This is a genomic window from Bernardetia sp., assembly GCF_020630935.1.
Taxonomy (GTDB): Bacteria; Bacteroidota; Bacteroidia; order Cytophagales; family Bernardetiaceae; genus Bernardetia.
In genome coordinates, this window is the sequence record NZ_JAHDIG010000007.1 from 1 (window position 1) to 57,671 (window position 57,671).

General features: G+C 33.8%; 47 protein-coding genes (1 of these 47 running past the window's edge). 26 read left to right on the forward strand and 21 right to left on the reverse strand.

The window, feature by feature from the left end:
* Positions 1–57: 57 nt before the first annotated feature.
* Positions 58–657, reverse strand: coding sequence for a NifU family protein (locus QZ659_RS03410; RefSeq protein WP_291721863.1), 600 nt, complete (start codon positions 655–657; stop codon positions 58–60).
* Between the two features lie 296 nt (positions 658–953).
* Between QZ659_RS03410 and QZ659_RS03415 the strand changes: the two genes are divergently transcribed.
* Positions 954–1,337 (forward strand): hypothetical protein, encoded by a 384-nt coding sequence (locus QZ659_RS03415; protein WP_291721866.1) that lies wholly within the window; start codon positions 954–956, stop codon positions 1,335–1,337.
* Between the two features lie 89 nt (positions 1,338–1,426).
* On the opposite strand, the gene QZ659_RS03420 is transcribed toward QZ659_RS03415, so the two are convergent.
* The 7 genes from QZ659_RS03420 to QZ659_RS03450 all read right to left on the reverse strand — a co-directional run bounded on the left by QZ659_RS03420 (position 1,427) and on the right by QZ659_RS03450 (position 6,470).
* Positions 1,427–2,758 carry a hypothetical protein gene (locus QZ659_RS03420; protein ID WP_291721868.1) on the reverse strand — a complete coding sequence of 444 codons (1,332 nt, stop codon included), beginning with the start codon at positions 2,756–2,758 and terminating at the stop codon, positions 1,427–1,429.
* Between the two features lie 32 nt (positions 2,759–2,790).
* Complete coding sequence (locus QZ659_RS03425; protein WP_291721871.1) at positions 2,791–4,419, reverse strand: cysteine peptidase family C39 domain-containing protein; 1,629 nt, start codon at positions 4,417–4,419, stop codon at positions 2,791–2,793.
* Positions 4,420–4,508: 89 nt separating this feature from the next.
* Positions 4,509–4,664, reverse strand: a complete 156-nt coding sequence (locus QZ659_RS03430) for a hypothetical protein (RefSeq protein WP_291721874.1) — start codon at positions 4,662–4,664, stop codon at positions 4,509–4,511.
* 182 nt (positions 4,665–4,846) lie between these two features.
* On the reverse strand, positions 4,847–5,020 hold the full coding sequence (locus QZ659_RS03435; RefSeq protein ID WP_291721877.1) for a hypothetical protein: 174 nt from the start codon (positions 5,018–5,020) through the stop codon (positions 4,847–4,849).
* Between the two features lie 471 nt (positions 5,021–5,491).
* Positions 5,492–5,713, reverse strand: coding sequence for a hypothetical protein (locus QZ659_RS03440; RefSeq protein ID WP_291721880.1), 222 nt, complete (start codon positions 5,711–5,713; stop codon positions 5,492–5,494).
* A 309-nt stretch (positions 5,714–6,022) separates the two neighbouring features.
* Positions 6,023–6,283 carry a hypothetical protein gene (locus QZ659_RS03445; protein WP_291721883.1) on the reverse strand — a complete coding sequence of 87 codons (261 nt, stop codon included), beginning with the start codon at positions 6,281–6,283 and terminating at the stop codon, positions 6,023–6,025.
* Positions 6,273–6,470, reverse strand: a complete 198-nt coding sequence (locus QZ659_RS03450) for a hypothetical protein (protein WP_291721886.1) — start codon at positions 6,468–6,470, stop codon at positions 6,273–6,275. Before QZ659_RS03450 ends, QZ659_RS03445 begins: the two co-directional genes overlap by 11 nt.
* A gap of 279 nt (positions 6,471–6,749) precedes the next feature.
* On the opposite strand from QZ659_RS03450, the gene QZ659_RS03455 reads away from it, so the two are divergent.
* Positions 6,750–8,963 carry a peptidase domain-containing ABC transporter gene (locus QZ659_RS03455; protein ID WP_291721889.1) on the forward strand — a complete coding sequence of 738 codons (2,214 nt, stop codon included), beginning with the start codon at positions 6,750–6,752 and terminating at the stop codon, positions 8,961–8,963.
* 118 nt (positions 8,964–9,081) lie between these two features.
* On the opposite strand, the gene QZ659_RS03460 is transcribed toward QZ659_RS03455, so the two are convergent.
* Positions 9,082–9,981, reverse strand: coding sequence for a hypothetical protein (locus tag QZ659_RS03460; protein ID WP_291721892.1), 900 nt, complete (start codon positions 9,979–9,981; stop codon positions 9,082–9,084).
* Between the two features lie 252 nt (positions 9,982–10,233).
* Between QZ659_RS03460 and QZ659_RS03465 the strand changes: the two genes are divergently transcribed.
* Together QZ659_RS03465 and QZ659_RS03470 are read left to right on the forward strand one after the other, a co-directional pair.
* Positions 10,234–10,647 carry a RidA family protein gene (locus tag QZ659_RS03465; protein ID WP_291721895.1) on the forward strand — a complete coding sequence of 138 codons (414 nt, stop codon included), beginning with the start codon at positions 10,234–10,236 and terminating at the stop codon, positions 10,645–10,647.
* A gap of 137 nt (positions 10,648–10,784) precedes the next feature.
* Complete coding sequence (locus tag QZ659_RS03470; protein ID WP_291721898.1) at positions 10,785–11,201, forward strand: hypothetical protein; 417 nt, start codon at positions 10,785–10,787, stop codon at positions 11,199–11,201.
* A 97-nt stretch (positions 11,202–11,298) separates the two neighbouring features.
* On the opposite strand, the gene QZ659_RS03475 is transcribed toward QZ659_RS03470, so the two are convergent.
* Entirely contained in the window at positions 11,299–13,086 is a 1,788-nt protein-coding gene (locus QZ659_RS03475) for an ABC transporter ATP-binding protein (protein WP_291721901.1), read from the reverse strand.
* 249 nt (positions 13,087–13,335) lie between these two features.
* Between QZ659_RS03475 and QZ659_RS03480 the strand changes: the two genes are divergently transcribed.
* The 4 genes from QZ659_RS03480 (at position 13,336) to mscL (ending at position 17,560) form a co-directional block, all read left to right on the forward strand.
* Positions 13,336–14,070, forward strand: a complete 735-nt coding sequence (locus QZ659_RS03480; RefSeq protein ID WP_291721904.1) for a YqjF family protein — start codon at positions 13,336–13,338, stop codon at positions 14,068–14,070.
* Positions 14,071–14,158: 88 nt separating this feature from the next.
* Positions 14,159–15,991: an ABC transporter ATP-binding protein gene (locus QZ659_RS03485; RefSeq protein ID WP_291721907.1), complete on the forward strand. Its 1,833-nt coding sequence runs from the start codon at positions 14,159–14,161 to the stop codon at positions 15,989–15,991.
* An 81-nt stretch (positions 15,992–16,072) separates the two neighbouring features.
* Entirely contained in the window at positions 16,073–17,059 is a 987-nt protein-coding gene (locus QZ659_RS03490; RefSeq protein WP_291721910.1) for a YeiH family protein, read from the forward strand.
* 36 nt (positions 17,060–17,095) lie between these two features.
* Positions 17,096–17,560: a large-conductance mechanosensitive channel protein MscL gene (gene mscL, locus QZ659_RS03495; protein WP_291721913.1), complete on the forward strand. Its 465-nt coding sequence runs from the start codon at positions 17,096–17,098 to the stop codon at positions 17,558–17,560.
* Positions 17,561–17,569: 9 nt separating this feature from the next.
* Here mscL and QZ659_RS03500 read toward each other — a convergent pair whose 3' ends face one another.
* The 5 genes from QZ659_RS03500 to QZ659_RS03520 all read right to left on the reverse strand — a co-directional run bounded on the left by QZ659_RS03500 (position 17,570) and on the right by QZ659_RS03520 (position 21,996).
* Positions 17,570–18,115 (reverse strand): GNAT family N-acetyltransferase, encoded by a 546-nt coding sequence (locus QZ659_RS03500; protein ID WP_291721916.1) that lies wholly within the window; start codon positions 18,113–18,115, stop codon positions 17,570–17,572.
* A gap of 99 nt (positions 18,116–18,214) precedes the next feature.
* Positions 18,215–19,984, reverse strand: a complete 1,770-nt coding sequence (locus QZ659_RS03505) for a sodium:solute symporter family protein (protein WP_291721919.1) — start codon at positions 19,982–19,984, stop codon at positions 18,215–18,217.
* Positions 19,985–20,131: 147 nt separating this feature from the next.
* A complete protein-coding gene (locus QZ659_RS03510; RefSeq protein ID WP_366935842.1) occupies positions 20,132–21,097 on the reverse strand; it encodes a glycosyltransferase family 2 protein in 966 nt (321 codons plus the stop codon).
* On the reverse strand, positions 21,093–21,542 hold the full coding sequence (locus QZ659_RS03515; RefSeq protein ID WP_291721922.1) for a hypothetical protein: 450 nt from the start codon (positions 21,540–21,542) through the stop codon (positions 21,093–21,095). The genes QZ659_RS03510 and QZ659_RS03515 overlap by 5 nt, the downstream gene beginning before the upstream one ends.
* 25 nt (positions 21,543–21,567) lie before the next feature.
* Positions 21,568–21,996: a hypothetical protein gene (locus tag QZ659_RS03520; protein WP_291721925.1), complete on the reverse strand. Its 429-nt coding sequence runs from the start codon at positions 21,994–21,996 to the stop codon at positions 21,568–21,570.
* A gap of 160 nt (positions 21,997–22,156) precedes the next feature.
* On the opposite strand from QZ659_RS03520, the gene murC reads away from it, so the two are divergent.
* The 8 genes from murC (at position 22,157) to QZ659_RS03560 (ending at position 40,565) form a co-directional block, all read left to right on the forward strand.
* On the forward strand, positions 22,157–23,686 hold the full coding sequence (gene murC, locus QZ659_RS03525; RefSeq protein WP_291721928.1) for a UDP-N-acetylmuramate--L-alanine ligase: 1,530 nt from the start codon (positions 22,157–22,159) through the stop codon (positions 23,684–23,686).
* A gap of 200 nt (positions 23,687–23,886) precedes the next feature.
* A complete protein-coding gene (locus QZ659_RS03530) occupies positions 23,887–24,423 on the forward strand; it encodes a YtxH domain-containing protein (protein WP_291721930.1) in 537 nt (178 codons plus the stop codon).
* Positions 24,424–24,610: 187 nt separating this feature from the next.
* Positions 24,611–25,114 (forward strand): hypothetical protein, encoded by a 504-nt coding sequence (locus tag QZ659_RS03535; RefSeq protein WP_291721934.1) that lies wholly within the window; start codon positions 24,611–24,613, stop codon positions 25,112–25,114.
* A gap of 2 nt (positions 25,115–25,116) precedes the next feature.
* On the forward strand, positions 25,117–25,692 hold the full coding sequence (locus QZ659_RS03540; RefSeq protein ID WP_291721937.1) for a Crp/Fnr family transcriptional regulator: 576 nt from the start codon (positions 25,117–25,119) through the stop codon (positions 25,690–25,692).
* A 111-nt stretch (positions 25,693–25,803) separates the two neighbouring features.
* Positions 25,804–28,308 carry a M28 family peptidase gene (locus QZ659_RS03545; protein ID WP_291721940.1) on the forward strand — a complete coding sequence of 835 codons (2,505 nt, stop codon included), beginning with the start codon at positions 25,804–25,806 and terminating at the stop codon, positions 28,306–28,308.
* Between the two features lie 301 nt (positions 28,309–28,609).
* Positions 28,610–35,107 carry a T9SS type A sorting domain-containing protein gene (locus QZ659_RS03550; protein WP_291721943.1) on the forward strand — a complete coding sequence of 2,166 codons (6,498 nt, stop codon included), beginning with the start codon at positions 28,610–28,612 and terminating at the stop codon, positions 35,105–35,107.
* A 271-nt stretch (positions 35,108–35,378) separates the two neighbouring features.
* Positions 35,379–39,980, forward strand: coding sequence for a translocation/assembly module TamB domain-containing protein (locus tag QZ659_RS03555; protein ID WP_291721946.1), 4,602 nt, complete (start codon positions 35,379–35,381; stop codon positions 39,978–39,980).
* A gap of 36 nt (positions 39,981–40,016) precedes the next feature.
* On the forward strand, positions 40,017–40,565 hold the full coding sequence (locus QZ659_RS03560) for a hypothetical protein (RefSeq protein ID WP_291721948.1): 549 nt from the start codon (positions 40,017–40,019) through the stop codon (positions 40,563–40,565).
* A 46-nt stretch (positions 40,566–40,611) separates the two neighbouring features.
* Here the strand turns inward: QZ659_RS03560 and QZ659_RS03565 are convergent, their stop codons facing one another.
* Entirely contained in the window at positions 40,612–41,730 is a 1,119-nt protein-coding gene (locus QZ659_RS03565) for an amidohydrolase family protein (protein WP_291721951.1), read from the reverse strand.
* Between the two features lie 431 nt (positions 41,731–42,161).
* Between QZ659_RS03565 and QZ659_RS03570 the strand changes: the two genes are divergently transcribed.
* Complete coding sequence (locus QZ659_RS03570) at positions 42,162–43,487, forward strand: DUF2157 domain-containing protein (RefSeq protein ID WP_291721954.1); 1,326 nt, start codon at positions 42,162–42,164, stop codon at positions 43,485–43,487.
* Positions 43,488–43,495: 8 nt separating this feature from the next.
* A complete protein-coding gene (locus QZ659_RS03575; protein ID WP_291721956.1) occupies positions 43,496–44,089 on the forward strand; it encodes a GDYXXLXY domain-containing protein in 594 nt (197 codons plus the stop codon).
* 69 nt (positions 44,090–44,158) lie between these two features.
* Here the strand turns inward: QZ659_RS03575 and QZ659_RS03580 are convergent, their stop codons facing one another.
* The 4 genes from QZ659_RS03580 to QZ659_RS03595 form a co-directional block, all read right to left on the reverse strand.
* On the reverse strand, positions 44,159–45,829 hold the full coding sequence (locus QZ659_RS03580; RefSeq protein ID WP_291721959.1) for a serine hydrolase domain-containing protein: 1,671 nt from the start codon (positions 45,827–45,829) through the stop codon (positions 44,159–44,161).
* 172 nt (positions 45,830–46,001) lie between these two features.
* A complete protein-coding gene (locus QZ659_RS03585) occupies positions 46,002–46,619 on the reverse strand; it encodes a hypothetical protein (protein WP_291721961.1) in 618 nt (205 codons plus the stop codon).
* Positions 46,603–46,959, reverse strand: coding sequence for a PadR family transcriptional regulator (locus tag QZ659_RS03590; protein ID WP_291721964.1), 357 nt, complete (start codon positions 46,957–46,959; stop codon positions 46,603–46,605). Before QZ659_RS03590 ends, QZ659_RS03585 begins: the two co-directional genes overlap by 17 nt.
* A 114-nt stretch (positions 46,960–47,073) precedes the next feature.
* Positions 47,074–47,643 (reverse strand): hypothetical protein, encoded by a 570-nt coding sequence (locus tag QZ659_RS03595; protein ID WP_291721977.1) that lies wholly within the window; start codon positions 47,641–47,643, stop codon positions 47,074–47,076.
* 395 nt (positions 47,644–48,038) lie between these two features.
* On the opposite strand from QZ659_RS03595, the gene QZ659_RS03600 reads away from it, so the two are divergent.
* Positions 48,039–48,737, forward strand: coding sequence for a hypothetical protein (locus QZ659_RS03600; protein ID WP_291721979.1), 699 nt, complete (start codon positions 48,039–48,041; stop codon positions 48,735–48,737).
* 102 nt (positions 48,738–48,839) lie between these two features.
* Positions 48,840–49,349, forward strand: a complete 510-nt coding sequence (locus tag QZ659_RS03605; protein WP_291721981.1) for a hypothetical protein — start codon at positions 48,840–48,842, stop codon at positions 49,347–49,349.
* A gap of 103 nt (positions 49,350–49,452) precedes the next feature.
* Here QZ659_RS03605 and QZ659_RS03610 read toward each other — a convergent pair whose 3' ends face one another.
* Positions 49,453–50,310 (reverse strand): hydroxymethylglutaryl-CoA lyase, encoded by an 858-nt coding sequence (locus QZ659_RS03610; protein WP_291721983.1) that lies wholly within the window; start codon positions 50,308–50,310, stop codon positions 49,453–49,455.
* Between the two features lie 407 nt (positions 50,311–50,717).
* Here QZ659_RS03610 and mrdA point away from each other — a divergent pair, with 407 nt between their 5' ends.
* From mrdA to QZ659_RS03640, 6 genes are all read left to right on the forward strand, one after another.
* The gene (gene mrdA / locus QZ659_RS03615) at positions 50,718–52,718 is read left to right on the forward strand and encodes a penicillin-binding protein 2 (protein ID WP_291721985.1); all 2,001 of its coding nucleotides are present in this window, start codon (positions 50,718–50,720) and stop codon (positions 52,716–52,718) included.
* A gap of 58 nt (positions 52,719–52,776) precedes the next feature.
* A complete protein-coding gene (locus QZ659_RS03620) occupies positions 52,777–54,186 on the forward strand; it encodes an exosortase Y-associated Wzy-like protein (RefSeq protein WP_291721987.1) in 1,410 nt (469 codons plus the stop codon).
* Between the two features lie 346 nt (positions 54,187–54,532).
* Positions 54,533–55,018, forward strand: a complete 486-nt coding sequence (locus QZ659_RS03625) for a hypothetical protein (RefSeq protein ID WP_291721989.1) — start codon at positions 54,533–54,535, stop codon at positions 55,016–55,018.
* A gap of 43 nt (positions 55,019–55,061) precedes the next feature.
* Positions 55,062–55,925 carry a glycerophosphodiester phosphodiesterase gene (locus QZ659_RS03630; protein WP_291721991.1) on the forward strand — a complete coding sequence of 288 codons (864 nt, stop codon included), beginning with the start codon at positions 55,062–55,064 and terminating at the stop codon, positions 55,923–55,925.
* A gap of 113 nt (positions 55,926–56,038) precedes the next feature.
* A complete protein-coding gene (locus QZ659_RS03635) occupies positions 56,039–56,746 on the forward strand; it encodes an ABC transporter ATP-binding protein (protein ID WP_291721993.1) in 708 nt (235 codons plus the stop codon).
* Positions 56,747–57,180: 434 nt separating this feature from the next.
* A protein-coding gene (locus QZ659_RS03640) for a PQQ-binding-like beta-propeller repeat protein (protein WP_291721995.1) crosses the window boundary here: on the forward strand, positions 57,181–57,671 show its 5' portion. The gene runs 775 nt beyond the window's last position; only the first 491 of its 1,266 coding nucleotides appear in the window; its start codon is at positions 57,181–57,183; its stop codon lies off the right edge, out of view.

A 57,671-nucleotide genomic window follows, 5' to 3' on the forward strand; every position in this document is an offset into this window, starting at 1 on the left:
TAACTGATAACTGATAACTGATAACTGATAACTGATAACTGATAACTGATAACTGTATTATCCATTTTCAGCTACTACTTCTTTTACTTCAGGCATCATTCTTTTAAAAAGATTTTCAATACCTGATTTGAGTGTGATAGCAGAAGAAGGACATCCACTACAAGAGCCTTGAAGCAGAACGCTTAGTTTTCCAGTTTCTTCATCAAACCTAGAAAAAGAAATTGCTCCTCCATCCATCTCCACAGCAGGACGAATATATTGGTCTAAAATATCTTTTATTCTTGAAATCGTAGGGTTGTCGTTTAGTTCTACTTTTGAATCTGGCAAGTTATCTGAAAAAACAGGTTTTTGAGCCTCAAAATATTCTTTCAAATAGTTGCGAAGAATTGGATTGATTTCTACCCATTCTTTACTCTCATTTTTAGTAATAGTAATGAAGTTTTTACTTAGAAAAACACGCTCTACAAAATCAAATTCTTTGAAGAGAGATGCTGCCAAAGGAGAATCTGTAGTATCTTCTGCTGTTGCATAATCTTTTACTACACCATCTGCCATAAGCATAAAGCTCATTACAAACTTCATTGAGTTTGGATTTGGATTTTCTTCTATATATATGTGTACGTGGGGCGTACGATTGTTGTCTGTAATTACTGCCATAAGATATAAATTATAAAGCCTTTTTATTTTTTAAAGACTGGTTGTTGTTTTATGTTTTCTATCAAACAAAAAAAATGCTTTGAAGTTATATAATTATTCTCAACATTTCTTGTTGCTTGCAAAGATACCATAAAATAGAGCCAAAATTAAATGCGTAATATATAATCTATTTTAAAATGAGAGATTCTGGATAAGGGAAAAACAAAACTCATAAAACAATATAAGTATTTGTATGTTATATAATTAGGTTACAATAAATGTAACAATCTATTTTTTTAACTACAATAATAATTTTTATGGAAACTTATCAAGAATCAATTATAGAGGCTCAAGCAAAATTAAAAAATGTTCCCCAAGAGGAAATTAAACCTAGATATGGAGTAGCTCCTGCATTTATCATGCGTATCATGCTCATGAGTTCTGTTGCATTTTTATTAGCTATTGGCTTGGAGGTTGTTGTTATTCACTCTATTATAGGTAATCCTGAAGTAGATTTAGTGCGTAAAGTAGCATTTTTAGGTTTTGGTAGTGGGCTTTTAGGTGCTGCTATCGGAATGATTACAGCATTTGCCTTTATTTTGAAAAAGAAATTTGATTATAAAAATGCTATGTCAGTAATGGCAGTAGTGTTAGTACTTCTGATGATTGGAGTAGCACTCTTAGGAGATTATGCTGTTTAATCCACCTCAATAGGAAAAATTTTATAGAAAAAAATAAGCCTTTCTTCATGTAGAGAAAGGCTTATTTTTTTCTATAAGCTATAAACATTTTATTCGAAAGCTTCAATAGAATAAATAGTTTGCTCCAAAAATTTATCTAATAGGCTTCTTTCCTCCAGTACTATTTCTACTACTCCATAGATTTCACTCTTTGCATCCAAATCTATTTCTTTATTTCGATTGGTGGTCAGACCGTTTTCTAGTTTGAGTTGTACAGAATATTGATTTTCCTGTGGCGCAAGACTAATTTGAGCCACTTCTGCTTCTAGCCAGCCATAACGAGCAAAAGGGTATGCTTCTAACTTTATTTTTGCCTTATTAGCATTTTGCCCTGTCGTAAGTTTTGAAATATGTTTGGCTTCTACTTTGGTGTAAGCATACGTTGCATTTTCTTGAGGAATGATAGAAACAATTTCTTTATCTATTCCTACTGACTGATACAGATTGATAGGATTAAAAAAGTTTACTTTTCCTTCTATTGGACTGATAATTAAATAGTTACTCTTCCAATCTTCTAACATCTTTTTAAGTGAAGCAAAACTTGTTCTTAGTTCTTGTTTGTATTTAAAGGCTTGTTCTCTAAAGGCAATAGATACCTCTACAAGCTGCTGATTGAGCTGGCTTACTCTCATTTTGGCATTTAGGTTGGCTTCTTTGTTTTGTAAGAAGCTACTTTCTTTGTTCAGAAATGCACTTTTTGTCTGTAAAAACTCTTGCTTTGCAATCGCCTCACTTTTGTAGAGCAAAGAATCTGTAATGTATTTTTGTTTGCTTAATTCATAGTCCCTTTTTTGAAGTTCATATTTTTCATCTACTATTTTACTTAGTGAATTTTGAATTTCTATTTCAGAACGAATAGCAGCCTGTTTTTGTGCGTGCGAGTTGGTTTGTGAAAAAAGCTGATAATCTAAAATGCTATTCTTAAATCTCTCATAGTCTAATTGTAGATTTCCCAAACTTGTAAAAATAGGAATTTCATTTTCTGTAAAGAAGGCTATATTTTCAAAGGCAGCATTCTGAGAGGAAATCGTATCCAAATAGCTTTCCAAACGTTGGGCTTCTTTCCAGTCTGTTGTGCTTTCCAAAACTATTAAAAGCTCATTTTCCTTTACATCTTGACCGTGTTTTGTATTGATAGAAACAATACGACTATTAATTTTAGGAAATAGATTTGCCTTTGCTTGATTAGCATAAATAGTAACACTTGAAGTAGAGAGTTCTGGATAGCGAATAAAATATGAAACTACAAACATCAATAGCAATACACCAAAGACGATTGTGATTCCTGAGCGCATTAAAAATCCTTGGGGAGCTGTGAGTAATTCTTGTGTTTCTTCTGAATAGGAGCGAAAAATAGCTTCTTTATCGTTGTTTTCTGGCATTAAAATATGGTATATCTTGAATTGAAAAATCACTACAAAGATAATTGTTCTTCTTTGTTTTCTTCCACTTCGTCCATCTCATTAGCCAAATGAACTAAGAAATATTCCAAATCTGAAACTCTATAATTTTCTGGTAGAAGCCTTCCATTTACAATAAAAGCTGGAGTAAAGGTAATTCCCTGCTGATTTATCCAAGCATAATGTTCTGAAATAATGCTCTCTTTTTCACTTTCTGAGTAAGGTGTTGGAAGGTCAGAAAGCATTTCTGAGATTTGTTTGTAGTCTTCATTTTTCTGACTCATCGTCAGATGACAAGTTGTAGTGGTAAAATAATTACCGAAGCTTTCTCTTAATTTTTGTAAATCTTTCTTTGCCGTTTTGCACGGTGGACACGTAGGGCGACTAATTACTACCAATGAGACTTTATTATATTCCTCTTCGTCATCAACAGAAACGTCATTTCCTTCAACAAAATGTGTTGGTATATGCGTAGTATCTATTTTTCTAGATTGTGAGAGCAGAGTTTGAAAAAGCTCAAAGTCATATTTGAAAGAATGTAGTTTCTGATTTTTATTTTTATAGGAATTGTATTTTGTGAAAATAGGTTTTAAAACATTCCATACAAGGGTAGGCAATAGAAAGGCAAACAGAAATATAGAAAGAGCAGAAATGAAAGTAAATGTTGTAATATTAGGGGCATCAGAAACAGATAAAAAAATTCCTCCTAATATAGCTTGTACAGACAATACTGCCATCACAGAAACGCACAAAGAACACCACGTTTTGAGTACAAATTTTTGATAGTAGAGCGAAGTAATTACTGCAACTATTCCCAACACAGCTATCAAACTTTGAATGAATAGCCCAAAAGCATTACTAATGAGTAAGAAGAGAAATCCTCCAAAGAAATAATAAACACCCAGTTCTGAAAAAGTAAACCAGTTTTTTAGAGTATCAATTTTAGTTGTTTTGTCTGTATTTGTTGTATCAGCACAAGAGGATGAGTTACCAAAGGCAGTACAGGCTTTTTTGAAAACCACATTGTCTTTAAAAATTTCTCCAGAAAGTAAGATTGCACTAAGTACGAACCCAATACCATGAAGAAGGTAAAATGAGATTTCAAAAAGGGAAGAAATAGAAAAATTACCACTTGAAAATAGAGAATTTCCAATTATGAATAAAAGTGAAGCAACAACTAGCACTTGGACAATCGTTTTGCTAGTGTTCAATACTTTTTGTTTTTGTTCTGCTTTCTTGTGAGCAAGATAATTAGGTTCTTTAGAATTTTTATTCTTGTCTAATAGAAGTGTGTAGCCTGTCCAAGATTTCTCAAAATCTTCTATTATAACAGATTTTTTTTCTCCTTTAGGGCTTATCAGACTTACTTTCTCGTCTTCTAAACTTTCTAAAACGAAATAGTCATTATGAACTTTACCATTTTCATCTTCTTCAGCAGACAAAACGAGTGCAGGTAATGGTATTTCTGAAAGCTCCTCTCTTCCAATCTGCACAGCCAAAGAATCTACTTTATAATAAGCCAAGAGCAATTTTATATCACTCAATGTTTGTGCATTATTACACTTTTCTGTAAGTGTTTGTAAATAAAAAGGTGTGTATTCTACGCCTAATTTATCTAATAAGATGGTAATTGTATTTTTCATTTTGAGATTTTTTATCAAAAAATAGTGACAGAAACTTATAGTAAGCTCTATCACTATTTTTAGTATCAATATAAAGATTGATGGTTTACTTACACCCAATCACAATTTGGATTTGGTTTACATAGTTTAGTTGGAGGACAACAACAAGGGTCATTAGGGTCGCAGTTTCTCCATCCCCCATTTACATTTTTAGCTTTCGTTTGAGAGATAGCAAATTTTCCGAATTTCTTTTTTAATGATTTCATATATTATGTTTTTTATTTGTGTTAAAATTAAAGTTCCCAGCACTCAAGTGGGTCATTTGGGTTAGGCAAATATTTATTTAAACAAGGATAAGGAGGAGTTCCTCCATTTACTTTTTTAGCTTTTTTCAGAAATAGCAAATTTTCGAATTTCTTTTAAAGATTTAAATAAATATGAGTTAACGTTAGGCACGCTCATCACAACATATCATTTCACAAATAGTAGGTACTTGCAGATAAGTGATTGTTGCACAATCAAGTGGCAACTCACCACAATTGCAATCACGCCCACCTGTTATTCTGTTAATTTGTTTTTCAGAAACAGCAAATTTTCCGAATTTCTTTTTTAATGATTTCATCTTAAAATATGACTTTAAAAATTTGAATAAAAAAATAAATATCAAATTACTTTTTACTTTTAGTAAAAGTACTTGAGTAATGTTGATGATTCAAATATTATAAAAATATTTTTTAAGTCAAAATACTGAATTTAGTACATAGTATGTTTTAATTGTGTAAATCGCTGTTATTTAGGTGTTTATAATTAATTGTGCGTTCTTTATTTAACATATATAAACACTTTTGCTGCATTTTTTTATGAAAACTACTTGTTTGTTACTTTTTTATTGTGAATTATATCTTACAAAAACTCAACACAAAGTTCTAAAAATCAACATTTAGCCAAACCATTCTTAATATAGCTGCCACGTTCCACAAAATTATTATGATAGAGGTTTGTATGTGTTTTTTTAGAAACAATAAAACTGTTTATACTAGATGTAGTATAAACAGTTTTATTTGCCATTGATTGACCTCAATAGATTAATTTATTAATAAACATAGTAACAGCGTATTGATTCTGGTGTAGGTCTTACACCACAATTTGTGTATATGTTTCCATCTCTATCTCTATAATCGCAACAGTGTGTTCCTCCATGACTGTAGTCCACATGAGCATCTATTGGAGGAGTAGTTACATCTCCACCAACAAGATTTCTAGTTTCTTTTTGAGATAAAGCAAATTTTCCGAATTTTTCTTTTAAAGACTTCATAAATAAATTTTTGAAAAGTGTTAAAAATTAAGTTATTTATTGAAGTAGTAGTAGCTTATTTGCACATATAAAGTTATATAGATTACAATAACTTTATATCACAATATTAGGAAAATAATATTCTTATTTCAAGAAAATCAAAGAAAATGCTTCTTGTTTTTCATAAACTGTTGTGAAAAAGACACCTTTGGTATGTTTTCTTACATAAAGCGTTTTGTGTTTGTATCAAGTAAAATAGCTTTGATTTGTTCCACTTAAAAAATACTTATTAGTTGTTCAATTCCTCTAAAATTATCTACTTCGTTTTTTTTACTCTAAAAGAGCGTCAATTTCGCTTGTATATAGTGAAAAGTAATTATAAAGATGTTGAGAATAGCCAAAAGTTGTAAAGCGTATGACTCCTGTCTTATCGATAAAGTAACTTTTTGGAGCTGAACTAGTCAGATAGTGTTCTTTCAAAAAGCCTTTCGTTACATTTTGGTAATCCTTGCTTACTACTTCACCTTTGAAATAACCGTCTCCTGCTTTATCCAAGTAGGAAGTTAGTATGACTTTTATTTCATCGTTCATTATAATACCTTTCTCTAAACCCTTTTACATTTGTTGAATCTTCTAGATAATTCTGTAATTTTAAAAAATCTTTTGGTGTATCATAATGAGATATAACTAAAAAAACTACGTCTTTATTCTGATTTTTATAATGCTCTGGCAATTTATTTATAAATGAAACCTCACGCATATTTAGTAAAATATCCATCTTCTCTTTACATTCTTTTCCAATAGAATAAAATTAAAAAGTAAGTTATTTTTTGTTTTTAATGTATTGTTTGTTTATGTTTGTATGTTGAAATTAGTTTTTTAAAAAAAAAGTGTTTTTTATTTTTTATATTATGTTTTTTAAATGAATTTTAATAAATGGTACTTTTGATAAAAGTACCTAATTAGTGTTTTTGATATGAAAATTAAAGGTTTATTGCAGTTTGAAAATTTTGAGCTACTTTTGTGAGGAATTTATAACAAGACAAAAAAATAAAAAATGGCAAAGTTTCCTCACGTCAAGCAGCGAGACCAAATGGATTGTGGTCCGACGTGTTTGAAGATGATAACCAAACATTACGGCAAAAATTTTTCTCTGCCTTTCCTTAGAGAAAATGCTTACATCGGAAAGCAAGGCGTTTCATTGTTGGGAATTGCTACAGCAGCCGAAAAAATAGGACTTCGAACGCTTTCTGTACAGATAGATATTCAGACGCTCATAGAGGAAAAACCTGTTCCTTTCATCGCACATTGGAATCAGAATCATTTTGTAGTGGTGTATAAAATCACTAATAAGAAGGTTTTTGTAGCTGACCCAGCCTCACAACTTTTAGAATATAGCCACGAAGAGTTTAAAAAAGCGTGGATACAAGGACAAGCCACCGAAGGAGAAGACGGAGAAGAAAGAGGAATTGCACTTCTTTTGGAAACCTCCCCAGATTTTTATGCACAGGAAGATGTAAAAGAAAGCAAAGCTACTTTTGGCTACTTATTAAAATATCTAAAGCCTTATAAAGCTATTATTTTTCAGTTGTTTTTAGGGCTTCTGGGAGCTACTTTGCTTTCACTTTTTTTACCACTTCTTACACAAGCCTTAGTAGATACAGGGATTCAGCAGAAAAATTTATCTTTCGTTTATGTGGTTTTGGCAGCGCAACTGGTCTTTTTTGTATCTAAAAACTTAATCAACCTTATACGAAGTTGGATTTTGTTGCAAGTTTCTGTTCGACTGAATATTCAGATTGTCTCTGATTTTTTGGCTAAACTTATTCGCCTTCCTCTACCATTTTTTGAATCTAAAAACTTGGGAGATATTCTTCAGCGTATGCAAGACAATCAGCGCATCGAACAGTTTTTGAGTGGAACACTTTTAGATTTTATTTTTTCGTTGGCAAGTCTTTTCTCTGTCGGCATACTTGTTATTTTTTATAGTCCAATAATCTTTTTGCTTTTTCTAATAGGAAGTAGTTTGTATGTTACTTGGATATTGCTCTTTTTAAAGAAACGAAGACTTTTAGACGATAAGCGTTTTGCACTTTCTTCTTCTACACAAAGCAACGAAGTAGAACTCGTACAAGGAATGGCAGAAATTAAGTTCAATAATTTTGAGAAGGAAAAACGTTGGGAATGGGAACGATTGCAAGTCAAGAGAGCAAAACTGGCAATGCAAAGTTTGAGATTAAGTCAATTACAACAGTATGGAGGAGGGTTTATAAACGAACTTAAAAATATTATTATTACTTTTTGGGCTGCTTACGAAGTTATTCAAGGAAGTATGACACTCGGTATGATGATGGCAGTACAGCAAGTTTTAGGTCAGATGGAAGTGCCTTTAATTCAATCAGTGAGTTTTATTCAGCAAGGTCAAGATGCTAAACTAAGTTTGGAACGCTTAGGAGAAATTCACGACCAAAAAGATGAGGATGAAGAAAGTGAAAACTCGCTGATTAAAGAATTGCCAGTAGGAGAATTTTCCAAAGATATTTATTTGAAAAATGTAACATTCAGATACGGAACACCACATAGCCAACCTGCCATAGACGACCTTACGCTTCATATTCCAGCAGGAAAAACAACAGCAATTGTAGGTGAGAGTGGAAGTGGAAAGACAACGCTTTTGAAATTATTATTGAAATACTATATTCCTCAAAGTGGACAAATTACGGTAGGTTCTTTGCCATTGCCAGTGCTTAGTAGTTCTATTTGGCGTGCTACGATTGGTTCTGTGATGCAGGAAGGATTTATTTTTTCTGAAAGTATTGCTAAAAACATTGCGTTAGGAGATGATAACCCTACACAAAGAAGACTGATAGAAGCCACCCAAACAGCCAATATTTTTGAACATATTCAAAGCCTACCACTAGGTTTTCATACAAAAGTAGGACAGTCGGGGGAAGGATTGAGTCAAGGACAAAAGCAACGTCTTCTGATTGCTCGTGCCGTTTATAAAAATCCAGAGTATTTGTTTTTTGACGAAGCTACTTCGGCACTAGATGCCAAGAATGAAAAAATAATTTCTAAAAACCTTCAAAACTTTGGACAGTCTAAAACACAAATTATTATTGCCCATAGACTGAGTACAGTAAAAAATGCAGACCAAATTGTGTTTTTAGAAAAAGGAAAAATAAAAGAGTTAGGAACACACGAAGAGCTAGTGAAAAAGCGAGGTATGTATTACAATCTTGTCAAAAACCAATTGGAACTTGCAGGATAATGCTAATATAAAAACTAATTTACCTTTTTTTGTCGTTCTGCTTTACAAGACTGACCTTTTTCATTATCTATTAGGTCAGCCCGATAGAGCAGCACCGATATATTTTTGGTATAAGACTTTACTCCTGTGTTTTCGGATGGTATTTAGACTTTTCAAAAATCTCTCTATGATTTGTCATTTTCATCAGTTGAGGAAGTGTTATGTCTGGATTTTTTTCCATATATGCCCTAACGATTTGCCAACCTAGCCATTGCCCAATACGCCCAGGGCATTCTTGTCCAATTTCAAAAGTATGAGGACGTGGTTCTAAATATTTTCGCTTTTCTACTTGTGAAGTAGCATAAAAAAGTTCTTGCTTTACAAAATGTCCCCAAACATCTGTTTGATAGGTTTCACAATCTTCAATTTCCTGTGCAGAATAACCAATTACCAAAGAGTCAGCAGCTTCTGGAACTACTTTTTCAATGAAGTAATACGTTTTGCCCCACCAAATCATTTCATTAATTACGCTGTTATCTGATGGATTACTCAAATTATACCTTCCCGAAATTTCTCTAGCGACATGGGTTTGGATTGCCTCTGGGTGGTAGCGTTCCCAAATGTAATTTGGAACAACCTCAATCGGTGGACGGTAATACGACTGATTTCCTAAAAAATAATCTAGCCCAATCAAAAACAAGCTATCACTTGGCACAACATCCATCTCAAAACCTGCTACAATCGTATAAATTTTTGGAACATAAAAATCTGGATAGTAATGTTTTGTATAGCTAAAAAGATGTTCTAATTGTTGTTTGAGTTTTGCCTCATCATACACTTCATCTACTTGTCTTTGAACAGTATCGATATAAGGGTCGTTGGCTCGTTTTACAAGTTCTTCTAATACTCTAATATCATTGACACGAAATCCCTTTAAAAGCAAGTCTGGGTTTTCTTTCAGATAAGTCAAAATTTCTTCTTTACTCTGTCCGTCAAATATTTTTTTATCTACTCTTTCTATTTCAATATTTACCTTCATATTTGAAATATCTGGTAAGGTTTCTTTTTGGGTAGAACAAGAAGAAAATAAACAGATAAGAAAAGATACGAAACAGAAAAAAACGAAAGATAATTTTTTCATTTGATTGACTAATAAATTGATGTTAATTTTGAAAACAAGAGCAATACTCTATGCCTTTAACAAACGAAATTTTATGTAAAGAATTATACACTTTTCTAAAGGTCGAATCAAAATTAATGATTTTTAGAGAAATCAATTTTTATTTTAACTATGAGCCAAAAATTTGAAACCAATGACGCACCCAAACCAGTAGGTTTGTATCCTCACGCACGAAAAGTAGGTAATCTTTTATTTCTCTCTGGCGTAGGAGCAAGAGATGCCAAAACGAATGAAATACATGGAAATGTTTATGATGAAAATGGAAAACTTGTCTCTTATGATATTGAGGCGCAATGTCATACCGTTTTTCAGAATGTAAAAGCAATTTTGGAAGCAAGTGGAAGTAGCTGGGACAAACTCGTCGACGTAACCGTTTTTCTTACCAATATGGAAGAAGATTTTAAAGCCTATAATAAAGTTTATGCAGAGTATTTTAAAGACAATCAGCCTTGTAGAACCACATTAGGAATTACGGCACTTCCCACACCGATTGCTATCGAACTTAAATGTATTGCTACGGTTTAAGAAAATTATGTAATTTTGCAGCCTATTTAAAATTATAAGAAAATAACCGTCGTTGAGGCTCAAAATGCAGCCGTCAACGAGAAAAAAAATATTCTCATTGACGGTTTTTATATTATCAAAAAAATAAAACTAAAAAAATGGTAGAATTTGAAGTATTGGCAGATACGCCCAACTATTTGATAAAGCTAAATCCAGAAGTGCCTTGTATAATGATAAAATGGCGTGGCGATATGGAAAGTGAAAGTTATAGAAAAGCTCTTAACGATACAATTATTTGGATGAAGGAACGCCAAGTTTCCAAAATCATCAACGACGACCGTAAAATCAAAAAAGGACTTTCCAAACAAGACCAAAAGTGGGCAATGGAAGATTGGTTGGGGCGTGCGCTAGATGCTGGCTATCAGTCTATGGCAATTATTCAAGAACGTGATTTTTTCAAGCGTTTTCCTGCTGCACAGCTTGCTGCTTCTACACGTCTTTACTTCCAAAATCTTATCAAAATTGAGTATTTCAGTACAGTAAAAGCAGCTGAAGATTGGATAAAAGTAGCTTAAATCTTTAGTGATAAATGATTAGTTATTAATGATAAATTACCATTAAATCTAATTTTTTACAGTATTTGTATTCTCATTAATAACTAAACATTAATAATTAACTCACCTCCTCTTGGAGTTGTTTTTCATAAAGCTGCATATAAAGTCCGTTTTGTTTCAGAAGCTCTTCATGCCTTCCTTGTTCTACTATTTTTCCTTCATCTAAGAAAATAATATGGTCGGCAAGTTTGGCAGACGAAACACGGTGAGAAATAACAATAGAAGTGCGATTTTTCATAATACGTTTCATATTTTGAAGAATTGCATTTTCTGTTTTGGTATCTACGGCAGAAAGGCTATCATCTAAAATCAATATTTTTGGATTTCTAATAATTGCTCTTGCAATACTGACACGCTGTTTCTGTCCTCCAGAAAGTGTAATTCCTCGTTCGCCTAGCATCGTTTCGAATCCGTTTGGAAAACGCTCAATATTTTCCAATAAATCAGCATCTCTTGCAGCTTCTGTGATTTGTTTTTCCTCAAAATCATTTTCATTGAAGCCAAAGGCAATATTGTTTCTAATTGTGTCTGAAAACAAGAATACTTCTTGTGGAACATATCCTACATTAGAACGCAAATGAGAAATATCATATTTTTTAATATTATCTTGGTCTATCAATATTTCTCCATCTGTAACATCATACATTCTACATATAAGGTTAGCAATAGTGCTTTTTCCAGAGCCTGTTGTTCCTAAAATGGCAAGCGTTTGTCCATCCTTAATTTCAAAACTCACCTTATCCAAAGCCTTAATACCAGAATCTGGATAGACAAAAGTAACATCATCAAATTTTACGCTACCATTTATTTCGGTAGTTTTATTTTCTAATGAAATAATATCAGTTTCAGTGTTCAAAAACTCGTTGATACGTTCTTGTGAAGCTGCTGCACGCTGTGTAAGACTTGTAACCCATCCTAAAGAAGCTACTGGCCAAGTCAAGAGGTTTACATAAATAACAAACTCTGCAATATTTCCTGTCGTGATTGTACCTCTCATGACCTCAATTCCACCAATATAAACGGTCAAAATTGTACTAATTCCAATCAAACCAATAATTAAAGGTAAGAAGAGGGAATTTACACGCACCAAATCAAGAGATTTATTAAAATAATCTTGTGTTTCGCCTTCAAACTCCCTTGAAAAATCTTTTTCTCTGATGTATGCTTTCATAACACGAATCCCAGAAAAGGCTTCTTGTGCAAAAGTTGTCATTTTAGAAAGACTTTGTTGAATCAGAATGGAACGCTTATTTATCAGATTATTGACATAATAAATACTGATAGAGAGAATTGGCAAAGGAAGCAATGAAAAAAGCGTAAGACGAACATTAATCGTAAGCATATAGGCAATTACCAAAACAGCCGTTCCAATCATATTGATAGAATACATAATAGCAGGGCCTAAATACATTCTGACTTGTGAGACATCTTCCGAAATTCGGTTCATAAGGTCGCCTGTATTGTTTTTTCTATAAAAAGCTAAAGGCAACTTTTGATAATGTATATAAATATCGTTTTTCAAATCATACTCTATCAAACGAGACATGACGATAATGGTCTGACGTTGAAAAAATAAGAACACACCACGAATCAGAGCCATCAGAAGAATCAAGCCTCCGTAGAGCAAGACCACTTTTCCGAAAGTAACCATTACTTGTTCCTGTGCTGCTGTTCCTTCAAAAAGGTCGTTCATTCGGATAGTGTTGGTTATCAAATCAAAGGCATGACGTACAATTTGGGCTGGAATAATAGCAAAAACACAAGACATCAAGACGAAAAAAATGCCACCTAAAAGATGCCATTTGTATCTATAAAAGTATTTGTTTAGAGCGAAAAGTTCTTTCATTTTGAATTGTAAAGTGGTATTTTATTTCTAAATTGATTAGAAATGAAGACAGTTTACTGTTCTGTGGCATACAGAACAGGGAATGTATTGGTAGATTTGAAAGTATCTGTATCTACAACAACTTTTCCTTAACGATAAAGATACATCAAAAGTTAGATTTGATTTTTCTTAAATGAATCTGTTTTGAATTTTTAAGAACTAAATGTTAGTTATAAATATATTTCAGCTATTATCTTAATCTATAAAAAAATGAGTTTTCTACAAGCAGAATGGCGAAAATTAGCCATTGCAAATTACCAAATAGACCCTAATATTCTCTATCCTTATCTTCCCAACGGAACAGATTTAGATTTTTGGGAAGGAAAGTGTTATGTTAGCCTGATTGGTTTTATGTTTAAAAATGTACGACTTTTAGGCGTTCCGATTCCATTTCATATCAATTTTGAAGAGGTAAATCTACGTTTTTATGTCAAGAGATTTGAAACTGATGAAGACAAGATGAACAATGACTATAAAAGAGGCGTAGTTTTCGTTAAAGAAATTGTCCCCAAACCAGCTATTACGTTTGTAGCCAATACAGTCTATGGAGAAAATTATCAGACAATGAAAATGAGCCATCAATGGAAAGAAAATGAAAATGATAGAGAAGTAGAATATACATGGCAAAAAAATAAGACTTCTGAGCAAAACTCTATTTACCTCAAAGCAGCTAAAAATCTAAGTGAAATTGAAAAAGGGAGCAAAACTGAATTCATTACAGAACACTACTGGGGATATGCAAAGAAAAATGAAAGAGATACCAATGAATATGAAGTTACTCACCCAAGATGGCAGCAATATGAAGTGTTAGATTATAAAATACAAGCCGATTTTGCAGAAATGTATGGACAAGACTTTGCTTTTCTAAATCATCAAAAACCAGCTTCTGTGATGCTTGCCGAAGGTTCAAACATTACAGTAGAACCAAAAAGTAAAATTAGATAAGATAGAAAATTTGAAGTTAGAAGTTCTCTAACAAAAACCGTATCTTTGCACTTCGAAAATCAAACGCATTATCGCTTCCCAACTGATTATGAGAAATAACGAAGATATAAAAAACGACACAAAAAATACTACTAACGATGAAAATGAGCATAAGAAAGTAAAGCTCAATAAGAAAAATTTTTCTTATCTGTTAGGTATCTATAAGTTTATGATGCCCTACAAAGGCTACTTTTTTACTGGAATGATTTGTCTTTTTCTTTCTAGTACTGTCTTATTGATTTTTCCAAAACTTACAGGGAATCTCATTGATGTAGCAACAGGCAATGAAGGTTTTATATTGGATAGTATCAATCAGATTACACTTGCTTTGGTTGTTGTGATTATAACTCAAGTTATTTTTTCTTTTTTGAGAGTGTACTTATTTGCACAGGTGAGTGAATATTCAATGGCTGATATTCGTAAGGCATTGTATCAAAAATATTTGTATTTACCACTTGCTTTTTATGATAAACATCGCTCTGGTGAGCTTATGAGCCGAATTACGGCAGATGTTGCGCTTTTGCAGGAGACTTTTTCTACTACTTTAGCCGAATTTTTTCGCCAAATACTGACTTTAGTTGTTGGCATAGGGATTTTATTTTTCATGACTCCACGTCTTACTTTTTTTATGCTTGCTGTAATGCCAGCCTTGATGATTGGAGCAGTTATTTTTGGTAAGTTTATTCGAAAGCTCTCTAAAAAAACGCAAGACCAAATAGCCACTTCAAATATTATTGTAGAAGAAACAATACAAGCCGTAGCGACTGTAAAAGCCTTTACCAATGAGCTTTTTGAGTTTAATCGCTATTCCTCAACACAAAACAATGTTATCAAAACAGCCTTAAAAGCTGCTACCTATCGTGGCGCATTTGTCTCCTTTATTCTCTTTGCCATCTTTGGAAGTATTACAGCAGTTTTTTGGTATGGAGCAATTCTGTTGAAAGCAGGAGAGTTAACTCCTGGAGATTTACTTACTTTTATTCTCTACTCTATGTTTATTGCGGGTTCTATTGGTGGATTGGGTAGTATTTATGGGCAAATACAAAAGGCTGTTGGAGCATCAGAAAGGGTATTAGAAATTTTAGGAGAGGAGTCTGAACCCAATGAAAAAGAGTTATCAAAATCATTTAATCAGAAAGCCATTGAGGGCAATATTTCTTTTAAAAATGTGAGTTTTTCCTATCCTACACGTAGCGATGTAGAGGTGTTGAAAGGACTTAGTTTGGATATTAAGGCAGGAGAAAAAATTGCTTTAGTAGGACATAGTGGGGCAGGGAAATCTACTATTATTCAGCTTTTAGAGCGTTTTTATGAACCTCAAAACGGAATAATAGAAGTAGATGGAAAAAATAATTTAGAGTATGATTTGAGCTTGTACCGTTCGGCTATTGGTATCGTTCCACAAGAAATTTTGCTTTTTGGTGGAACAATCAGAGAAAATATAGCTTACGGAAAACCAAATGCTACAGAAGAGGAAATCATTTCGGCTGCCAAACAGGCTAATGCCTTTAAGTTTATTGAAACATTCCCAGAAGGTTTAGATACCTTGGTAGGAGAGCGTGGTGTAAAACTTTCGGGAGGTCAGCGTCAGAGAATTGCCATTGCAAGGGCTATTTTACGCAATCCTAAGATTTTGGTTTTGGATGAAGCAACAAGCTCATTAGATGCAGAATCGGAACAGCTTGTACAGGAAGCCTTAGATACACTTATGAAAGACCGAACAACAATTATTATTGCTCACCGTTTGGCGACTATCCGAAAAGTAGATACAATTTATGTCATCGAAAACGGACAGATAAGCGAACAAGGAACACACGAAAACCTTGTCAATCAAGAGGGAACTTACAATCAGTTGGTGCGTTTGCAGCTTTTAGAGGTGTAATTATGTAGCATACACTTTAGTGTGTGAAAAAAATCTGTGTATTTTTGTATCTTAATAAAAACACACCAACTACACACTATTTTGAAAAGTAAAATTGTTCCTATTCTCTTCTTTGCTTGCCTTTTGGCATGTTGGCTTCCTTTTGTCAGCAGCCCAATAGCACTTGTCGCAGGACTTTTATTTGCGCATTTTCTCAAAAATCCTTTCCCAGACCAAACAGCAAAAGCCACTAAACAGCTTTTAAAAGTTGCTGTGGTAGGTTTAGGATTCGGCTTGAATCTTCAAACGGCAATTTCGGCAAGTCAAAATGGAATTGGTTTGGTGGTAAGTAGTATTTTTCTTACACTTTTAGGAGGACTTTTGATAGGGAAACTTTTGAAGGTAGAAAATAAATTAGCTCAACTGATTTCTGTTGGAACAGCTATTTGTGGAGGAAGTGCCATTGCTGCTTTTTCTCCTGTAATTGATGCTGACAACTCTGATATTTCGGTTTCTTTAGGAGTCGTTTTTCTACTCAACTCACTTGCGCTTCTTATCTTTCCTGTGTTGGGGCATTTTTTCAGTCTTTCACCACAAGACTTCGGAATGTGGGTGGCTGTCGCCATTCATGACACAAGTTCGGTGGTGGGTGCTGCACAAACTTTTAGTGATGAATCTTTAAAGATTGCTACAACCTTAAAACTTGTTCGTGCGCTTTGGATAATTCCTTTAGTTTTGCTCTCTGTTTTAGTCGCTAAGTTTTATACAAAAGATAAAGGAATAGCAACAAAGAATCAAAATCTTGATGAGGAGAAAGAAAAATCTAAAAAGCCAACTTCAAAAATAAACATTCCTTATTTTATTGGGTTTTTTGTAATAGCTATTCTAATAAACACATATATTCCACTCGTATCACAGTTTTCTCCTCAAATTGTTTGGGTATCTAAAAAACTGCTTGTTACAACGCTTTTCTTAATAGGTTTGAGTCTTTCCATAGAAAAAATACGAAAAGTAGGCTGGCGACCATTAGCTTTAGGTGTTATTTTATGGGTTTTAATTTCAGTAGGTTCTTTTTTAGTTATTGTCTAGTTTATTTTTTTACGTGTATACAAATTTTTAATTATCATGGGATTTATTAAAGAGTTTAAAGATTTTGCTGTTAAAGGAAATGTTATTGATTTGGCTGTCGGTGTAATTATTGGCGCAGCATTTGGAAAAATTGTTACTTCCCTTGTCAATGATATTATTATGCCTCCCATCGGACTGGTTACAGGAGGAATTGATTTTACCAACCTAAAATTTGTATTAAAACAGGCTGTTTTGGATGAGACAGGTAAAGTTGTTTCAGAAGCTGTCAGTATTAATTATGGAAGTTTTATCAATATTACGATTCAGTTTATAATTATTGCATTTTGTGTTTTTGTAATTGTAAAAGGTTTCAACTCGCTCAAAAAGAAAGCCGAAGACCCTAAAAATGAGGAAGCTCCTACACCAAAAGATATTTTACTTTTGACAGAAATAAGAGATTTATTAAAAGGAGAAACATCTAGCAAAATAGACGAAGACCAAAACACTGCAAATGAAGATTAGACTTATTTCTTAGACGAAAAACTCATAATAAACATACTCTTTATGAATATAGTCTCCGTCACTTTTCTGAAAGCCAGCTCGTTGTAGTAGCTCTATTGTGGCAATATTTTCTTTTGTGGTATAAGAAAGAATATATGTTTTCCCTAGCTGATTAATGATTGCATCTTTAAAAGTTTCAATAGCTTCTAAGGTATAGTATTTTTCTCTGTATTTTTTGTTGGTCGCAAAACCTATAGTACAGCGTTTGTGGTTATCATTGATGGTTTCTGTACTTAGGTCATAAAGATTAAAAATACCAATATACTCGTTTGTTATTTTGTTTTTATAAAACCAGTCAGCAGCTCCTCTCTTAAAAGAAAATTGTGCAAAATTGAGTTGATAGTCTATATACTCTTCTAATTGGTCTATAGATTTATAATCATTCATTACAAAAATACTCTTATCTTCTTCAAACATAGAGAGCAGTTTTCTGTAATTGTGCCAATCTACTTGTTCGTAGTTTAATCTTTCAGAATCTTCTAAAACAGGAAGGGTAATAGGAACTGTACTTATCATTTTTCTTGTAATCTTATCATAATAAAATTTCAATAACTAGGATTAAGATAACAAATTAGTTCTAAAGTTGTCTTTATTTTTTATGATTTTTTTGAGAGACTATATTTTTTTATCTTCTGTAATCTTTTTTACAAGCCAATTTATAGCTAAAATACTTGTTAGAAAAATAGTTAGAGTAATTCCAAAAAATGTCCATTTTTGAAAAATTGCATATCCAATTCCAAACAAAAAGCTATATCCTAAAGCTATTCCGACAAACCAAGCAGCAATCATATATGGAAGCGTATTTTGAGGTGTAGGAAGGTTTAAAGATTCTCTAATAGGTTTCCAAATACCTTGTGGACGTACTCTATCGTAGAACTTTTGTAGAGTTTTCTGCTCTGTTGGTTTTGTGAGAAGCGTAATCAATACCCAAGAAATGGTAGTAAATCCTAAGATAAAAAATAGAGAGTAAGGAGATTCTAAATGGAAAATAGCTCTGTTTAAAAGTATTCCAATGATAGGGGCAATAGTAGCTGTAAGCTCACTAAAAACATTAATTCTCCACCAATACCATCGTAAAATCAAAACTGCTCCCAGTCCTGCACCTGCTTCAATCAAAAATTCAAAAGCACCTTTGAGTGTTGTCATTTGTGTTGTAATGAAAAGCCCTACCAACATCAAAACTAGTGTTGTAATCCTAGAAACAGTTACTAAGTTCTTTGAAGAAGCATTAGGTTTAATGAAAGGCTGATACAAATCATTAATGATATAACTTGCTCCCCAGTTGAGTTGTGTAGAAATCGTACTCATATAGGCTGCAAAAAAAGCTACTAACAAAAGCCCTCTCCAGCCAGTAGGTAAAAATTCTTTCATTGCCATTACATAACCCAAACGCTCTTGTCCTTCTGCCAAATTTGGATATAAGATAATAGCTGAAAGCGCAACCAAAATCCAAACCCACGGACGTAATCCGTAATTTGCTAACTGAAAAAACAAAGTGGCTTTAAAAGCGTGTTCTTCATCTTTGGCAGACATCATACGCTGTGCTATATAGCCTCCCCCCCCTGGTTCTGCCCCTGGATACCAACTTGCCCACCATTGTACGCCAACATAAGCAAAAAAAGTAGCCAAACTAATCGTAAGCATCTGCACGCCATTTTCTACTATTTCACTACTACTGGAATTTCTAATTTGAGGAAAGAAGTCAAGTGTAGAAGCAGGTAATTTTTCTACTAAACCACTCACACCTCCAATTTTTGGACTGTCCAAAACCAAATATGTAAGAACAATACAGCCTGTCATTGCTAAAACAAACTGAACTACATCAGTAATTGCTACGCCTAAAAGTCCAGAAAGGCTAGAATACACCACTACAATCAGCATTGCAAGAGCTACATAATAAATCGTTTGAGAAGGAGGAATTTCAAAAAAAACTTCTAAAAGGGAAGCCAGAGCTAAGTTTACCCAAGCAATCACGACACCATTGAGAAAAACACCAAAATAGATAGCACGAAAGCCACGTAAAAACTTTGCTAGTTTGCCAGAATAGCGTAATTCTATGAGTTCTAAATCCGTAATTACGTTTGCCTTCCTCCAAAGGCGAGCAAAAAGAAATGTGGTAAGCATTCCACCTATAAGACCGTTCCACCAAAGCCAGTTTCCACTAATTCCATCTTTTACAACTAGTTCTGTCACGAGAAGAGGTGTATCGGCTGCAAAGGTTGTCGCTACCATAGATGTTCCTGCTACCCACCACGGCAAATTTCGTCCACCCAAGAAAAAATCTTCAGTCGAACCACTAGCTTTTTTAGTATAATAAATTCCAATGCCTAGCGTGAGCAATAAGAAAGAAACAATAATGAGCCAGTCGGCAAGTTCAAGAATCATGGTTCAATTACGAATTACGAATTATGAAATAATCGGCGTAGCCAATTAAAAATTACGAACTGAAAGTCAGCATAGCTAAATGAGTATTCAGTGAAGCTAATTGATGTAGTTGTAGGGATAAGGCAATCCTTATCCAAAAAGGTAGAGTTATTTTATTTTATCAACAAAATTTTTCCCTATCAAAATTTTAATTCCCAAAAGTATTGTTTTTTTGTTGTAACCCAAATAAGAAACCATTTTTTTCCAAAAATCAAAGGCTTGGTTTCTGTTTTTATCAATGTAGGCATGGACAGCACAAAACTGATACGAATAACCTTTCAAAATTTTTAGTTCTGTGTCAGAAAGCGATAACTCATTTTCTAAAAACTGGGTGGCTTCTATTCTTACTGAAATAACTTTTTGGTTATTTGCCATGGAGCGATTTGGGTGGTCATTGACGGTAATGGTCGTCTTGTCGATAACATAAATCGGAACACCATGAGCAAACATATTTCTAAACAAAAAAATCCAATCCTCACAGATATTAAATTCTACTGGAAAAGGTTGTAGTCCTTTCTCACTTTCTATGAGTTTTCTATCAAAACAAACTAACGTTCCAAAATATGAACCTTCTAAAATGAGTTTATAATCATAAAAACCTTCTTTGATATGTGCGATGTGTGAGGGAAATATCTTACCCTCATTCTCAAATTCAAATTTTGTTGCTAAAAGCTGTGCAGTCGGATTTCTTTTTATTGCATCATAAAGCGTTTGAAGATGATGATATTGCATAAAATCATCAGAATCAAAAAATAAAATATACTTTCCTTTTGCGTTCGAAATACCAAAGTTTCGTGCTGCCGAACGCTCTTCATTTTCTTTCTGAAAATAATTTAAACGAGGTTCAAATTTTTCAGCGTTTTCATCTAAATATGTTGTTGTGATGATTTCCTTTGTATTGTCTGTGCTACCATCATCTACTAAGATAACCTCAAAAGAAATATCAGCTTCTACTTTCTGATTAAAAATAGAATCTAGCGTAGCTACAATCAAGTTTGCACGATTGTAGGTAGGAATAACGATGGAAAAGAATAGAGGTGCGATAGTATTTTTTGATTTGACTAAAAATTTAATGTTCCCAAGTAATTATACTAATCCATACAAAAAAAATGATGAATAAGGGAATGAGAAGAATTCCACCCAAAATTAATAAAATTCCTGTTAGAACTTGACCTAATGTGAGGTAAATAATACCACTAAGCACACCAGCAGAAGCAAGCAAGATTAATAATAGAGCAATGAAGTCTGCGCCAAACTCATGTTTTTTAACTTTTAGTTTCTTAACTTGCTTTTTCTGATTTTTTTTAATTTTCTTTTGAATGAGTTTTAACGCAATTCGTTCTTTAAGACTTGATTTTTTCTGTTTTTTGTTGATAAAAACAGATTTTAAAGTCTTAGATTTTATATTTTGGCTACTCTGCTTTTTGACAGGTAAAATTTCTGAACTGGTTTCACTCACAAATGAAGCAAAAAACAGCAGTGGAAAAATAGAGAGTAATAATAATATTTTTTGCTTCATAAGTAGTAGTAAGTTTGTGTAAATTCTAGCCTATCAATGCAATAACTAAAAGTATCGGAACAACGATAATGCCTGTAAGAAGTAATAAAATGCCTAATAAAACTTCTCCCATAGCAAGGGCAATTATTCCACCAATAATGCCAATTAAAATCAATAATACTGAAAATAAGACACCACCAATGATATTTGTTACTTTATTTTTCTTGATTTTTTTAGCTTTTGCTTGTTTTTTTTGAGCCTTTTTGATTTTTTTATTGATGAGTTTGAGTGCAATTCGTTCTTTGAAGTTTAGTTTTTTCTGCTTTTTGTTGATGTTCGCAGATTTTAAATTCTTAGTTTTTACAATGTGACTACTCTGCGTTTTGGCAGGTAAAACCTCCGAAATGCTTTCGCTGGCAAAAGAACAGAACGATAAACATAGGAATAGAAAAGTAGTAAATAAAGTAGTTTTCATAATTTTAAACAGTAGTTGAGTTGAAATAATAATTTATGGTTTGGCTTTTTAGATGCTATAATTTCTCTCAACGTTGCGCTCTATAATCTGAAAAAAAAATAATAAGAAGTAATTTTTGTTAATCTAATTTTTGTTGTCGTTTTTTGTATAGAAAAACTAAATGCACGATATTATGAAGGCTGAAGAAATACAATTAGAAAATTTAAAATATATCTATTTTATAGGAATTGGTGGAATAGGAATGAGCGCACTGGCTCGTTGGTTTGTCCATAATGGAAAAATGGTAGCTGGCTACGACAAAACACAAACACCTCTTACTCAAAACCTAGAAAAAGAAGGAATAAAGCTTAGCTATGAAGATAATGTAGATAAAATCCCAGAAGAAATACGAACTTACCCAGATGAAACACTTGTCATCTTAACTCCTGCCGTTCCAAAATCTCATTCTGAACTGCTATTTTTTCAGCGAAATGGTTATACTATTCTCAAACGTGCTGCTGTGTTGGGAATGCTTACTCGTTCGTTTAATACGATTGCTGTGGCAGGAACACACGGAAAAACCACTACTTCTACAATGATAGCACATATTTTGAAGTTTGGTGGAATCAACTGTACTGCTTTTTTGGGAGGGATTTCAGCCAATTTTAATTCCAATTTACTTATCAATACTAAAGATAGTAGAAAAGATGTGTGGGCAGTAGTAGAAGCTGATGAGTTTGACCGTTCTTTTTTGCATCTTTCGCCTACTATTACTGTCATTACTTCCACGGATGCCGACCACTTGGATATTTATGGGGAGAAAAAGGAATTAGAAAAATCTTTTGCAGAGTTTGCTAGTCAGACAAAAGATGAAGGACTTCTTTACACACAAGAAAATATTTCAACATCTGTAAAAGAGGCAAAACCTAAAAACGTTAAAGCGTATGATTACAGAGCTTTAAGAGGATATGGAGTGCCTAATCTTCCTGTCTATTCTGTCGCTATTAAGCCAGATGAAGAACACGAAAATGCTTGTCGTTTTGATTATATTGATAACACATTAGAAATTCCGACACGAATCAGTAGCCTACAACTTTTTATGCCTGGTTATCACAATGTAGAAAATATGTCTGTGGCTATTGCTGTGGCTTTAAAAGTAGGTGTCAATATAGACGATATCAGAGATGCCGTTCGAACCTTTAGAGGTGTAAAGAGGCGTTTTGAATACATTTTTAGAAGCAAACAAGTAGTTTATATAGATGATTATGCTCATCATCCAACAGAAATATCAGCACTTTTGTCTTCTGTCAAACATTTATACCCAGAAAAGAAGATAACAGCTATCTTCCAGCCTCATTTATTTTCACGAACAAGAGATTTTCAAGAAGAGTTTGCTCAAAGCCTTAGTTTAGAAAATGAAAATGATGAGCTTATTATGCTTAACATTTATCCAGCTAGAGAGCTACCAATAGAAGGAATTACTTCGCAGGTGGTGTTGGATAAAGTAAAGGCAAAAAATAAAACCCTTTTAGAAGATAATGCTTTATTAGATTATCTTGAGCAAAGAATAGATAATGATGAAATTGAAGTGCTGATTACACTGGGAGCTGGTGATATCGATCGTTTTGTAAAGCCTATTCATACTCTTTTAGAAAATAAACATCATTATTATAAGCAAAATGGAAGAAGAAAGTCAGACCGTGGATTTTAGCATTTATTGCTTTACTTTTCTAAACAATTTCATTTTTGTAAAACTTTTTTTGCTACTATGCGTTAATAATATGACAATAAATTAAAGCAGATACTGGTCTTTCTTCAATCACACATATTGATTTACCAGTGAATAACAATAGTTTATTTCTATTATAAATGCTTCATTTTTTTTAACTATAATTTTTATAAATAACTCCTATGAATTTCCAAGAAAACATTAAAGAAAAAGTAAATAATATTGATTTTGATGCTGTGAAAAACGATGCAAAGCATTTGGCTCACGATGTTCAAGATTTTGCTCAACACAAAGCAGAAGCTGTAAAAGACACTTTTACTGAGAGCGTAGAAAAGATTGTTCCTTTGGCTCTAGCAGCTTACGGAGGAATCAAAACATTTTATGGCAATCAGAAAGATAAATATTCTGAAAGTAGCTCGTCTAGTGCAGCTACCAACACACTCTTATTTGTAGCAGGAGCAGCGATTGGTGCAACTGTAGGTATTCTATTAGCTCCAGCAAAAGGCTCTGAAACTCGTGAGCGTATTTCTGGAGAAACAAAAAGAGTAGTGGCTAATGCAGAAGCAAAAGGCAAGCAACTTGCAAACGAAGCACAAGCTATCATCAATAAGAATACAGAAGTTGCGAAAGCTAAGTTTCAAGAAGGAAAAGAAAGAGCAACAGCATTTGCAAATGAAACTAGACAGAAAGTTTCGTCTAATGGCTCTAGTGTAAGCTAATATTTTTTTGTCATATAAGTAATTAAGAGAAATCAGTGATTTGGTAATCAAATCACTGATTTTTTTTGCGACAGGTTTTAGTTATGGTTTCTTTTTTATATTTTATATAAAAATGTAGAAATTATGGATTGATTTTGGTGGATTGTCATGACATATCTATATCCTATTCACACAACAGTTTAGCTTTATGAAAGATAAAAAATTACTTTTTTTACTACCCTTCTTGTGTATCATTTTATCTTCTTCAAACAGTGGCTCTTCTGCGAACGAAACAACCAAAAATACTACTATTTTAGAGGCAACAACACCAGCAGATAGAGATTGTATTGTCGAAAACTATCAAAAAATAGAACTTTGTTTGATAGAGACATTTAGTAAAGAGTGGTACGACGACCTTTGTGAACAAGACAAGGCAGGCAATCATCGCTTCTACTTTCACATTATTACCAACGCACAAGGAAAAATATTAAGTATAGAAAAAGACAAACTCTTCAAAGGAATGACGCAATATGAGTTTGAACAGTTTGCTCTTAGTTTTAAAAGGAATTATGATGTTTGTATTTTTCCACCTCGTGGAAGTACCTTAGAAGAATTTAAGGCAAAACATGGCAATCGCTTACCTTTTAGTTTTTTATATTTTCCCAACAAAACACGCACATTCTTAGAAAACTGGAGACTAAATAATGGATGAAAATGAAGGAAAACTTAGAGAGTTTATTTAGTTTGTTAGATTCTTTCTATGTTCTTAGTGAAGAGACAAAGGTTGCTTTAATTGAACTTACTCAAACAAAGCAATACAAAGCTGGAGAAAGTATCTTATCTCAAGGAGATACAAATAAGCATCTTTATTTTTTAGACAAAGGACTGGTCAGAGCATTCTACTATAAAGAAAAAAAGGAACTTACCTCGTGGATTTTTCCAGAAAATACACTTTTTATTTCTGTGTATAGTTTTCTTACTCAAACGCCAAGCAACGAAACCATTGAGGCAATAGAAGATTCGACGGTATTATGTATTTCACACGCTAAGTTGCAAAAACTCTACAACTCCTATCTTGACTTAAATGTTGTGGGACGAAAACTAACAGAAATGTATTATATTCAGATGGCAGAGCGAGCTACAAATCTAAGAATGGTCAGTTCTAAAACTCGTTACGAAAATTTTATTAGAGAGTATCCAAATCTTATCAATAGGATTCCTCTTGGATACGTAGCCTCATATCTAGGAATGAGTCAAGAAACACTCAGTAGAATTAGAAGTCAGAAATAGACAGAATTACAGCCTTTTGACTACGAAGAAATAGAATAATTTTTTATCCTTACAAAAAATGAATACATTTAGTGTATAAATTATTCTACATCCTTTGTATTTTCATTGTCTATGAAATCGGTTTCTACTTTTATTACTTTCTGTGTTCTACTTGTTGTTATTATTCTTTCAGTAGCTCAAATTACGCCTGTTGCTCCACAAAATACAGAAGGAAATTTTTCAGCAGATAGAGCTTTTACATACGTGCAAAAAGTAGCTAAGATGCCACATCCAACAGGCTCAGCAGCACACGATAGTGTTCGTAACTATATTGTATCACAAGCTAGAATGATGGGATATGAAACACAGGTACAATCTGCAAGGTTTACAAACTATGGACAAGTTCCCCAAATTTCATTTTTAGAAAATATATTAGTAAGAATAAAAGGCAAAAACTCTCCTGCAAATGCAATTATTTCTGATTCAGTTTTGGCAGATTCTACTCTAAACATAACAGATGTTGCCAATCCTAAACATACTATTTTAGTGGCTTGTCATTACGATTCAAGAAGCAATGCAGCAGGAGCTGCCGACGATGGTGCAGCTGTTGGTGCAATGTTGGAAATCTTGGATATGCTCAAAACAAAAGTAACTAATGAGCCTTTCGAAAATGATATTATTTTTCTCTTTTCAGATGGCGAAGAAATAGACCTTTTAGGAGCGCAAGCCTTTATGGAACAACACCCTTGGGCAAAAGAAATTGGTGTTGCCTTCAACTTTGAAGCAAGAGGGGCAGGAGGAATGTCTATTCTTTTTGAAACTTCTGAAAAAAATGAAAAACTTTTAAAGCAAGCTCAAACAGCTCTCAAAGTAGCACAAGAGACAGGAAAACTAAGAGCTTTTGGAACTTCATTTGCCAATCTTGTATATCAGAATATGCCCAATGGAACAGATGCTGCCGTTTTTGGTGCAAATAATATTCCGTTTATCAATTTTGCTTTTATTGGCAATCACACTCACTATCATACACCTTTAGATACACCAGAAAATTTAGATAAACGTTCTTTACAACAGCATGGCAATTATATGCTTGCGCTGATTCGTCATTTTGGAGACCTCAAAAACTTAAAAACTCAAATTAGCTCAGATGAAAATGCTATATTTTTAGGAGTACCAGGTAATTTAAGTAAAAGAATTTTAGACGGAAATGTTTTAATATTGGATATTGATGACCAGTATTTGCAATGGACAATCTATGGAATGCTTATCTTTTTTGTTCTACTTTTTCTGTCTGGATTACGTTATTGGTCATGGAAGCTACTGTTTGGAAGTCTATTCGGATATTTAGTAATCGCACTGACAATTGGAGGGTTGGCAACACTTCTTTGGGAAGGAATCTTGATGACACACTCTGTTCATTCTTGGATGCCTTATAACACGACCTATTTTGCTTTTTGGTATCAGATTGCCTTTGCTCTTATTTTCTTTGGCATATCATTGCTTGTTTATTCTGCTTTCTTTAGAAGTAAAAAGTCGGCATCTGTACTGATGGGAGTTATACCATTTTGGATTGGACTTAGTGCCTTATCTGTTTTTGGACAAAACTGGATAGGAATAGACTTGCGTCCTACTGCTTACCTATTTATTATCCCTACTCTGTCCATGTTGGTAGCTTGGTTGTATTTATTAATACGCAACAATGCAGAATATCTCAATCCGTTTGATGCTATTATTTTATTAGTTCTTTCTATACCTACTATTTATATTTTTTATCCTGTAATGGCGATTGTACCAGAGGCTTTGGAAGCTGTAAAAGTAGGAGGATTTATTATTTATGGATTTGCTCTAATGGCTGTTTTGATTGCTTTAGTAGGGTTGCTTTTAGTTCCTGTGATGCAACTCTTGACGCAGGGTTGGCATTGGTCTCTTTCTTTGTTCTTAATGATGGTAGGCATCGGGATTTTATTTTGGGGGGCTTTAGAATCTCCTTTTACAGACAAACAACCTAAACCAAATAGTATTTTTTATATCTATAATTTAGATGAAAACAAACAAACTTGGGCTTCTTACGATAAAGAAACTGATGAGTTTACACGTCAGTTTTTAACAGATTCAGCTGTATTTGATTCTTTACCAAAGGGAATTTTTCCTAGAAAAACAAAAAGTGTGATAGAAAAGTGGGTGTTTTTACAAGAAAGCAAAATAATAGAATTAGACTCATCTTTAAATTTTGATGCTCCAGTACTTTCATTGGTTTCAGATTCTATGATTAGCGAAACTGCTTATCGCTATAAAATTGCTATCAAGCCTGCTCGTAATGGTGAGTGGATACAACTGTATAGTCCTAATTTAGAGGCTGTTTGGAATGACACAACTAGAATTCCTTTTATGGGAATAGATAAAGATTTCAAAACAATGAGTATTTGGGCATTGCCCGATTCTGGTGCTGTAGTAGATATAGAAACTTCTACCCCTAATCCAGAATTTTGGATAAGTGAACTCAAATACGGCTTAAATGAAGTCAAACCTCTCTTGAAAACAGAACGCCAAGGAAATATGATGGCTGCGCCTTATCCTTATAGTGAAAGTATTATTATTCAGAAAAAATATACTTTAATAGAAGAAAACATAGATTAGCAAAAAAAGATATAGAGATGTTTTCTAGCTTTCCTTTTTGTTTTGAATGAAAACTAACAGAATATTATCTTCAAAATCATATTTTGAAGATATAGATAATTTGGATTTTTTAAAAAAAGGTAGGGAATTAGTAAAAAAAAAGATATTTTTGTAACATCACATACTAAAACGAATCACAACGTACAGTGAGGTTTTTTATGGATAACAAAATCTAATATGTTAAAATACCTACTTTTTAACATTTAAGAAAACTTCCGATTCAATAATCAATTAACACTCTTTTAATTACATTTACAATCCCATGAACAATAGAAGCTTCTACTTCAAAATGAGGTGGCTTCTGTCTTTAGTGGCACTTGGTCTAATAACAACCACCTGCTTTTGGCTATTCCAAAAACTAGATACAGAAAACCACGACACGCAAGCGATTCTCAATTTGCCAGACTATCAGTTTGATACAAACCCTGAATTTTTGAAGGGAAAGGAAAAACTGGCTTACTACAAAGCTCTAAGCAAAAAATACGCAGGATGGACAAAGAAGGATATGAAAAAACTTCCTAAAAAAGACCGTATTGATCTAGCTTGGATTCAAAATTATGAACTTACTGCTGATCCAATTACAGGAGAGGTTGCTATGGATGCTCGTATAAAAGCCAATGAACAGACAGATATTAGAGTTACTGAGGCTATTAATCAACGACGTATTGACAATGTAAATTGGGTAGAGCGTGGACCTAATAATGTGGGAGGACGTACTCGTGCAATTATGTATGATCCAAATGATGCTACAGGCAGAAAAGTATGGGCTGGTGGTGTTGGAGGAGGTCTTTGGTATACCAATGATATTACTGAAACAAATCCTACTTGGGTAGCTGTAGATAATTTTTGGGAAAATATTGCTATTTCTACAATAGCTTATGATCCTTCCAATACACAAGTTTTTTATGTAGGAACTGGTGAAGGTTGGCTTAATGGAGGCGCACAATTTGGAGCTGGTATTTGGAAAACTACTGACGGAGGTGCTACTTGGAACCGTCTAGCATCTTCTACACTAGCTGTAACTCCTGAGTTTGCCTATATCACAAAAATTGTTGTTACACCCACAGGTAGAGTATTAGCTACTTGCCGTAATGGAGCTAATGGTGGAGTTTATTCTTCTGTTGATGGAGGTAATAACTGGTTAGAAGTTCTTGATGCAGAAGGTGGTGCTGATTTAGAGGTAGCAGCAAATGGAGATATATATGCTTCTATTAACTTTCTAAGACAATACGGCTATAGTACAGGACAAATTCATAAATCTACTACTGATGGTGCTACATGGACTAATATTACGCCTGCTTCTATTCCAGCTACTAGTTCAAGAATAGAACTGGCATCTGCTCCTACAGATGCTCAAGTAGTTTATGCTATAGGAAGTGATGGTAGTAATATTGCCTTTTTTAAGAAGACTGTAGATGGAGGAACTCTTTGGACAGATGTTACTGTGCCAAAATATCTTGAACAAGGAACTTGTGCACCAGGAACACAGGATTTTACTCGTGGACAATCTTGGTATGATTTGATATTGAAAGTAAATCCTACTGATGCAGATCATGTAGTTGTTGGAGGTATTGATGTACATCGTAGTACAGATGGAGGAAATACTTGGACAGGTATTTCTTATTGGACAGGTGGATGTGGAGAGTATGTTCACGCAGATATACACGAGTTTGCTTATAAGCCAGGTAGTGGTGATGAAATGCTTGTAGGTAGTGACGGAGGTATTTCTCGTAGTGCAAACATACAAGCAGCAACCCCTAACTTTGCTGATAAAAATTCAGGATATAATGTTACACAGTTTTATGCTGTAGCTATGGATCCTGCAAACCTTTCAGCTAATTTCTTGGCAGGTGCTCAAGATAATGGTACACAACGTTTCACCATTTTAGGGACAAACCCTACTACTGAAGCAACAGGAGGTGATGGAGCATTTTGTTTTATTGACCAAGACAATTCTGATATTCAAATCAGCTCTTATGTATATAATAATTATCGAATTTCTACGGATGGTGGTAATACTTTTACGCCAGTAGCAACGTCTAATGATGGTTCTTTTATCAATCCAACAGACTATGATGATGCTACAAATTTGCTATATTCTTATAGAGCTAGTAATGGTAGTTTATATAGATGGGCAATTCCTGCAGGAACAAAGACAGGTATAACAGTTTCTAATGCGACAGGAAATACTACACATTTAAAGGCATCTCCTTATTCTCCTGCTGGTACAACAACTCTTTATGTTGGTACAAGTACAGGTAGAGTTGTGAGAATAGCAAATGCTCATACAGGAACGTCATTTACAGGTACTGATATATCAAGTGCTGCAATGCAAGGATCTGTTTCAGTTTCATCTATTGAATTTGGTGCTAGTGAAAATGAAATTATCGTTACTTATTCTAACTATGGTTCTACAGTTCAAAATGTATGGTATACAAATGATGGAGGAACTACTTGGGTAAGCAAAGATAATGGACATGGATTACCTAATATGCCAGTACGTTGGGCAATGTTTAACCCTAATGATACTAGACAAGTTTTGATTGCTACTGAAACAGGTGTTTGGAGTACCGATGATATTACTGCAGCTCCTGCTGCTGATTTTTGGGAGCCTACTAGCACAGGACTTGCAAATACTCGCTGTGATATGTTACAAATTCGTGAATCTGATAATTTAGTTGCTGTAGCTACTCATGGTAGAGGTTTATTTACTACAAATGCTTTTTCTCCTCCAGCAGCATTATTTGGTATTGATAAAAATTTGGTATATGCTGGGACAAATGTTTTATTTACTGATTATTCTGCAGGAGCTACAAGTTGGAGTTGGGATTTTGGAACAGATGCAACACCTGCTACTGCAAACACAGTTGGACCTCATACAGTAACTTATTCTACACCAGGTGTTAAAACTATTACACTCACTATTAATGGAGGAGGTTCGGCAGACTTTACCATGACAAAAACAATTACAGTTTTACCTAACCGTAATGTGCCTTATGAATTAACAGATGGTGGGAATTTTGAAGTAAATGCAACCGATTTTGCTGCACAAAACGTAACAGGAGCTACTAACTGGGAAAGAGGAAACTCAGCCATTACTGGAAAAGATGGAGTTGTTAGTGGTGCTAATGCTTGGGTTACAGGATTAACAGAAGGTCAATATGGTAATAATTCACACTCAAACCTCTATACACCTAATTTTAATTTCTCTGCACCAGGTGCTTATACATTATCATTCCAAACAAAACATGATTTCGAAGACGATTGGGATGGTATGATAGTAGAGTATTCTACAAATAAGGGTACATCTTGGACTAAGCTAGGAGCTACTGTTACTGGAGCGAACTGGTATAATTCTACTACTGCTGGAAATACAGATTTTGGTTCGACAGGAACTACTATTATGTCAGGCGTAGTTGCTAGTTACTCTTTAAAAACTATTGATATATCTTCTTTAGCAGGTAATGCAGATGTAGCTTTCAGAGTAGTATTTAGGTCTGACGGAGCTGTACAAGATATAGGAGGGGCAATAGATGATTTTCAAATTGAATTTGTACCTTCGTTGCCTTTAATCAATCTTTCTGTAAGTGCAAACAGTGGAACAGAAGATGCTGCAACAGTTATTACAGTTACAGCAACAGCTTCTTCTGCTGTTAGTGCTGATGAAACTGTAGATTTAGCAGTTACAGGAACAGGTATTACAGTAGGAGATTATACGCTTAGTAATACGACTATTACTATTCCTAATGGAGGTACAACAGGTACTGTAACATTTACAGTAGTAGATGATACTGACGTAGAACCTACTGAAACAGCAACATTAACAATTGCTAATCCATCTGCTGGTGTTCTTATAGGAACTACATCTTCTCAAGATGTAACCATCATAGATAATGATACGCCAACAATCACGTTGGGAACTATCACTCCAACAACATATTGTGCTGGTGAGACTATCAGTGTGCCATTTACTACAACTAATACTGGTAACTTTGGTGCTGGCAATACATTTACAGCACAGCTTTCTGATGCAAGTGGTAACTTTACAACTCCTGTTGCAACACAAGTAGGTACAAGTCCTATTAGCTTGACTATTCCTGCTGCTGCAACAACAGGAACAGCATACAGAGTAAGAGTTATTGCTTCTGACCCTAACACGGTAGTTAGTAATGAGTCTGCTGACCTTACTATCGGAGCTTTACCTCTTAGCAGAACGATAGCAGCGAACCCTACATCCGTAGTAACAGGCTCAGCTAGTACAATTGAAGTTCCAAACTCTCAAACAGGAGTTAATTATCAACTTCAAAATGTCTCTACTGGAAATACAAATGTGGGAGCTCCACAAGCAGGTAACGGAGGAACACTTACATTTGCTACTGGAAACCTTAATGCTGATACAGACTTTAGAATTGTAGCAACAAATCCAACTGGAAGTTGTGAAACAATACTAAATACAGTTACGGTTACAGTTACACCAACTCCAACAATTACGTTGGGAACAATTAATCCAACTACATACTGTGCAGGAGAAACGGTTAGTATTCCGTTTACTACAGCTAATCCGTTCAATGCTGGCAATACATTTACAGCACAGCTTTCTGATGCAAGTGGTAATTTTACAACTCCTATTGCAACGCAAGTAGGTACAAGCCCAATTAGCTTGACTATTCCTGCTACAACAACAACAGGAACAGGCTATAAGGTAAGAGTTGTATCATCAGACCCAGTAGTAAACAGCAACGAATCTGCTAACCTTACTATCAATGCCCTACCTGCTGCTAGAACAATAGTAGCTAATCCAGTCTCTGTAGGGAATGGAGGTATTAGTGATATTGAAGTACCAAACTCTGAAGTAGGTGTTAATTATCAATTACAAATAACACCAGCAAATACGAATGTAGGAGCTCCACAAGCAGGAAATAATGGTACGCTTAAATTTTCTACGGGAGGTCTAACTTCAACAACTAGCTTTAGAGTAGTAGCAACAAATGCCACAACTTCTTGTAGTAGTATATTCAACACAGTTACTGTTGGCGTTTCGACAGGAGGTGGAGGAGCAACTACACCACCACTTGGAGTACCAACAGCTTTCACTGCAACAGGAGTTTCTACTTCTCAGATTAACCTTTCTTGGACGGCAGTAAATGGTGCAACAGGTTACTTGCTTTATACGGGAAGAACGCTTATAGCAACTATTTCTTCTGGCTCAACTACTACTTTTGAGCATACAGGCTTGAATCCAGATACTTACTATACTTATAGGTTAGTAGCTACTAATGGAGGCGCACAATCACAAGCTGCACAAGCAAATGCAAGTACATTCCCTGAAGCTCCAACAGTGGTATCAAATACACCTAGTTGTGGAACAGGTAGAGTTAGGTTAGTGCTTAGTGGTAGTGGTTCTGTATTTAGAATCTATGTAGAAGAAACAGGAGGAAATCTCATAGACCAAACAAATACAGCAAATTATTCAACACCTGTAATTAGCCAAACAACGGTTTATTATATTAGTGTTGTTGGTTTGAGAGGTTTAGAAAGTGAGCGTACAAGAGTAGAGGCTGTTGTAAGTCCTACTATTGAAGCGAGTATTACAGAAGGTACATCTGTTCGTAGTTGTGATGCTTCTACTGTACTTACAGCAAATGATGTAGCAGATGCAACCTATACTTGGCTTGTAAGTGGTGTAGAAATAGAGAATACAAACTCTAATACATTTACTGTAAATCGTAGTGGTAATTACCAAGTACGCATAACTAAAGGTGTTTGTACTACTACTTCTGCATTTACTAATGTAAGATTGAACTATGCTCCTCCAGCAGAAATTTTGAATGGAATAGCTACTACTTTCTGTGAAAATGGAACACTTAGAGCAGCAGAGGCAACTAATGCAACATACTCTTGGACGCTTGAGGGAACTGTTGTAGGAACTGAAAGAGAAGTTTCAGTTTCTGAATCTGGAGAATATACACTTACAGTTACAGAAAGTGGTTGTTCAGCTACTGATGTAATACAAGTAAATGTTGTTTCTTTACCTGAAATATCTTTAACAACTTCAGCAGATAGTTTCTGTCCAGGAAACAGTGTAGTACTTACTACAGATGAAATTGCTGGTGCAACTTATACTTGGAATAGAAATGGAAGAATCATCCGTAGAGATGCTGGAAATGTTCTTGAAGTAACTACAGCAGGAGAATATACTGTTACAGCTATTCAAACGGGATGTAGCGTAACTTCAAATAGTGTAAATGTAGAGCGTATTGCTGTTGAGACAGCTTATTTGCGTGAAACAGAAACTACTCTTTTTGTTGAGCCTGCTTCAGCTTCTGCTCAAATTTCAAATGTTACTTGGATGAGAGATGGCGAAGAAGATGCATCACTTTCTGGAGAAACAATTACTCCAATTGTAGATGGCAATTATTCAGCTATTGTTACTTACGACACAGGTTGTTCTACTCAAACTCGTACAGTATTCTTCACTGTTCCAGAAGACCCAGTTACAGGTGAGGACGAGGAATTAGCCAAAGCATTCCGTATCTATCCAAACCCTAGTAATGGAACATTCAGAATAGAATTAGGAGAAGTAAAAGACGAAGTTACAATTACTGTAATGGATGCACTTGGTCGTGTAGTGAAAACAGATGTTATTCCTGCACTTTCAGATTCTTATAGCTTGAATTTGGCAAGATTTGCATCAGGAGCTTATACTATCCAACTCAAAACTGAAAAAGGAATTATCATTAAGAAATTAATGAAAGAATAAACTAGAACATATTCCTTTTGAAATAGTGAAAACGGAAAGTCTTAATTGGCTTTCCGTTTTTTATTTGTTAAAGGTTTTTAATCTATTTTGTTAGAAGACATTTTGTTTTTATCAAAACATATCATATTTGGAATAGTTTTGAATAAGAACTTGAACAGAACATAATGTGAGTTGAATGTTTTTATATAATTTTATATATCTGTTCCTTATCCTAAGCATATAATTTGATAAATACTATCCTTTAGAAATCCTCTTTTACAAAACGTATTCCTTGCAAAAATTAAAGAAAATATATCATCGTCTTGCGATTTACCTCCGTTGGTTTATGATACGAGTAGGTAGGGTGATTCGCTTTTCGATTAAGTTTTCTTTGGGAGTATTTATTTTTTTATTGCTCATTACGCTTGTGGCTCAATATTCGGGTACACAGACGTGGGCAGCCAAAATTGGAGCATCTTATTTGAGCGAAAGACTAGGATTTCCTATTACGATAGAAAGACTTTATTTTTCAGATATTGACAAAATTACGCTCATTGATTTAAAGGTAATTGATAATACAAATAGACTTTTTATAGACTCTGATACGCTCAATGCAGATTTGGCTTTGCGAAAAATTTTGGAAGGAAAAGTTATTCAGATAGATGATTTGGAATTGCAAGGAACACAGTTTAATATGACACTCAATCCTGCCACAGATTCTTGGAATATTAATGAATTAGTCAAGGCGATTGCTGGGCTTTCACCAACAGATACTACTAAAAAAACAAAAGCCATTCCTTTTCTAATCAATAAGGCTACCTTACGTAACGTTCAGTTTTCACTTCACAATCCTACAAAGGATTCTTTAGAAAATGGACTTTTCGACTACAACCATTTTACCATTAGTCAGATTCATGGAGAATTAGACTATTTCAGAGTATATAAAGATACTGTCGAACTCAATGTAAAAAATGGAAGCCTTATTGAGCCATTTGTAGATTTTCCAGTTACAAATTTGGATGTCTTTTTCCGATATACGAATAACTCCCTAGAGTTTTTAAATCTTGATGCAAAAATAGGTAAAAGTCATTTGAAAGACACTCTCATTTTTAGATACGACAGTACAGCATATTTATCCTACAATTTTATAGACAAAGTAGATATTTATGCTAATCTACAAAATGCCCAACTAGATTTTGAAGATTTAGCACGTTTTGCTCCCTCGCTTAGGGCTTACGATGAGCGTTTGGTAGCGACAGGCTTAGTGCGTGGTACAGTAGATGACTTGCGTTCTAAAGACCTAAGAATAGATTTTGCCAATCAAAGTTTTGTTGATGGAAAAGTAGCCATTCGTGGTTTGCCAGACCTTGAAAACTCTTTTCTTGACTTGCGTTTTAAAGATGCTCGTCTGACGGTTTCAGATATAAAGCAATATATTTCTGCTGCTGATTATCGTACCATTCAGCCGTTGGGAATGGTAAATTTTTCGGGTGAGTTTTTAGGGTTTCCCTCCGATTTTGTGGCTAACGGACAATTTAAAACTTCTTTAGGAAATGCCGTTACAGACATTCACTTAAATACGATTGAAAAAACGTATGAAGGACAGTTGAAGTTAGTTAGATTTCAAGCTGGAAAACTAGCAAGAAGTAGCTTTCTAGGGCAAATTACAGCTAATGGAGAAATAAATGGAAAAGGATTTACAAAAAAAGAAGCTGATTTAAAAGTAAAGGCAAAAGTAGATAGCATAACGATAAGAAATAAATTTAAAGACTATGCCTATAAAGACATTGCTGTTGATGGACGTTTGAAATATCCTTCTTTTACTGGAGAACTAACTATCAATGATGCCAATTTGGTGGGAGATATGCGTGGAAAGATAGATTTACAAGATAGCGTAGTGAATGGCAGAATACGTATTATTAGCTCTGACTTACAAAATATGGGGCTTTCAGATAAAATTGCTAACCTTCAAGGTAATGGAAATTTCAATTTGAAAGGATTGACCCTAAACTCTATCACAGGAACAGCAGAAATACGACAAGCAAAAATAGACTACAACAAAAATAAATTAGCACTAAGTGTAATTTCTCTCAATTCTACATTAGAAAATGGTTTTCGTGATATTCACTTGGAGTCAGATTATATAGATTTAGATATAAAGGGAGAGTTTCAGTTGCAAGATGCTATTGATGATGCTGTTAGTACCTTCAAAGAATATCAGTTGGAGTTTCTCAATGATTCAGCCTCACAGGTTTCATATTATGAGAAGAAAAAAGAACAACTGAAAAAAAAACCTGCTGAAAAAACACCTTATACAATAGATTATGCCATTGATGTAAAAAAAATAAATCCTTTAGTTCAGCTTTTTGAACCTAAATTTTTTATTGCATCTGATTCAAAATTTGAAGGGACATTTGAGCGTAATTTAGACAAAAATCAAGTAGAATTTACATTAGACGCCTACATTGATTCGCTTTCTTATCAAGACTTAGCTCTCTACAAAACAGATATAAAATTAGATGCTATAAAGCCATTAGATTCAATGGGAGTAGATGTTCAGACTAATATTTTCTCTGAAAGACAGTATTATACCTCTGCTATTTCTGCCGAAAAGCTAAGGTTAGATGCACAGTGGTTTGGAAGAGAAATATTGTTCGATACCTACATAAAAAGACAAACTAAAGACGACAACATTGCTCTCAAAGGTTCGCTCAATATTACAGATTCTATTTATTCCCTCAATCTAATCAATCCAGAATTTTTAGTCTTGGGAAATACATGGAGAAGCGATTCATCTGTTAGAATAGGCATACGTAAAGATGAAATTCGTTTTGAAGATAAGTTTGTTTTGCAAAGTGATAGTCAGCGAATAGAAATATTAGGTAAAATATCTAAAGAACCTAACTCTGTGTTGAATGTAGGTTTGTTGAATGTAGATTTAGAGCCTTTTGGAATATTTTTGGGGCAAGATTTGGAAGGAAAAGCGAGTGGAGAGGCATTTATTAGTGGGGTGTATGACACACTCAAATTAGAAAATAATTTGAATCTGCAAAAAGTAGCGATGGCAGGCATTCCCATCGGAAATCTTCATACTGAATCAGTTTGGAACAGCGAAGAACAAAAACTCAATATTGAAGCCTATTTAGCGTATGGAAGGCGTGAAGTAGTCGATATTTCTGGATATTATTCGCCAAAAGAAGAGGAAAGTCCTCTAAACTTAGATGCCAAAATTATTGGAATGAAATTAAATATTATTGAGCCATTTTTGAATGTGGTGGCAGATGGCTTCAAAGGAGATGTTTATGGAGCAGTAAAGATAAAGGGAAAGCCCAATCAAATTCGTCTTATCGGAGAGGCTTTCGTAAGTGGAGGTAGTTTTAGGGTAGATTACTTAAATACAATATATCATTTTGATGATAAAATCACGTTTACAGAAAATCAAATTGGTGTAGATAGATTGCGCCTCTATGACGATGCTGATAATATTGCCTTTTTAGACGGAGGTATTTATCACGATGGCTTTCAAAATTTTGTAATGCAACTGCGTGGAGAAATGACAAAAATGAAAGTATTGGACACCAAACCCATTCATAACGACATTTTCTACGGAACAGCTTATGCTACTGGAGATTTTGAGCTTTTTGGAGCGTTGGAGCAATTAGGAATAACCATCAATGCCAAAAGCGAAGCAGGAACACGGATTTATTTACCTCTTTCCAATCCAGAAGCCGTTTCTACACAGTCATTTATTCGTTTTGTCAATCATACAGATTCTACACTGATGGATTCTTTGGAAAGCCGTTTGAAAAAAGAGGATTTGTCTAGCTTGAAAATGGAATTTAACCTAGATATTACTCCAGATGCTTATATGGAACTTATTTTTGATAAAAAAGTTGGGGATGTAATTCGTGGTAATGGAAAAGGAAGGCTAAAGATGATTATCGACACAAAAGGAGATTTCAATATGTACGGAGATGTAGAAATTGTAAAGGGAGCATATAATTTTACGTTTTTGAATGTTATCAATAAAGAATTTACGGTAGATAGAGGAAGTCATATTACGTGGAGTGGAGACCCTTTTGCAGCACAAGTAGATTTAACAGCAAAATATGAACAAATGGCTTCCCTCGCTCCTATCATTACAGCAGCAGACAGTACTGTTTTGGCGAGCCAAGAAGTGAGAAGACGTTATCCAGTGGTAGTGGATTTATTTCTAAAAGGCGATTTGCTCACACCAGATATTAGCTTTGACATTAATATAAACGAATATCCAGCTCTTATTATAGCAGGAGGAACACCAGTTTCTTTAGAATCGTATGTGGCAGCCTTCAAAACTCGTATTCAGAACGACGACCAAGAGATGAACAAACAAGTGTTTAGTCTGATTTTGCTACGGCGTTTGTCAGCCCAAAATGCTTTTGAAGGAATCAATCAGTCGGCTGGAAGTAGTGTGAGCGAACTTTTGTCCAACCAACTAAGTAATCTCATTTCCCAAGTCGATGAAAATTTAGAAATTGATTTGAATGTGCAAGGACTTGATGCAGAGGCTTTAAACACATTACAACTGCGTCTTTCCTATTCCTTTTTTGAGGGAAGAGTACGTGTAACTCGTGAAGGAGCATTTACCAACGTACAAAATCAAGCCAACCTTGCTAGCATAGCAGGAGACTGGACAGTAGAATATCTGATTTTGCCAGATGGAAAACTGCGTATGAAAGCCTATCATAAGAACAACATCAATACCTTCAACACAGCCTTAGAAAATAATTCTACAGCAGGAGCAAGTTTGTTAAAAATCTTTACCTTCGATAGTTTTAAGGAGCTTTTTAAGTTTAAAAAGAAGAAAAAGAAAACACCTTTTATTCAAGACAATGAAATTCGGATTGAGGAATAAATTTTAGAAAAAAAACAAATTACAATAACTACCAAAATGAAAGCTCTATTTTTATATTTTCTACTTCTTTCTTTTTCTGTAATACAGTCTTCTAATCTATCAACTAAAGACAATAAGACTACAACTTGTGAGAGCTTACAAAAAATTGTCTCTTACCTTAAAGAAACCATTCCAAGTAATGAAAATCTACCAAACACATTTCATTTTTCTTTAGATTGTGAAAAAGGTAAAGTATATGGATTTAATATTCACGACATGCTAGATACTACTAACTATATTCAATATCGTAAGGGTAGATTTAATATAGTACCAAATCACTTATACCACGTTTATGCATGGGAATATGCATTGAGTACAAGTAATTTGATATACATAGAAGAAAATGGTAAAATTACTTTTTTTGAGGCAGTAAATTGTACAAACAGAGGAAATAGTTTAGAAGATGTAGAAAAATTTATCAAAAGCACGATTACTGATGAAGACAAAAAGCAAGAACTCTTGAAAGTATTACCTTCCTACAGAGAATTTGGATATTATCTGCAAGGGTGTGGACTGGCTACCATCTGGGAATGTGAACAGAATTAATATGAAATTATAGCACCAAGACTTACCTGTAAGATAAATTACATTACTACCCCACATCCCAAGATTGCATAAAAGCAAAGTCAGATTTTTTCAGTCCGAGCCACTCTAAGGCAGAACCACTAAGGAGTTGTTCTTTTTTCTTATCGTCATAATCCATCGAATGAATCAGTTTTCCGGGTTGTAGCTCGCCTAATGGAAATGGATAATCTGTTCCCAAACACACACGATTTGCTCCCATCAGATTGACAATATAATCTAGCATTTCAGGACTGTGTACCAAAGAATCTAAATAGAATTTTCCTAGATAGTCTTTTGGAGCAATCGGATTATCGACAGCACACAAATCTGGACGTACATCAAAACCGTGTTGGATGCGCCCAATTGTAGCAGGAAAAGAACCACCACCGTGAGCAAAGGCAACTTTAAGATTCGGTAGTTTTTCAAATACACCTCCAAAAATCATAGAACAGATGGCTAGGCTCGTCTCGGCAGGCATTCCAACCAGCCACGGCAGCCAATATTTAGGCATTTTACTCGTTCCCATCATATCCCACGGATGCACAAAAATAGAGGCTCCCAGTTCTGCTGCTGCCTCAAAAACAGGAAAAAGTTCTGGCGCATCCAAATTCCAATCCATAATATGAGAACCAATCTCTACGCCTGCTAGTCCTAGTTCTTTTACACACCTTTCCATTTCTTTTATTGCTAAATCTGGTGCTTGCATAGGAATTGTTCCCAAACCCACAAAACGGTCTGGATAATCCCTCACAATCCCTGCAATATGTTCGTTTAGCATTTTTGATAAATCCCACGTATGTTCTGGCTTTGCCCAATACCCAAACATCACAGGAACAGTAGAAAGCACCTGTACATCTACGTGCTGATGATTACACTCTTGCATTCTCTTTTCTGCCGACCAACAGTTATCCTCTACTTCACGAAAAAAACGGTCGTCCATCATCATTCTAGCACAGCAAGGTTTGTGATGTTCTAAGTGAATAAAACCTCCATAGCCATAACGTTCACGCAAGTTAGGCAGACGTTCAGGCAGAATGTGTGTATGAATATCTATGGTAAAAAGATTAGATGAAGGCGTAAATATTTCTTGTTTTTTCTGTACTGTGTCTGGCGTATTCGGATTGTGTGTGTTGGGCGTGGTTTGCATTCCTTTTTGTAGAGTGATATTTTAAATTCTGAAAAAGTAAGCTAATTTAAAGAATTGCTAAGGGTTTTCAAAAAAATATATTAGTGTAAACTATCGTCGATGGGGACACTGACAATAGCGAATAGGGTTGATTAGTGAATAATGGATAAGACTTGTAGGATTTGAAATTCAGATAAATGAAAGACGACGAAGTCAAACATAAAATATCCTTCTTGAATAATTTGCTTTTATGTTTAAAAGTCAGTTAAATTGCAACAAAAGTCTTTTTTTAATTTGAAATTAAATAAAGTGTATAATTTAAAAAGTCAGTTTTTAGATTATTGAATCAACTCTTTCAAAAAAATATCCGTTGCATTATCAAACGTTAGTTCAGCGTAGCTAACCGATAGCTCGGCGCAGCCAATTATCCATTTTTAATCGTTCGTTTACTTATGTTTTTCAATCTAAAAGGTTCAAGGCAATTCCGAGAGGAAATAGAAGGTTGGGTCAAGGAAGATATTATCTCTTCAACCCAAGCCGAACAACTTTCTCAAAAATACGAACTACCAAAACTGGGAGAAGCTCCTCCTTTTTATAAAGATTCTAGTTTTATCTTGAAGGCTGTAGCTATTCTTATTGGTGTGGCTGGTCTGATGCTCGTTATTGCTCAAAACTGGGACGATTTGCCTATCGTTGCTAGAATGCTGACAGGACTTATTCCACTTTTTGCTGCTTACGCTTGGGGTTTTTGGAAAATACAACAAAATGATGAACAGACGGCTGAACTAGCTTTTTTACTCGCTTCGCTTCTTTTTGGCGTAAATATTATGTTGCAGGCACAGATATTTCATATCTCATCTTATTTTCCAAATGGTGTTTTGTGGTGGATATTAGGAACTGTTCCTACAATGCTCTATTTCAGAAGTAAAATTATTGCCATTATTTTTCATGGTTTGTTTATTCTTTGGATTTCTCTGCAAATGGAATATATGCAGTTTTCAGTGTGGCTGCCTATTTTAATGCTTGTCTTTGGTTATATGCTTTATATTCGTCCGAATGTACTTTTACTTGTTGGAATATTTGTTAGTTTATATTTAGGCGTAATGAACAGTGTTTCAGCTATTTATCAAGAACGTTTTTTCAGAGTTGTAGATGAAGGCTATTATATGTTTGGACTTAGTTATCTGTTGTTTTTCTTAGGAGTATTTTCATTCTTGAAAGACAAGTATTCAGAAACTATTCAGAGAAATATTCAAAATCTGCTGCGTTTTGCTTTTGTGTTTGTGCTGTTTTTATTCACTTTTAGAGATGTTGTGGAAGAAATTACTGGTGAGCGTGGCATCAAAAGTTTCATCTATGGAGACTCTGAAATAAATTATTTAGTGGTTGGAATTATGGTCTTGATTTCGATAGCCGTTTATGCCTATTCAGTATTTATCAAAGAGAAAAAAATCAATTTTAAGACAGTTTTTCCATTAGCACTTTTGGTTATACTCTCATTCCCTTTATTATCCACAGGAACATCTGATAAGGCTTTAGCTATTTTCTATAACATTGTTTTGCTGGGTTTATCCATTTGGAAAATATATGATGGCATTCAACATCAACAAAAAGGCGATTTTATGACAGGTATTTTTTATCTCTTGATGTTGGCACTTGCTCGTTATTTTGATTTGTTTGAAAACTACGTCATCACAGGTATTTTATTTATTGTCTTAGGACTCGGACTATATTTTATCAACAACTTTTGGAATAAAAAATTTAGCCAAGCAAAATAAACGAAACTATGAAGAATAAATCATTAATATATTTTGTCATACTTTTTCAAGTATTAGTACTAGGAGGAATGTTTGCTAAAGCATTTTATCCGATGATGGTCGGAACGCCTATCAAATTAAAAGTTCTACCAATTGACCCTCGTGATTTGTTTAGAGGAAATTATGTCAATCTACAATACGACTTTAGTCAGATGAACTTAGATTCTCTACAACACAACTTAGATTCAGCAACACTTTCCACACTTACGTATGGCGATGAGCTTTTTATAGAACTTGCCTTAGATGACAACAAGGAATTTTATAAAACAGTTGGAGTTTGGACAAAAGCAGAGAAAAAATCAAATCCTAAAAACGTATTAATCAAGGGAACAAGAGAAAAAGACACCTTTAGTTTTTGGAGTAAAAATTATAATTATATAAGAGTTTCGGCAGGGGTTGAATCCTTTTTTACCAAAAAAGATAATGCCTTAGACTTGGAGGACAAAATGCGTCGAAATTGGTCGTTTGATGAGAATAAGGAAGAATATGTTGTGTGGTCTGAAATATATGTAACCGAAGAAGGAGCAGCCAGAATGAGCAACATTGATTTTAGAAAGAAGTAAAATTTACTTGATTACTTTTCCACAGCAATAGGCTTACAAACCTATTGCTGTGGAAAAGTGATATGTTTTTTATTCAATCCTTTCAAATAAAATATCTTTTACTGTTCCTTCGGCTGCAACTTTAAAAGCGTGAATTTTGCCATTCTTATTTCTTTTAAATGAAAGACGCATTCTACGACCTGTTCCAAACTCGTCTTTTCTCCTTGAAGAAAGCAGTATATTTTCATTATTTGGGAATGAAAGAACCAAATTACCTTTTTCTTGAAAAATATGATAGGTAATATCTAATTCATCAGAATAAAACTTTCCTACATATTCTTTTGTATTGAATTTTTCTGCTGGAAATAGCTCTACCTTTTCAAAATAAAAACGTGCACCCCCAAAATCTACTCCTAGGTCTATATCTGAATTTTGGTTGTTTTTTGAAGTGTTATAAAATGCATAGACCACATTTTTAGCATTGAGGCGATGTAATGTATTTTCAGAACTTGAAATGAGTGGAACAGCAGTATTTCCCATATTCGTCTTGACTTTCAGTGTATCGTTTTCAATAAAGAAGTTCATCAGCAAATCACTATTTTTTTCTTGATAGCTGCCTACAAACTTTTCTAGTTCTGACTTTGAGTGTTGATAGATAGATTGTTCGTTTGTTTCTGTAACAGTTTCTGCATTATTATTAATTTCATCTAAAATATTGAATGCTATGCCTTGTGCATTGATATGTTCAGAGTTAGCATACACCATAATTGACATTTTTTCTTTAGGAATACATATAAAATGAGAACGCATGCCTATATCCCTTCCTCCATGTTCTATTACAGTCTTTCCTGCATATTCCCAAACAAAAACGCCACGAGCTTGTGTTATTTCAGAACCATCATTTAAAGCATCTTTTGTAGTTAGAAACTTTGCAATATATGCAAATGGATGAGCATTGTCTAAGAAAATTTTTGACCACTCCGATATATCCGAAATTGTTGTTTTTACTCCCCCTGCCCCAACACATAAAGTTAAAGATTTTGGATGTTTATATTCTTTGCCATCAAAATAATATCCACAGGCTTTATTAGAAACAACTTCTTCTAAGTCTTTTCTATAAAATGTGTTTTTCATTCCCAAAGGTTCAAAAAGCTGATCTTTTGCAAAATCTGCTATTGTTTTTCCAGAAACTCGTTCTACAATCAGAGCTAAAAAGACATAATTTGTATTAGAATAAAGCATTTTTTTTCCTGCTATTCCATTGACATCACGCTGACGAAACATAAGATTTTGAATCATTTCATTCGTATAACCTCTATGTTCATAATCAAACCCTTGTAAACTCAAAAGTACATTGTGATTTCGAATGCCACTAGTATGATTTAGAAGGTGTTTTATACGGATAGGTTTTTCATATACTTTTAGTTCTGGAATATATTTTCTGATGTCCTCCTCCACACTTAAGAGTTTTTGTTTTTCCAAAACAGCGATACAAGCAGCCGTAAATTGCTTCGTAACTGAAGCTAAACCAATAATTGTACTGTCGTTAAAAGGAACATTATATTCTAAATTTGCCAAGCCTGTATAGTTGTGATAGACTAATTTATTGTTTTTTGTAATGCCAACTGTAACCCCAAGTTGTTGGTTTTCAGTATTTTTTTGAATAATAGAATCTACTTCTGCTTGCCAATCCGATTGAGCGTAAGCAGAAAACATGATAAAATGAAATATAAAGGCAGAGATGAAAATTAAATTTCTCATTAAAAGTAATTTTAAAAATAAAGTATAAATAAATGATAGTAGAATACCACCTAAAGCAATTATATAATTGCTAGAAGAAAGTTAGAGAAGAAGAGATGATTTTAGAACAACTCAATTAACTGCCTTGACATTTTGCAATATCAAGACAGAGTTTTTCGAAGGTAAAAGAGTTCTAGACGACTTGAACAGATTTTTGATACAACTGATAGAAGAAAATAGGTAGAAATATACAGGCAAAAATTCCCCAGCCAATAGCGAACATTAGTCCCGAACCTGGGAAATGAAGTCCTTTAAAAATCATTCCTGTACTTATAAGTGTCCCAGCCAAAAATCCAATAATTAGGCGAACTTTGTCTGAAAATGCCAAACTAGTACGATTACGATACACCAATGCTCCCAAGCTAGGCAAGACAAACAAGAGTAGTACTACATTTCCTGCCTGTAATAGCATATTTGCAAAAGGCCAATGTAAGTGTTTGAATAAAAGATAGAGAGAAAGAGTAAAAGCTGTTAGGAAGCTAGAGAAATACAAAATACGTTTCATAGTAAGATTGGTTTTGAAGTGTTTAATAAAAAATAATTCTTCTTCTATCTCGCCTACTCCATTGGGTGCAATAGAAATAGAAGCCTGTTTAAAGCCCTCCTCAAATGAAAGACCTTCGCTCATTTTGCTTTCTATGAAGCAACAAAAATGGTCTAACAGACTGTCTTGTAAATCAGTATCTTCCAAAGGATTTTTAAAGATACGTTCACAAACCAGTTCTATTTGATTATCATTGAGTGTTACCATAGATAGGTTCAGTAGTTATAAGATGATGAATAGTATTTAGGAAATCTAAAAGTTCGTTGATAGCTTTTTCGGTAGCTGTTTGTCCTGCTGGCGTAAGATGATAGTATTTCCTTTTTCGTTTTCCTATCATTTTTGTTTCACATTCAATCAGACCATCGGCTTCTAGTTTGTGCAAAGCAGGGTAGAGAGAACCCTCCTTTATCAAAATTTTGCCATCAGTAGATTCCTTAACACATTGAGCCAGTTGATAACCATACATTTTGCCTTTTTCGGAAAGCAAGCGAAGTATGATGGTGGTCAGTGTTCCTTTGAGTAATTCTTTGCTCGGATTTGTTTTCATTTTTACATAGATTTTAAATACATTGTAAATCTATGTATTAATACTAAATCCACAAAAAAAAGTTGCGTTTTTGGCGCAACTTTTTGAGTTTTTTTTAAAATGGTCTGTAAAAGGTTATTTTTTGTTAGGTGAAGTCATTCTCATTTCATCACAATCGTTAGAGATTTTGTAAGCTGTCATTTTCTCTCGTACGGCAAATCCCATTTTCATTCCTTCAAAAATAAGGTATATTTTATTATTGTCTGTTTCTACATCTAGTTGTGCTACTTGCTTTTGATTTTTTGCATCTCTATACGTCAGTAAATATTTATTTTTATCTTTCTTTACACCAACTACTTGATACATTGTAATATCATACAAGCCAGCCATTACAAACATAGGTTCTCCATTACTTACATCAAAGTAAAAAGTACTTACGGGCTCTCCACATTTTGTATAGATAATTTCTTTGTTGTCTTCTGTGGCTAGTCCAATGTACGTTTTGTCTTGAAAAACAGCTAAATGTTTGTTCTTATCTGCATTTTGAGCTTGACTAGAAAAACAAATAGAAAAAAAGAAAACTAAAAAAACACTAAAAATAAATCCTAGTGATAAAGTTTTTAGCATATTATTTCTATTTGTATTGAGAGCTAAGTTGCTAGTAGCCGTCTGCGATGTATTTGAATTGTTTAAAAATTGGTTCATTGAGGTATAGGATTTGAGAGTATAAATAATGAGATATACTTAGTAAAATTTCTTAAATTGCTAAAAACAATTTAATTGTGTTATTCAATAAAATCTGAATAAGTAGCGTTGTTTGAATAAGGCTTTTTTTTAGTCAAATGGAAAGATAGGCTACAAAATATCAGAAACTAGCGTACTTAATTTTTAAGCAAATTTTAAGCAAATTTTATTTTCCATACTAATAAAACGCAATAAAAGTGGTAATTTTATCAATTATTTTACGAAACTATAATCTATGGGTATAGTTTTATGGCTAAATGAGGTTGTTTTTCAAATAGATATTTTTTGATACAACAACTAAAGCATATTCAAAATGAAATAAAAAAAATCCGTATTCTAATATTATGTTTGCAACTATGATTTCAAATTCTTTATTCACTGTTTCTAAAAAAATAGGTGTTTTTCTACTCCTGTTTGTAGCAACTTTTCTTTTTTCCATACAACAAACTCAAGCTCAAACCAGTATGAGTATTGCAGGACGTTATCAAAAATTTATTGGTGGCGAAGAGCGTTTTCCCTTTGGTGCGCCCGAAGATTTTCCTGCTCTTTATGGCGCAGAGTTGCGCTTGAATATTGGATTGAGTTATAAAACAGTTCTTACCCTAGAAGGAGCATATATGATGAGCCTCCAACCTGGAGAGTTTACGTATTCTAATAAAATAACAACAAAAAATACGGGAGCAGAACTCAATGCCAACTTACGTTATTATCTTTTTGGAGCATATAACGATAGAGGAGGATTTTATACCTATGGTGGATTAAGTGGAGGAATGTACAATATAGACTGGTCTCTAAAAAATTATGATGAAATAGGAGGATATACTCCCTTCCCAGAGCCAGAATATTTTCAAGATATGCAGTTTTGGCTCTTGAGTGCTAATGCAGGAATTGGAGCAGAAGTTTATACAGGTTCTTTTTATATTTTTGGAGAAGGTGGAGCATCATATCGTTTTAAAGATTATGTTTCTAATGTTACAACTTATACTCCACATTTACATCATTACTGGAGAGCTAATTTTGGAGTGCGTATTCCTTTTGGTTCAGGTCCTCAATAAGTTTAAATAGTCAAACATATTCTTTCTAATATTAGAAAATATCCATATAAAAAAATAATAGTCTATTCTATGAAATACTCAAATTCTATATCACATAAAATTGTGTCTAAATTTGCATATCTGTTTTTATTAATGTTCGGTTTTATTGGTGTTGCTTGTGAATCTGATAACGATGATAATCCACTTGCTAAATCTCTAATGACTGGCTATATAGCAGATACTAACTATTGGTTTAGTAACACTCCTTCAGTTCTTGTTTCAAAAAAAGATACAGCAGGAAAATATACTAAGTTAGATATTCAAGCAACATCTCAAATAGACCAAAGTACCATAGAAATATTTGTTCCTTATCCAGAAGTGGGTTCGTTTTCAGTAGAACAAGCTGATAGTACGGATAGCGTATTTATTCCACGTACTACTATAAGATATAATGGAGAGGATGTACCAGATGGTTCAATCAATATCATACGTCTTGATACTTTCTATTATGTTCTTGAAGCAGAAATTAATTTCAGTTTTACAGGTGTTGTTGAGGGTGATAGTGGTACAATAGATACTACTGATGTTGCATTTCAAGGAGAAATTAAAGCTGCTTACTTGAAAAGAGATTAAAGATTAAAGCAAAAAATATACACTCCAAAAAACCTTTTCTTACTTGATTTTTTCAAGAGAAAAGGTTTTTTTATGTATAAGTACGCCACGTGAAATAATAATCCTATATAAGTACTTTCTGATTAAAAACCATTTTTGCTTTACTGAGTGATGCTGCAAACTTTTGCATATCTAATCCTGTTTCTATTTCATTCATATTAGCAAAAGCTAAAATAGACTCTGTCGGAATATTGCCTGTTAGTTCGTCTTTAGCCATCGGACACCCTCCAAAACCTAACATAGCACCATCAAAACGCCTACAACCAGCCTTATATGCTGCCTCAATTTTTTCGTTGGCTGTTCTTAGAGGTGAGTGAAAATGTGCTCCTATTTCTATGTGTGAAAACTCTTTATTTAATGATTCGAATAGAGGTGTGATATTGCTTTCGTTGGAAGAGCCTATTGTATCAGAAAGCTGTACAATTTTAATCTCCATTTTATCCAACTTACTCATAAATTGTGTTACAATTTCTGGGTTGTATGCTTCTTTGTAAGGATTGCCAAATGCCATAGAAAGATATACCACTAATGTTTTATTGTGTTTTAAGCACAAGTTTTGAGAATCACTCACTACTTCTAAGGCTTCTTCTATTGTTTTTTTTGTATTTCTTAGTTGAAAAGTTTCTGAAATAGAGAGTGGAAAACCTAAATAGTCTATTTTATCGTATTCAATGGCTCGTTTCAGTCCTCCATAACCAGCAATGACTGCTAATAATTTTGTGTCTGATACATCTAAACCTTCCAACACTTGAGCTGTGTCTTTCATTTGAGGAATAGCTTTTTCTGAAACGAAACTCCCAAAATCAAGCGTATCAAAGCCTACTTTTAAGAGCGAGTTGAGATAGTTTATTTTAATATCTGTATCTATAAAATCAGATAGTCCTTGCATTGCATCACGAGGACATTCTATAATCTTGAGCATGTTGAAGTGTATTTATTGGTCGTGTTTATGTAAAATTTTGGTAGCTTCTAAAAGCTGTTATATCATTCAAAAATACAAAAAAAACGAATGATATTATAATTTTGAAAACATAGATGATATACGTTCATTGCAGTGGTTTTGATATAATTCTAATAAATAATAGTATTTATTCTATATACGCCTTTTTTATGTCGACAAAAATTGATAGTATGGTATCATTTTTAGAATATTTATAACAGTATTTGTTCTAAATAAATAAGATAAAGTGCTTAACTTTGTAGTTCTTATTAAAAAGTGTATGAAAATGAAGAGACATTTGAATATACAGGAGTAAAAATGCTTTTAGAAATCAATTATTTCCACCCTTGTTGGTTGTGCAAGCCAATAAATTTCAATGATAATCAGATTTGAACGACTTTCGTAGATATATAATTCAAATAGCTATTCTCATAGTCTTATTCATCTATGGCTTTCAACTGCTTTGGTTGCAGGTCATTTCTGATGACTTTCAACATCAAGCACAAAATACTTCTACTCGTACTAATATTTTATATCCCCCTCGTGGCTTAGTTTATGACAGAAATGGAAAACTATTGGTAGAAAATAATCCTGTATTTGATATAGAAATAGTAGCCAAAGAATTTAAGCTCAAACCTCAAGATACCACTTATTTGTGTCAGCTTTTACGTATTTCGTTAGAAGAGTTTAGGGAAAAATTAGAAAAAGCAAACCACGGATTACAACGCTACAAGCCTTATCTATTTATCAAACAAATGTCAGTAGAGAATTATGCCAAAATTCAAGACGAACTCTCTGATTATGAAGGTATTTATCCGAATGCAAGAACTATCCGTACTTACCCTTATTCTTCTTTTGCTGGTGGGTTAGGTTACGTTCGTGAAATTGACCAACGTATGCTTGCCAAAGATACAGCAAATTATTACAGACGAGGTGATATGTTGGGAATTAGTGGTATAGAGAGAAGTTATGAAGAAGAGCTAAGAGGAAAAAGAGGAGTGCAGCAAGTTATGTATGACCGTTTGGGAATCGCTAGAGGTTCATTCAAAAACGGAGAATATGATACATTGCCAGAAGCAGGAATGACATTACAGACTACTATAGATGCAGAATTACAGAAATACGGAGAGTATTTGATGCAAAATAAAATTGGTAGTATTGTGGCGATTGAGCCAACAACAGGGGAAGTGTTGTCGATGGTTTCTGCTCCCACATTTGACCCTAATCTTCTGACAGGGGAAGGCACAGAAGTAGCCAAGAATTATTTGATGCTTTCTAAAGACCCTACAAAACCACTATACAACCGAGCTTTACAGGCTGCTTACCCTCCTGGTTCTACATTTAAGATTGTACAGGCTCTGATAGGTTTGCAAGATGGTGTATTGGATACTGCACATACCTCTTTTGGGTGTTCGAAAGAACTAGTAAATTGTCATAATCACCCTTCGCCTTTGAATATACATGGTTCTATTCAGCATTCTTGTAATCCATTTTATTATAAATCGTTTATTCGTATTATTAGGCAAAATCGTTCAGAAAATGATAAGGAAGATACTCGTATTGGTTTAGACCGTTGGCACGATCATGCTCTTTCTTTTGGTTTTGGAAGACAGTTAGGTATAGACTTGCCTTATGAGAGTAGAGGACTTATGCCTTCAACAGCTTACTACGACAGAATAGCCGAAAGGCGTGGCTATGGATGGAAGTTAGGTAATATTTATTCTCTAAGTATTGGACAGGGAGAGATGAGTGCAGTACCTTTACAACTTGCTAACTTTGCAGCCATCTTGGCAAATAGAGGACACTATTATATCCCTCATGTTGTCAAGAAAATAAATGATACTACTTTGGTAGATAAAAAATACAGAACAAAACATACAACTACTGTAGATAAAAAATATTTTCCTTATGTAGTAGATGCTATGGAGGATGTAGTGAGGGCAGGTACGGCTCGCCGAGCAAGAATAGATGATATGGTAGTCTGTGGAAAAACAGGAACAGTTCAAAACCCACACGGAGAAGACCATTCTATTTTTATAGCTTTTGCTCCAAAAGATAATCCTAAAATTGCAATCGCTGTGGTAGTAGAAAATTCAGGTTTTGGAGGAACTTGGGCAGCTCCTATAGCGAGTCTGATGATAGAAAAATACATAAATGATACTATTTCAGAGCAGAATGTAAAATATAAAGAGAAAAGAATTATAGACATGAACTTCATAGAACAAGAAAGACTTCGTTTGGAAAAAGAAGCAGAGCGCAAAAGGCAAAAGTTACAAAAAAAGCAAGAGGAAGAGAAAGCTACTCTTACCACTCAAAAAAAATCCTCCCCTAGCAAAACAGAGGATAAAAAGAATATTGTTTTGGCAGATGCAAAAAGAGAAGATGAATAGTACCTAGCTTTTTTAGTTCTATCTTATTCTCCAAATGCTAGTCTGATTACCAAACCTTATGAATCCACGTTATCTATTACTTTACATACCCGTTTTTCTCTCTTATTTATTACACTCAACAGATGCCTCCATGGCGTATTGGGTAGCTTGGGGAGGCTCTCTTTGGATATATTTAGTAACATTTACAGGAACAGTAAAAAAACTGCCTAACGACCGTCCTGTTTCGGCTCAAGTATTTCGCCCCTTCTTTATAGTTCATCTTATTTTTTCAGGATATATGGCCGTAACTTCTGTATTTTCCTATATGGATGCTATGGGGTATTTATATCTTGATAAAGTGAAAACACAAGAGTCTCCTATATATATATCAAGCATTGCCTATTGTCAGTTTTTATACTGTTTAGGACATGCTGCCTATGTACACGGATTACTATTATTTTTAGAATATAAAAAACCAAAATATGTTATTCAAGTCTCTACTCAGACTTCTATTTCACAACTGTTATTCTTTGCTGCATTATTTTTCTTTGTTGGTAGTATAGCTTTTCTTTTTATACCAGGGACAGCACAATTTTTAATACAATTTCAACTTGCTACTGCTGTTTTTGGAGTATTTTCATTTGGATATTCCATATTAGAGAGAAAAAAGAAATATATACTGATTACAGGACTTTTGTTTGCTTATGGAGAGTATCAAGCACTTATTTCTGGTTGGAAAGAATTTACTGTACTTCCTGTACTTCTATTAGGAGCAATACTATGGACATATCATAAGAAAATTATTTTGATAGCCTCTCCTTTTATGTTGTTCCTCTTTCTATTTATTATTCCATATTATACTGGAATTGTAAGACAACTTAGTTGGAGTGGAGAGGTAGAATCCACACAAGCTGCTGCTATTGCATTAAATAGGGTCAGTAATGAAAATTTGGATGGTTTGTTGGAAGATAACTGGATGTTTCTGACACACCGTTTATCTGAAATCCAAATGTTTATAGTCTATGTAAATAGAGTACCCTCTGAAGTACCATACATGACCTCAGATATTCTTATGCAGTCTTTAGAGACTATTCCTCCAAGAATCCTTTATCCTAATAAACCTATTCCTGAAAATATCATTATGGATAGAGTATATAAAATAGGAGCTGTGGGTTCGGGAACAGGCGTATCGGCAAAACCAGCATTTATTGCTGATGCTTATATAGTAAGAGGGGAAATTGGTGTTTTTTGTGCTTTATTTCTTTTAGGAATGTTTATAACATTTATATCGAAAAAGACAGAATCTATGTTTGGTGGATATGCTATTGGGTCTGGTTGTATATTTTTAGCATTGTATTACATCTTGATTAGAGGAAATGCTTTTGAATATGTTGCCAATACTATTTTTTGGAGTACAGTTACTATGTATTTACTTTTTTATCTTGCTAGACAGTTCAATATAATTGTCAGAAATCCTGATTATGAATAGATAACTATAAAAGGCAATTAATAGTATTTGCTGTTCTGTGAGCCACAGAACAGAGATAAAATACCGTTTGTTGGTGTTTTTAGTGTAGCGACACCAAAAACTTTTTATTTTATGTTCAGTACTCTAAAAAAGCATAATTTTTTGCTTAAATCAGAGCCTCAACAATAATAACTGTTGTAATGTTTGATATTTTTTATTATTTAACTTATTAATAAGTTATTGTTAATAAAAATAAATAAAACAAACTGTCTGTATTTAGTACACGTATTACTTAGATATGTTGTATTAAATTCAGACACAGATGCGTTCATTTTTAAAGTGTTATTTTTCTATATGCTTCTTTTTTTTGTGTACAGCCTCATTTTCCCAACAAATAGAAAGTAGAGCTAAAAATACGTTATATATTGAGGGTGCTGGCGCAGGTGGGTATGGCTCACTAAATTACGAACGTATTTATTTCTTTTCTTCTCAAAGCAATAGAAGTAAACAAATGGCTATTGCTTGCCGTTTAGGTATAAGTACATATTATCTCAACGATTATACAGATAATTTCAACCCAGAAATTATTCTCCCTCTTGCTCTACATTTTTTATATGGCAAAAGCCACAAATTAGAGCTTGGTATAGGGCAGACATTTACTTCTTTCATAAGAGCTGATACAAATACATTCAAACCAGTTCGTGATATACGTAATCATACTCACTTTACACTTGGTTATCGTTATCAACCACTTAAAGGTGGCATTATGTTGAGAATAGCATATACGCCAATGCTTGAATTTAATACAGACTATACACATTGGGGAGGGCTTGCCATAGGTTATGCTTTCTAATTAATTATTTAGTCTCATTTTTAAAATTATTATTCAATTTGTCATGAAAAAAACATTACTTTTTCAACGCATCTATTTTATTTTTTTTCTACTTCTATTTTTTTTTGTAGCTCTAACTTCTTGTATTACAGAAGAGATAGACATTGACATATCAGAGCGAGATATTAAAGTTATCGGACACGGAGGAATGGGTATTGGACAGGTTTATCCAATGAATAGTTATGAGTCTGTAATGTATGCTGTAAGTTTAGGCAGCGATGGGATAGAAATTGATGTCCAGATGACAAAAGATGGTGTTTTAGTAGCCTTTCACGACGAAGAATTAGAAACAAAAACTGACAAACATGGAAAAATATATGAACAAAACTGGGATGATATAAAAGATGCTGAATATGTAAGCTCTGCGCCTTACACAAAATATAGAATCATTCGTTTGAAGAACATTTTTGAGCATTTACCAAATCTTTATGACTACACTTTTTTTTTAGATGTCAAATCCTTCCACTCTACCACTTCAATGGCTTATCATAACCAGTTGAATCAAGCTCTCACAAATTTGATAGACGAGTATAGAGAGAAACGAAATCTGAATATAAACAGAATATATATAGAATTGAAAGACGAAGAGGCAATAGAATTGTTACAAAACACACATCCTAATTATCAAATTTTTGCTTATGATAATTTTGAAAGAGCATTAGAAAAAGCTAGAAAGTATAAATTGAAAGGAATAACTGTTCAGACCAGTGAACTAACAAAAGAAAACGTTGAATTGGCACAGAATGAAGGTTTGCTAGTAGCTACTCTCAATACACACTCACAAAACAAAAATATAGAAGCTGTCAATAAAGGAGTAGATTACATACAGACAGATAGAGTAAAACATTTGATTAAAATTTTGAAATAATTTGCAGAGAGATAAATCAAATTTTTCGTTAAAAATGATTTCAATAAATAGAGAAAATAAAAAAAATCAGTAAAATTGATTATCTTTTGAAAATAAGTTTTAAATCCTACTATATGCTTTCCCTAAAAAATATTCATAAATCTTATCATACTGCTGCTCAAAGTATGCACGTTTTGAAAGGCATTGACATGACAGTAAATGAAGGCGAATTGATTTCTATTATGGGTTCTTCTGGCTCTGGAAAATCGACGCTTCTCAATATTTTAGGAATGCTAGACAATTATGATAAAGGAGAGTATTGGTTAGATAAAGTTCTAATAAAAAATCTTTCTGAAAAACAAGCTGCTATCTATCGCAATAAGTTTCTTGGGTTTGTGTTTCAGTCTTTCAACCTACTTTCCTTCAAAACAGCAGCAGAAAATGTTGCTCTCCCTCTTTATTATCAAAAAGTAGGTCGTAAAGAAAGACAAATATTAGCAGAAAAATACTTAGAACGTGTGGGACTAAGACAATGGGCGCATCACTTGCCTTCTGAGCTTTCGGGAGGTCAAAAACAGCGTGTTGCAGTGGCAAGAGCCTTAATAACAGACCCTAAAGTAATCTTGGCAGATGAGCCAACAGGAGCGTTAGACACCACCACCTCGTATGAAGTAATGGAACTTTTCAAGCAAGTACACCAAAGTGGTAAAACGATTGTTATCGTTACTCACGAAGACGATATTGCAGAAAAAACAGAAAGAATAATCAGATTGAGGGATGGAAATATAGAAAGTCAGAATGATAAAATAAAAAAAACGGATATTGCTCTAGATAAGAAATAAAATCATAGGTAATAATTTCTAAAGTACTGGACATCCATCGATATTTGCTGTTCTGTAACTCACAGAATAGGGAAAAGTACCGTTCGTTGGTGTTTTTGCAAAGCGACACCAACGACTTTTTATCTTCCTGTCCAGTACTCTAAATAATTTCTTCTATCCCTTCTATTTTAGCTAAAGTTATTTTAGTTTTAAAGACTTATTAATTTTTATGCTAAATTGTAATGTGGATTATATTAGCATAAGTAGGCACACTTATTGCAAAATTCCTAAATAAGTGCGAATACAAACAATGAATGACTATTTTTTAATCTTGTATAGGAAATGTATTTTACACCTAAAGGTTTCAATAATACCATAGTCAGAATAGCATCACACAAATATTTTCACTATTTGCCTTAAAAAAAATCAATCTAAATAAAATATAGCTTTAGCGTATGAAAATCTTAACTTTCTGTATTGCAGCAGCATTATCTCTTAGTTCTACTATTTCTTTTGCCGTTCCCTCTCTAAATCCTACATCAACAAATGATAATGCTTCTCTCAAAAATTCTATTATAAATAGAACAAATAAAATGGCTTATAAGTCAGTAGGAGATAAAGGTTTTGATGCAGCTAACACTGTTATTAAGTGCCAAGATGGAAATTTTGTTCTATTAGGACGTACAGATTCGTATGGCGCAGGTGATATGAATATGAGCGCAATAAAAGTAGATGCTGCTGGGAATATTATTTGGAATAAAAACTATGGTGCAGAGGAAAGCGAAGAAGGTTATTCGGGCTTAGAAACTGCTGACGGAGGATTTATTTTTGCTGGTTATTCAGATTCGTATGGTGCAGGCTCAGACATAAAAGATGGGTGGATAGTGCGTACAGACGCAAAAGGAACTCGTATTTGGGACAAAACGTTTGGCTCTAATCAAAGTAT

Coding starts and splice junctions, on each gene's coding strand:
- QZ659_RS03630 (WP_291721991.1), top strand. CDS start 55,062: ATGAAAAAAACATTACTTTTTCAACGCATCTATTTTATTTTTTTTCTA.
- QZ659_RS03460 (WP_291721892.1), bottom strand. CDS start 9,981: ATGAAGGTAAATATTGAAATAGAAAGAGTAGATAAAAAAATATTTGAC.
- QZ659_RS03445 (WP_291721883.1), bottom strand. CDS start 6,283: ATGAACGATGAAATAAAAGTCATACTAACTTCCTACTTGGATAAAGCA.
- QZ659_RS03545 (WP_291721940.1), top strand. CDS start 25,804: ATGAAATCGGTTTCTACTTTTATTACTTTCTGTGTTCTACTTGTTGTT.
- QZ659_RS03440 (WP_291721880.1), bottom strand. CDS start 5,713: ATGAAGTCTTTAAAAGAAAAATTCGGAAAATTTGCTTTATCTCAAAAA.
- QZ659_RS03580 (WP_291721959.1), bottom strand. CDS start 45,829: ATGAGAAATTTAATTTTCATCTCTGCCTTTATATTTCATTTTATCATG.
- mscL (WP_291721913.1), top strand. CDS start 17,096: ATGGGATTTATTAAAGAGTTTAAAGATTTTGCTGTTAAAGGAAATGTT.
- QZ659_RS03480 (WP_291721904.1), top strand. CDS start 13,336: ATGAGTTTTCTACAAGCAGAATGGCGAAAATTAGCCATTGCAAATTAC.
- QZ659_RS03425 (WP_291721871.1), bottom strand. CDS start 4,419: ATGAAAAATACAATTACCATCTTATTAGATAAATTAGGCGTAGAATAC.
- murC (WP_291721928.1), top strand. CDS start 22,157: ATGCACGATATTATGAAGGCTGAAGAAATACAATTAGAAAATTTAAAA.
- QZ659_RS03515 (WP_291721922.1), bottom strand. CDS start 21,542: ATGAAGCAAAAAATATTATTATTACTCTCTATTTTTCCACTGCTGTTT.
- QZ659_RS03635 (WP_291721993.1), top strand. CDS start 56,039: ATGCTTTCCCTAAAAAATATTCATAAATCTTATCATACTGCTGCTCAA.
- QZ659_RS03435 (WP_291721877.1), bottom strand. CDS start 5,020: ATGAAATCATTAAAAAAGAAATTCGGAAAATTTGCTGTTTCTGAAAAA.
- QZ659_RS03620 (WP_291721987.1), top strand. CDS start 52,777: ATGAATCCACGTTATCTATTACTTTACATACCCGTTTTTCTCTCTTAT.
- QZ659_RS03550 (WP_291721943.1), top strand. CDS start 28,610: ATGAACAATAGAAGCTTCTACTTCAAAATGAGGTGGCTTCTGTCTTTA.
- QZ659_RS03600 (WP_291721979.1), top strand. CDS start 48,039: ATGATTTCAAATTCTTTATTCACTGTTTCTAAAAAAATAGGTGTTTTT.
- QZ659_RS03590 (WP_291721964.1), bottom strand. CDS start 46,959: ATGAAAACAAATCCGAGCAAAGAATTACTCAAAGGAACACTGACCACC.
- QZ659_RS03415 (WP_291721866.1), top strand. CDS start 954: ATGGAAACTTATCAAGAATCAATTATAGAGGCTCAAGCAAAATTAAAA.
- QZ659_RS03540 (WP_291721937.1), top strand. CDS start 25,117: ATGAAGGAAAACTTAGAGAGTTTATTTAGTTTGTTAGATTCTTTCTAT.
- QZ659_RS03595 (WP_291721977.1), bottom strand. CDS start 47,643: ATGAACCAATTTTTAAACAATTCAAATACATCGCAGACGGCTACTAGC.
- QZ659_RS03420 (WP_291721868.1), bottom strand. CDS start 2,758: ATGCCAGAAAACAACGATAAAGAAGCTATTTTTCGCTCCTATTCAGAA.
- QZ659_RS03535 (WP_291721934.1), top strand. CDS start 24,611: ATGAAAGATAAAAAATTACTTTTTTTACTACCCTTCTTGTGTATCATT.
- QZ659_RS03565 (WP_291721951.1), bottom strand. CDS start 41,730: ATGCAAACCACGCCCAACACACACAATCCGAATACGCCAGACACAGTA.
- QZ659_RS03410 (WP_291721863.1), bottom strand. CDS start 657: ATGGCAGTAATTACAGACAACAATCGTACGCCCCACGTACACATATAT.
- QZ659_RS03575 (WP_291721956.1), top strand. CDS start 43,496: ATGAAGAATAAATCATTAATATATTTTGTCATACTTTTTCAAGTATTA.
- QZ659_RS03520 (WP_291721925.1), bottom strand. CDS start 21,996: ATGAAAACTACTTTATTTACTACTTTTCTATTCCTATGTTTATCGTTC.
- QZ659_RS03450 (WP_291721886.1), bottom strand. CDS start 6,470: ATGGATATTTTACTAAATATGCGTGAGGTTTCATTTATAAATAAATTG.
- QZ659_RS03500 (WP_291721916.1), bottom strand. CDS start 18,115: ATGATAAGTACAGTTCCTATTACCCTTCCTGTTTTAGAAGATTCTGAA.
- QZ659_RS03430 (WP_291721874.1), bottom strand. CDS start 4,664: ATGAAATCATTAAAAAAGAAATTCGGAAAATTTGCTATCTCTCAAACG.
- QZ659_RS03505 (WP_291721919.1), bottom strand. CDS start 19,984: ATGATTCTTGAACTTGCCGACTGGCTCATTATTGTTTCTTTCTTATTG.
- QZ659_RS03475 (WP_291721901.1), bottom strand. CDS start 13,086: ATGAAAGAACTTTTCGCTCTAAACAAATACTTTTATAGATACAAATGG.
- QZ659_RS03470 (WP_291721898.1), top strand. CDS start 10,785: ATGGTAGAATTTGAAGTATTGGCAGATACGCCCAACTATTTGATAAAG.
- QZ659_RS03455 (WP_291721889.1), top strand. CDS start 6,750: ATGGCAAAGTTTCCTCACGTCAAGCAGCGAGACCAAATGGATTGTGGT.
- QZ659_RS03585 (WP_291721961.1), bottom strand. CDS start 46,619: ATGGTAACACTCAATGATAATCAAATAGAACTGGTTTGTGAACGTATC.
- QZ659_RS03530 (WP_291721930.1), top strand. CDS start 23,887: ATGAATTTCCAAGAAAACATTAAAGAAAAAGTAAATAATATTGATTTT.
- QZ659_RS03570 (WP_291721954.1), top strand. CDS start 42,162: ATGTTTTTCAATCTAAAAGGTTCAAGGCAATTCCGAGAGGAAATAGAA.
- QZ659_RS03465 (WP_291721895.1), top strand. CDS start 10,234: ATGAGCCAAAAATTTGAAACCAATGACGCACCCAAACCAGTAGGTTTG.
- QZ659_RS03610 (WP_291721983.1), bottom strand. CDS start 50,310: ATGCTCAAGATTATAGAATGTCCTCGTGATGCAATGCAAGGACTATCT.
- QZ659_RS03485 (WP_291721907.1), top strand. CDS start 14,159: ATGAGAAATAACGAAGATATAAAAAACGACACAAAAAATACTACTAAC.
- QZ659_RS03560 (WP_291721948.1), top strand. CDS start 40,017: ATGAAAGCTCTATTTTTATATTTTCTACTTCTTTCTTTTTCTGTAATA.